Raw genomic sequence first — 55,527 nt, 5'->3', positions numbered from 1 at the left:
GGCCGCCCGATCATGTTCGCCTCCACCGGCGAGAAGCTCGAGGACTTCGACGCCTTCCACCCCGACCGGATGGCGGGCCGCATCCTCGACATGGGTGACATCCTCACCTTGATCGAGCAGGCCCAGCGCACCTTCGACGAGGCCGAGGCCGCCAAGATGGCGGGCAAGCTGGCCTCCGGCGACGGCTTCACGCTGGACGACTTCCTCGAGCAGATGATGATGGTCCGCAGGATGGGGCCGATCAAGAACCTGCTCGGCATGATGCCCGGCATGGGGCAGATGCGGGACCAGCTCAACCAGGTCGACGACCGGGACCTGGACCGGATCGCCGCCATCATCCGCTCGATGACGCCCGGCGAGCGCACCGACCCGAAGATCATCAAGGGTTCCCGCCGGGAGCGTATCGCGCGCGGTTCCGGCGTGACCGTGACCGAGGTCAACAACCTGGTCATCCGCTTCTTCGAGGCGCAGAAGATGATGAAGCGCATGTCCCAGGGCATGGGCATCCCCGGCATGCCGGGCGGGCGGCGGCAGCAGAAGGCGGCCAAGCCCAAGAAGGGACGCAGGGTCAGCGGCGACCCGCGCAAGGCCGGGCTGCCCAAACCCGCCGCGGAGGCGCCCAAACCCGGGCTCGGCGCGCTGGGCAACCTCGGCCAGCAGCTTCCGCCGGGTTTCGATCCGTCCAAGTTCAAGCTGCCTGGGCAGAAGTAGGCCCGATCATCTGGCAGAATGTGTTGCTGGAACATCGTGACTTGGCGGGTGCCCTCTCACCCCCGCCGGTCGCGCCTGTCCCTCGAGCGGTAGACACGTCGTGCCCCACTCGATGAGACACCGCTCACCCACTTGCTGAAGCAGGAGAGACCACACCCGTGGCAGTCAAGATCAAGCTCAAGCGGCTCGGCATGATCCGCAACCCGCAGTACCGCATCGTCGTCGCCGACAGCCGCACCAAGCGGGACGGCCGCGCGATCGAGGAGATCGGCCTGTACCACCCGAAGGAGAACCCGTCGCTCATCCGGGTCGACTCCGAGCGGGCGCAGTACTGGCTGGGCGTCGGCGCGCAGCCGACCGACCCGGTCCTGAAGATCTTCAAGCTGACCGGTGACTGGCAGAAGTTCAAGGGCGAGGCCGCGCCGGCTCCGCTCCTGGTCGCCGAGGCCGGTCCGGACCGGCACGCGCTCTACGAGGCCGCCGCCAAGGAGACGCTGTCCGGTGACACCGGTGGCGCCGCCACCACGCCTCGCAAGGCCCGCAAGGCCGAGCCGAAGGCCGAGACCCCCGCCGAGGCTGAGCCGGAAGCCCAGGCCTGAGGTGCTGGAAGAGGCCCTCGAACACCTGGTTAAGGGCATCGTCGAACATCCCGACGAGGTCCGGGTTCGGGCGCGGAAAATCCGTACCGGGCGCGTCCTTGAGGTCCGGGTTCATCCTGAGGACCTCGGCAAGGTCATCGGCCGCGGGGGCCGCACGGCCAAGGCGTTGCGCACTGTCATCAACGCGCTCGCCGACGGCAAGTACGTCCGGGTCGACCTGGTCGACCTGAACGAGGCCCGCTGAGCACACACACGCGCGACATCGGGGGACCCCATGGGGTCCCCCGACCTGTTTCCGGGGCAAGCTAGGGATAGGGGATTCATGCAGTTGGTCGTGGGCAGGATCGGGCGTCCGCACGGCGTCCGCGGTGAGGTCACCGTGGAGGTCTGCACCGACGCGCCCGACCAGCGTTTCGCCCCCGGCACCGCGCTGGCCACCGACCCGGCGGGCCGCGGGCCGCTGGTGGTGGAGGGCGCGCGCTGGCACAAGGGCATCCTGATGCTCCGCCTGGCCGGCGTGGACGGCCGCGACGCCGCCGAATCCCTCAGGGACACGCTGCTGGTCGTCGACTCCGCCGACCTGCCGCCGTCCGAGGACCCCGACGAGTTCCACGACCACCAGCTGATCGGCCTGGCCGTCCGCACCCCCGACGGCGTCCCCGTCGGCGAGGTCGCCGACGTCCTCCACCACGGCCAGGACCTCCTGGTGGTACGGCGTGCCGGGCGCGACGACGCGTACGTGCCGTTCGTGAAGGCCCTGGTCCCCGACATCGACCTGGACGAGGGCTTCCTGGTCGTCGCCGCGCCTCCCGGTCTGTTCGACCTGGACGTCTGACATGCGCATCGACGTCGTCTCGATCTTCCCCGAGTACTTCGCGCCGCTGTCGGTCTCGCTGATGGGCAAGGCCCGCGAGCGCGGCATCCTCGACATCCGCCTCCACCAGCTCCGCGACTGGGCCCACGACGTGCACCACACCGTGGACGACACGCCGTACGGCGGCGGGCCCGGCATGGTCATGAAGCCGGAGGTCTGGGGCGAGGCCATCGACAGCGTCTGCGCCGAACCCCCGCCGGACGCGATCACCCCCCGGCTGGTCGTCCCCACGCCCAGCGGCCGCCGCTTCACCCAGCAGGTCGCGCTGGAGTACGCCGCGGAGCCGTGGCTGCTGTTCGCCCCCGCCCGCTACGAGGGCATCGACTCCCGCGTCATGGCCGAGTACGCCTCCCGCCTGCGTGTGGACGAGGTCAGCATCGGCGACTACGTGCTGGCCGGGGGAGAGGCCGCGGTGCTGGTGATGGTGGAGGCCGTCGCCCGGCTGCTGCCCGGCGTGCTCGGCAACGCCAACTCGGTGACGGACGACTCCTTCGCGCCGGGGCCGATGCAGAACCTGCTGGAAGGGCCCGTCTACACCAAGCCGCCGGTGTGGCGGGGGCGCGAGGTGCCGGAGATCCTGCTGTCCGGGCATCACGGCAAGATCGCTCGCTGGCGGCGGGACGAGGCGCTCCGCAGGACGTACGAGCGGAGGCCCGAGCTGCTCACGGCCGTACAGGACCTGGACAAGGCGGATCGGCGGGCGCTGGCGGACCTGGACCCGGATCTCGGCTGAGCCGGTTCCACGGCTCGTTTCGCCTGGCACCCGAAGATGTGGCAAACTTAGTCGCTGTTGCCTACGTTGATGTCTACGTCGGCACAGCACGGTCGGGGCATCGCGCCCGATCACCGAGACGTATTCAGCTCAGCACGCGCGTCCCTCACGACGCCGGTCCGCCGTGGCCGGCCGGATGGACCTCCGGGTGCTCGCTTCGATGAGGAACCGCTGTCATGCACCAGATGATCCAGGAGCTTGAGAAAGCTTCCCTCCGCACGGACGTCCCGGCGTTCCGCCCGGGTGACACCCTTGAGGTGCACGTCCGCGTCGTCGAAGGAAACCGGTCCCGAATCCAGGTGTTCAAGGGCTTCGTCCTGCGCCGCCAGGGCGGTGGCAACCGTGAGACTTTCACCGTCCGCAAGATCAGCTACGGCGTCGGCGTCGAGCGCACCTTCCCGGTGCACAGCCCGGTGATCGAGAAGATCACCCTGGTCACCCGCGGCGACGTTCGCCGCGCCAAGCTGTACTACATGCGTGATCTGCGCGGTAAGGCGGCTCGTATCCGCGAGAAGCGCGACGCGCTCCCCGCCGCGAAGTAAGGCGGCAGCGATGAACAGCCCGTGCCGCTACGGCACGGGCTATTCGTCATTTTGCGGACGTTCCCCAAGCGCCGGCAGCGCATTTGGCAAGACGATGCCGCGTCGGCAACGCTCGGTGACACGGGCATCATCTAGGCTCGTCAGCAGGCGAGCCCAGGCGAGGTCACGGGCTCGCGTGTTTTGTGACTAGCGAAGCAGGGCCGGGCGGCCGGCCCTGACCAGGACGGGGTGGACGTGGTCGCGGAAGACACCCAGCAGAACGCCAAGGGCGACAAGGGGAAGAAAGGCTCGTTCTGGCGGGAACTGCCGGTTCTGGTGGTCGTCGCCCTGGTGCTCGCGCTGCTCATCAAGTCCTTCGTGGTCCAGGCGTTCTACATCCCATCGGAGTCGATGGAGAACACCCTCCTGAAGAACGACCGGGTGCTGGTGAACAAGCTCGTCTACCGGGTCCGCGACATCGAGCGCGGCGACGTGGTGGTGTTCTCCGGCGTCGACTCCTGGGGCGGCGAGGTCGAGTACGAGGAGCCCAGCAACCCCATCGCGGGCTTCTTCCGCTGGGTCGGCACGGCCTTCGGCGTCGTCCCCGGCGAGAAGGACTACATCAAGCGCGTCATCGGCGTGCCCGGCGACACCGTCAAGTGCTGCGACGCCAAGGGCCGCGTCACCGTCAACGGCACCCCGCTCAACGAGGAGGCGTACCTCTACCCGGGCGATGTGCCGTCCATCTCCAACTTCGAGATCGTCGTCCCCGACGACCGGCTCTGGGTGATGGGCGACCACCGCGCGGTCTCGCTCGACTCCCGCGCCCACGGCGGCGACCCGGGCGGCGGCACCATCCCGATCGAGCAGGTCATCGGCCGCGCGTTCGTCATCGTCTGGCCGTTCGACCGGGCCACCGTGCTGCCCATCCCCGAGACCTTCGACCAGCCGGCCCTGCACGCCGCCCAGGCGGCCGCCGGGGCCGCGCCGCTCCTGCTCGGCTTCACGCTGGCCTTCCCCCTGGTGGCCCTTAGACGCCGCATATGGGTGAGGCGGTAACGTACCGCAGGTGACCGTGGCTGAAGAGACCGATCCCCCCGCCCCCAAGAAGAAACGCTCCGCCCTCCGCGAAACCATCCTTTTCACGGTGGGCGGCGTCCTGGTGGCCGTTCTCGTGCATCTGTTCGTGATGCAGTCGTTCTACATCCCGTCCGAGTCGATGGAGAACACGCTCCTGGTCAACGACCGGGTCGTGGTGTTCAAGCTGGGCGGCATCGACCGCGGCGACATCGTCGTCTTCAAGGGCTGGGACGGCGAGGACACCATCAAGCGGGTGATCGGCAAGGGCGGCGACACGATCAAGTGCTGTGACCCGCAGCGGCGCATCACCGTCAACGGGACCCCCATCGAGGAAGAGGACAACTACCTCTACCCCGGCGACTATCCCGGCAAGACCTTCGAGGTCAAGGTGCCGGCGGGCCGCCTCTGGCTGATGGGCGACCACCGCACGAACTCGATGGACTCCCGTTCCTTCATGGAGGACGAGTTCCACGGCACCATCGCCGAATCCGACGTGATCGGTACGGCTTTCGCCCGGTACTGGCCGTTCGACCGGCTGGCTTTCTTCTCTCGTCCGGAGACGTTCTCCAAGATCCCTTGATGGGGCGTACGCTGCTTCTGTCATGACAGTTGCCTATCGTCCCCGTCCCAGCGTCGTACGTCGCGATTCGGGGCTCTACGGATACGAGCGGGCCCTCGCCCGGCGTGGCCTCGCCCCCATCGCCGGCGTGGACGAGGCCGGTCGCGGCGCGTGCGCCGGTCCGCTGGTCGTCGCCGCGGTCGTCCTCGGCCGCGAACTCGACGGCCTGGCCGACTCCAAGCTGCTCACCCCCGCCCGCCGGGAGGAGCTCCACCGCAAGATCATGGCCACCGCCCGCGCGGTGAGCGTGGTGGTCATCCCTCCCGGTGAACTGGACGCCCGCGGCCTGCACAAGAGCAACGTGGCCGGGATGCGCCGGGCGATCGCCGCCCTCGGCCTGGTCCCCGGCTACATCCTCACCGACGGCTTCCCCGTCCCCGGCCTGCCCGCCCCGTCCCTGGCGGTCTGGAAGGGCGACCAGGTCGCCGCCTGCGTGGCCGCCGCCTCGATCGTGGCCAAGGTGACTCGTGACCAGATGATGACCGAACTCCACGACGTCTTCCCGGAGTACGGTTTCGCCTTGCACAAGGGATATGTGACCCAATCGCACCGCAGGGCCCTGGCGGCCCACGGACCCAGCCCGCATCATCGGTTCTCGTTCGTGACAGTGGCGAGGACCAGGCTGGGTATGGACATGCGGGAGAATGGGTCAGGGGCCCAGACGGGGTGTGGAACAGGAGGACCGGCATGAGCGCGGAGGATCTCGAAAAGTACGAGACCGAAATGGAGCTGCAGCTCTACCGCGAGTACCGCGACGTGGTCGGCCTGTTCACGTATGTCGTGGAGACCGAGCGTCGCTTCTACCTGACCAACTCGGTAGACCTCGACGTGCGGACCGCGGAGAACGGGGACGTCTTCTTCGACGTCAAGATGCAGGACGCGTGGGTGTGGGACATGTATCGCCCGGCGCGATTTGTGAAGAATGTCCGGGTTGTCACGTTCAAGGATGTGAACGTGGAGGAACTGGCGAAGCCTGACCTGGAAATGCCGAAGGAAGGTTTCTCCAGCTAGCGAACACCGGATCCGGAAAGTTGACCGACTCTTTGACCTGGGAGATCGGTTGTACGGCTGTCGCGCTCACGACATCAGCGGATTCCGTGGGAATCGATAGCCCGCCAGGCCTCGGTAATACAGCCCTCCTCGTAATTCCATCGGCCGTTGGTCTGTCCCCGTACCAGTAGGGCCCGCACCTCGGAGAGGTTCGCGGTGGAAGGGACATTGAGCGTCACCCGGGCCGAACTGTTCGAGTCCTTCGCCGTCGGCTTCCAGCGGCGCGAACAGATCGAGGACGGCCTGCGGACCATCTTTGCCGCCGTCCGACGGGACCACGCGGATGGTGTAGTTCTCTGACCGCTCCAGCGGCTCGCGCGCCCAGATGGCACCGTCGGCGTCCGTCTCGGTGCGTACCACGTCTCCCATCGCGATCCCGCGGGCGAACCAGGGGACCCCGCGGGCGAACCAGGGGATGTTGTCCAGCTTCGCCCGATCTTCTGCCACGGAGATCGCCCATACGCGCTCGGTACCGACCGGCGGCCGGCCGTCCCCGTCCTGCGGGAGATCTTCGTACGTGACCAGCCGGTGGGCGCCTGTCAGAAGCGGTCACAGCCGCAGGATGGCGCATACGTCCCTTCGTGCCCTGGAGATCGGGACTGGCCGTATGCCCTTTTCGGAGCGGGCCGGAGCTTTTCCACAGGTGGGGGGTTATCCACAGGGCGGGATTTCGGGGCCATGCGGGGGCCGGGTTTGAGCGATGGTCGGGGCCGGAGGTGGTCTCGTGGCCGCGAAGGACGAACTCGGTAAGACCGGCGAGCGGCTCGCCGTGGATTTTCTGCGGGCGGCGGGGATGGAGGTGCTGTCCCGCAACTGGCGCTGCGGCGCCGGTGAGATCGACATCGTGGCGCGTGACGGGCGTGTGCTGGTGGTGGTGGAGGTCAAGACCCGGTCCGGCAGGAGCCACGGGACCGCGCTGGAGTCGGTGACCCAGGAGAAGGTGCTGCGGCTGCGGTCTCTCGCCGGGCGGTGGCTCGCGGCGCAGGGCGAGTGGTTCGACTCGATCCGGGTGGACGTGATAGCCCTGGAGCGCTTCGCTGGCGACTTCTCGATCCGGCACGAGCGGGGGCTGGTCTGACATGCCCGTCGCGCGTACGAGGTGTGTCGCCCTGCTCGGCGTCACCGGCCACACCGTCGAGATCGAAGCCGATGTGGGCAGGGGCGTGGTCGGCACCCATCTCATCGGGCTGCTCGACATGGCCATCAGCGAATCCAGGGACCGCGTTCGATCCGCCCTGCTCAACAGCCGCTTCGACTGGCCGGACGCCAGGGTCACGGTCAGCCTGTTCCCGGCCAGCCTTCCGAAGCGGGGCTCGATCTTCGACGTGGCCATCGCGATGGCGATCCTCGCCGCGGCGGGGCTCGTCCCGCCGTCCCGGGTCGCGGAGCCCTTCTTCCTGGGCGAACTCGGGCTGGACGGAAAGATCAGGCCGATCCGGGGAGTCCTCCCCGCCGCGCTGGCCGCCGCCCAGGCGGGAGCCCGTCTGATCGTCGTGCCGTCGCTCAACGCCAGTGAGGCGGCTCTGGTGCCTGGGCTGACCGTCGTACCCGCGACCAGCCTGCGCGAACTCGTGGACTGGCTCCGCGAAGGAGACCTTGACCGGCTGCCCTGCGTCGATGAGCTTGCTGAGGCCGCTTTCGACGCGCCCGCCCCTCTGTCGTCCCCCGGCCTGGACCTGATGGAGGTCGTCGGACAGCCGCTCGGCCGGTGGGCCCTGGAGATCTGCGCGGCCGGTGGTCACAACCTCTGGCTCCTCGGCTCGCCGGGAACCGGCAAGACCATGCTCGCCGAACGGCTTCCCACGATCCTGCCCGTACTGGATCGCGACCAGGCCCTGGAAGTGACCGCCATCCACTCGATCGCGGGCAACCTCACCGGCAGCCACCCCCTGCTCTACCGGCCTCCCTTCGTGGCCCCGCACCACACGGCCACGGTCGCCTCGGTCATCGGCGGCGGCACCGGCCTGATCCGCCCCGGCGCGGTCAGCCTCGCCCACCAGGGTGTGCTCTTCATGGACGAAGCCCCCGAATTCGCCAGTGGCGTCCTCGACTCCCTCCGCCAGCCCCTCGAATCCGGCAGGGTCACCCTCTCCAGGGCCGCCGGAACGGTCACATTCCCGGCTCGATTCACCCTCGTCCTGGCGGCCAATCCCTGTCCCTGCGGCTTGGGCGGCGAAGCAGGCCGATTCTGCGGCTGCAGCCCCAACAACCGCCGCCGCTACCTGGCCCGCCTCTCCGGGCCTCTTCTCGACCGCGTGGACGTGAAGATCCGGCTCGCCCGTCCCAGCCGCGCCGAACTCATGGCCGACCGCGCCCACGTGGAACCGAGCAGCACGGTCTCCGAACGCGTCATCCAAGCCCGGGAACGCGCCGCCAAACGCCTCGCCGGCACCCCTTGGCGCAACAACGCGGAAGTCTCCTCCGCGGTCCTCCACCGCGAACTCCGCCTCCCCTCAACCGCCCTCACGCCGCTCACCCGAGCCCTCGACGTCGGCACCCTCAGTGCCCGGGGCCTCGACCGGGTCCTCCGCGTCGCCTGGACGATTTCCGATCTCTCCGCCCGAGACCGTCCCGGCGTCGACGACGTCAACGCCGCCCTAACCATGTGGACAGGACAGGAATCTTGACCCCCTCTATCCCAAACCCCGTGAATCCCGGCTGGACACCTACCTGGTCCCCAGCCCTGCGCCCCCTCACCTATCCACCCCTCGACCCCAACGGCGGAACTTCCATGAGCCAGTCCGCTCCCGCCCCCTCCCACACATCGGAAAGCCACCGAACGCCGGTGGTTCAACAGCCAGCCGTGGACTGCCGAACGACAGAAGACCACCAGACGGTTCGGGGTCACCAGACCTCCGGGGCGGGCGGTGGGGTCACTGCTTCGAGCAGGCCTGACGGTGAAGGGTCCCGTCGGACGGTTGGGGGTCACCAGACCTCCGGGGCGGGTGGCGGGGTGACTGCTTCGAGCAGGATTGACGGTGAAGGGTCCCGTCCGGAGGGACGCAATTTCGGCGGGGCGGCAGCTGGGCATTTCGGTGCCAGCGGAGGGGTTCAGGAGTCGGTCTCTGCTTTCGGGGGTTCCGGCCAGGTGGGGAGAGGTCCGGGGGCGGTCGATCCGGCGGGGGACGCGGATCGGCTGGCGCGGGCGGAGATCACGCGGATCGTCGAGCCCGGCGATCCGGTCATGGGCCGGTTGATCGAGGAATACGGAGCGGCGGGCGCGCTGGCGCAGGTCCGCCAGGGAATGCTGGAGCCGGAGTTCGTCCGCGTTGAGGAGGAGACGGCCAACGCGGAACGGCGCAGGCTCAACTTGGCCCAGCTGGTAACGGGATGGGCCGGCCGAGCCGCAGGATGTACGGGCCGGGCGGAAGACGACCTCGCCTCCGGCAGATTGTTGATCCCCGGAGACCCAGGCTGGCCGTCCCAGCTCAATGATCTAGGGCGGCTCCGCCCCTACGGCCTGTGGCTGGACGGCGAGGAGGACCTGCGCTTCGCGTGCCTTCGTTCGGTCTCCATCGTCGGGGCACGAGCGGCCACCGCCTACGGCACACACGCGGCGGCGGAACTCGCAGCCGGACTCAGTGACCGCTCCTGGTCAGTGATCAGCGGCGGCGCGTACGGAATCGACGGAGCCGCCCACCGCGGCGCGCTCGCCGGCGTCGCGCCGACCATCGTCGTCCTGGCCTGCGGCACCGACGTCAGCTACCCCTCCGCCCACGCCGACCTCTTCCGCGCCGTCCGCGAACGAGGCCTGGTGATCAGCGAGTCACCACCAGGAGTACAGCCCACCCGCCTGCGCTTCCTCGTCAGAAACCGCGTCATCGCCGCCCTCTCCCGGGGAACCGTGATCGTCCAGGCGGCTCTCCGAAGCGGCGCCCTCAACACCGCCTCGCACGCCTCCGCCCTCAACCGCCAGCTGATGGCCGTCCCCGGCCCCATCACCACCGACGTCTCCGCCGGCTGCCACACCCTCATCCGCCAAGCCCGCGCCACCTGCGTCACCTCCGTCCCCGAGATCATCGAACTCGTCGGTTCCATCGGCGACGACCTGGCCCCCGTCCTCCGCGGCCCCAGCCACCCCCGCGACTACCTCAACGAAGAAACCAAACGCGTCCTCGACGCCGTCCCCTCCCGCACCCCCGCCGGCCCCGCCACCATCGCCAGCGCCGCCGCCCTCCCCCTGACCACCACCCTCAGCTGCCTGGGCGGCCTCGAATCCGCCGGCTACATCCTCCAAACCCCCACCGGCTGGCGCCTCAAACCCCCCTCACCGAACCCCCCGAACTAACCCCAAACGCTTTACGGCCTCCACGCTCCGCCTCCCCCCTCCCCCCGCGACCCGACCAGCCCTTCGCGTTCTCGCATGGCCACTTCCGCAACGCGGCCCTTCACGTTTACGCATACGAGCAGGCGCAATCCCTCCGTCACCCGAAAACCGAGACGCTGAGCGAGCTTGACCACGCGCGGTTGAGGGCCCGTCCGCGACTTCCGGTTGTCCTCGCCAACGGCTACCTCGGTGCACAGCGCTGGACAGCATGCGGAGCCGGACGGCGAGCAGGGTGGGCCGCGGGATCATCCGCTGACAGCGTCGTCAGTACCAAAGACCTGATCTGCACGTTCGAAGCGGTCTACATGTCCGCACTGGTCTGCACGAAGTCGTTGCATGTCGGCCTTGGTCTACACGATGAGCATGAACGCACGATGAGCATGAACGCACGATGGACGTGGTCTGCACGTCCTGCAGTAGCGAGTCTCGGAGCAGGCTGGCGGCGCGTTGCGGTGACTGTCCGTCAGGATCCTGAGCAGCTCCTCCGGGATCAGGCTGCCCACGACGTGATTGTTGCGTCCCAGTTGGATCACGGCGCGAAAGCAGGACACTGGCGGCTAGTCAGATCGCTGGACATGCTGGGGGTTCAGCGGGATGGTCGTTGTGAGCTGTGGGGATGGGGTCCGATGGAGGTTTCGGTCGAAGGGCTTGTTTCGGTCGAAGGGCTCTTGGCGGAGTTCGAGCGGCATCTGCGGGTGGAACGGGATTTGTCGCCGCACACGGTTCGCGCGTACCTGGGGGATGTCGGCTCGCTGATCGGTCATCTTGAGGACGCTGGGGCCGGACTCGCGGGGCTTGATATCGGGATGCTCCGGGAGTGGTTGGGCGATCAGCATGGGGCTGGGAAGTCCAGGGCCACGTTGGCCAGGCGGGCCGCTTGCGCACGCGTTTTCACGGCGTTCTGTCATCGGCGCGGATGGCTCGCCGATGATCCTGGATTGCTGCTGGGCTCGCCGAAGGGGGGACGGAGCCTGCCTGTGGTACTCGATCAGGAGGAAGCCCGCGCGGCGTTGAACGTCCCGGCACCTGACGATCCGAAGGGCTTGCGGGATCAAGCGGTTCTGGAAGTGCTCTATGCCACCGGTATCCGTGTCAGCGAACTGTGCGGGCTCGATGTGGACGATGTAGACCGGGACCGACGTACGTTGCGCGTTCTAGGAAAGGGCAGGAAGGAAAGAGTCGTTCCGTTCGGACTGCCGGCACTGCGTGCGCTGGACGCATGGTGCATCCGCGGCCGCCCGCTCTTGATCCGAGAAGGCACCGGCCCCGCACTGTTCCTCGGAACCAGAGGCGGCCGCCTGGACCAAACCACCGTTCGTCGCATCGTCCACACCCGCCTCACCGAAACAGGCACCACCGACCTAAGCCCTCACGGCCTCCGCCACACCGCCGCCACCCACCTCCTCGAAGGCGGAGCCGACCTCCGAAGCGTCCAGGAAATCCTCGGCCACGCCTCCCTCGGCACCACCCAGATCTACACCCACGTCTCCATCGACCGCCTCCACACTGCCTACCGCCAAGCCCACCCCCGCGCCTAACGCGGTGACTGGGCCGATGGCGGAGCACGGGCGGCCTTCGTGAGTGGGACGGTTCTGATGAGTCGGTAGCAGCGGTGTAGAAGGTGGTGTTTGGGCATGCTCGATGGTCAAGTTGGTCGGCAGTTGGAAGTTATCGCCGAGGTTGTGGGGGTTGCCCAGGAGCTTGGTGTCGAGGTGTGGCTTCGTGGTGGATGGGCGGTGGACTTCTTTCTGGGCGAGGTCACTCGTGAACATTTGGATGTCGACTGGTTCATATGGAGCCGTGATGCCGGTCGGTTGAGTACGGCGTTGGAGGGCCGTGGATACGAGCGACTTTCCGGGGCTCCGCCGGAGCAGCAGATCGATTTCGCCAAAGATGGCGTGGAGAACAGCTTCGCTCTACTGGACACGGACGACACCGGACGGGTCGTAGTCGCGGGTGGTCCTTGGAGAGGCGAGCCTTGGCCGACTGGAATGCTCGACGGCCCCACAGGAGCTATCGGCCTCGTGCGTTGCGCCATCATTCACCCACGAGCCCAGATCGAGATCAAGCGAATGATGCCGATCTGGGTCCCGGGGCGGCCGCGTCGTACCAAGGACATCGAGGACATCGCTCGGCTAGAAGCCGCCCTCAACAGCTCCAATGCCGGACATTGAGCGATTCCTGATGAGAGCGCCCATGGGAAGGGTCACGGATTAGACGTCGGGGTCTCGCCGTCATCCGGTGCCGTCGACGCAGGTGACGTTCCTCGCCGGATCGGTGCCAGAACCAGTCGGCCCATTCGATTGGGTGCCCTTGAGCCCTGGCGGATATCCAGGGATCGAGCATTGAGCGTGCTGGGCCTGGTGCGGGTCGGAATTGGGCAGCGTCCAGCCAGGTGTGGGCAGGCATTGAGGATGTCGGGCCTGAGACGCCCAAGCAGAATGAGGCCGGTCGATCTTGGGGCCGCTGCGAACTGGCCACCTGCGTCAACGTGCCGGACGACGGCGAGCCCTGACGTCCGGCCCATTCCGATGGGCGCTCTGAGTGTGGGGCGGACGTCGAGTGATGCTGGGTGGTAGGGAGGGTTGGGGTTGTTGAGGGGTCAGTGGGCTTGGGCGATGTAGTTGATTAGGGCGATCATGCGGTCGGGAGGCCAGGGGAGGCGGGAGGCGAGTTCCTGGGAGTTTTCCTGCCACATGCGGTTGGCGGCGGCGGTGGTCTGTTCGCCCTGTTCGGCTGGGGGGTGGAAGCGGGCGCCGAGGGCTCGGTAGCGGACGATGAGGTCGGCGACTTCGGGGGTGTCGACGGGGGTGTTGGCTTCGGCGTGGGGGAGGAGGGCTTCGACCAGGGAGGCCCATTCGTGTTTGGCGGCTTCGATGGCTTCGGGGCCGAGGGCGGCTCGGCGTTCGGCGAGCTGGTCGCGCTGTTCCTGGGTGAAGTAGGTCTCGTACACGGTGATCAACTCCAGGGTTGACATGAACTGGTCGGGGTCGGGCATCTGGCGGGTGGCTATGCGTTGGAGCAGGCCGTCGATCCGGATGCGTAGTTCGTTGATTCGGGCGGCCTGCGTGTTGAGGCCGTCCAGCTGGGCGGTCAGGAGGGTCTGCAGGGCCGTCAGTTCGTCGTCCTGGCTGGCCAGGAGGGAACCGATCTCGTCCAGGGACAGGCCCAGGGCGCTGAGGGCGCGGATCCGGTAGAGGCGACGCAGGTCGTGTTCCGTGTAGCGGCGGTGGCCGGACAGGGTTCGTTGTTGCGGGGTGAGCAAGCCGATCTGGTCGTAGTGGTGCAGGGCGCGGACGGTCAGTCCGGTCGCCCGTGCGAGTTCGCCTACGCTCCATCGGCGTCCGTTGTCGGCCTCGGTCACGTCCTTCACGGTAGGACCTGACGTCGCGTGGGGTTCAAGGGGAGAAGTCGGACTTGTCCGAGGCCCAGGAGAAGGAGCGGGTTCAGGTAGTGGTCGCCGCGTAGGAGGCCCCAGTGGAGGCAGGTCGTGGGGCAGTGCGTTACCGGGTGGCTGGTGATCTTGCCGATGGGGGTCGCGGTGGAGATGGGCTGGCCTGGGCGGACTGCGGGTTCTACGGGCAGATAGGTCGTGCGCAGGCCGCCGGGGTGGGTGATCGCGACTGCGGTGAAGCCGCCGACCTCGCCGGCGAAGGTCACGACGCCGGTGCCCGCGGCCATGACGGATTGCCCCTGGTGGGCTCGGAGATCTATGCCCCGGTGGCCGGCGAGCCAGCGGTGGAGAGGCGGGTCGAAGCCGCGAATGAGCTGCGGATTCGACAGCGGCCAGGTCCATCGGGGAGGGGCCTCGGGGCGGTCCGGTGCGAGGGCTGACACTTGAAAGCAGAGGGTGAGAAGGGCGGGCACCAGCGTCCAGATGGGCATGGGGCAAGGCTGTACGTCCGAGGAGGGAAAGAAGCTTTAGAGCGGCGTTCTGGGGATAACCCTGTGGGCTGTGGACAAAAGTTGTGGATAACCGGGGTGGGACATGACCAACGGTGGACTTACCGCAGGTGAGACGGGCTCCGATGACACCGCGGCCCAAGGCGGGACTCCTGGCAAGGCCGAAAGTGGGGTATCAGGCGCGGCCGAAGGCCGGAGATCGGGCTGCACACAGGGTGAGGCATCGGGCCGGGCCGAAGGCGGCGCTTTTGATGCGGCTGAAGGTGAAGCATCAGGCCGGGCCGAAGCCGGTGCTCCTGGCGTCGCCGAGGGCGGGGCCTGGGGCGAGGTCCAAGGTGGGACATCTGGCCGGGTTGAGGGTGGGACGTCGGCTGGGGCGCGAAGCAGGGTGCCGGGTGGATCCGAGGGTGGAACAGCGGGCCGGTCTGAAGGTGGAGGATCGGGCGTGGCCGAAGGGCGGGCATTGAGTGGGGGCGAAGGTGGGGCAGCGGGCCGGGTCCGAGGCGTGTCGGGAGTAGGGCGAGGTGGGGCGTTGATCGAGGTGGTGGTTGAGGGGGTGGGGCAGGAGGTGGGTGTGGGGTTGCCGGCTTTGCGGGTGGTGGGGTCGGAAGAGGTGTATTCGACGGGGTTCAGGGTCGGGGCTTTGGCGGGGGCCAGTGTGGGGGTGTTCACGGCGGGGGGGGGGGCGTTGTGGGAGCGGTGGACGGGGGCGCGGGCCGAGGTGGGGGTGGATATTCGGCATGCCGCTGCGGCTTTTCGTAGTGAGCGGTATTTCCGGATCAACGGTGAAGAGCTGAGCCTGTGGGGGTCGTTGTCGGGGGACTACGCGACGGCCGACGGGTGGGTACGCCTGCACTGCAACTTCGATCACCACCGGGACGCGGCGTTGCGGGCGCTCGGGATCGGGCGGGTGTCGCGGGAGGAAGTGGCCAGGGTATGCGCGGGTCGTACCAGGCTGGAGGTGGAGGAGGAGGTGACGCGGGCGGGGGGATGCGCGGGGGCGATGCGGACGCGGCAGGAGTGGCGTAGCCATCCGCAGGCCGAGGCCGTCGCGGCGGAGCCGGTGGTATCGCTGGTGCCGCTTGGGCCGCAGGTATCGGCCAGCGCCGGCTGGGGAAGCGCCGGCTCGGGTGAGTCGCCGGCGGAGGGGAGGCCGCTGGCGGGGGTTCGGGTGCTGGATCTGACCAGGGTGATCGCGGGGCCGGTGGCGGCGCGGGCGCTGGCCGCGTACGGGGCGGATGTGCTGCGGGTGGGGAGCGCGGAGCTGCCGGAGGTCGCGGGCGTGGTGGTGGAGACCGCGTTCGGGAAGCGGTCGTGTCACATCGATCTCCGGACGGACCCGGAGAAGCTGTGGGACCTGGTCGCGAGGGCCGACGTGATCATCCGGGGGTACCGGCCGGGAGCCCTGGAGACGCTGGGGTTCGGTGCGGAGGAGCTGGCCCGGGTGAGACCGGGGATCATCGTGGTGGATATTTCCGCATACGGGGTGCGAGGGCCGTGGGCGGGACGGCGCGGGTTCGACAGTCTGGTGCAGATGGTGTCCGGGATCGCCCATGAGGGTGGCGACGGAACCCGGCCGCAGCCGCTGCCCTGCCAGGCGCTCGATCACGCGACCGGCTATCTGGCCGCCTTCGCGGCGGTCGCGGGCCTGCTGCGCCGAGCCGGCCGGGGAGGCTCCTGGCACGCCCGCCTCTCCCTGGCGAGAACCGCCCGCTGGCTCGACGACCTCGGCCGAGGCGAGCCCGGACCGGATCCCCGGGCTGACGATCTCCTCGACACCATGGACAGCGCCTTCGGCGAGCTCACCTTCATCCGTCCCCCTGGTTCGATCAAGGGCGCGGAGCCGTACTGGTCGAGCCCGCCTCCCCAGCGCGGCGAGCACCCGCCTGCCTGGTGAGCGGCGACAACCACAGACAAGGAATCGTCAGTACGGCACCCGCCGCACAAACCCACATAGCCGGACGAAGCCCGAACAACTCCCCCACAACTCCACCAAGCACACCGCCCAACGCCATCACCCCCTGCGTGGCGAAGTTGATCGACGCGTTCACCCGCCCGATGAAGCCCTCCGGCGTCTCCCGCAACGTGGCCGCCGCCGAGCACACGCTGAAGCACACCACGGCCACCCCGACCACGACCTCCGACACCACGATCGTCCCGGCCACCAGCCAGACCGGCCCCCCGGCCGACGCCATCGCGACGAACGGGACGGGGAAGAACAGCACCGACCCCAGCAGCACCCGGCTCCCGCCGAACCGCCGATCCAGCCGGGGCGCGACGACGGCCCCGAGCAGCCCGCCCAGCCCGAACCCGACCGTGGAGACGCCGACCAGCCACCCGGGCAGCCCGAGCACGGTGACCGCGTAGAGCACGTACACCGCCAGTTGCGCGGCCCCGAACAGGTTGACCGTCATGCCGGCCAGCGTCAGCGCCCGCAGCACCGGATGCCGTACGAGCGTGCGGACGCCGTCCGCGATCTCCCGGGAGAGCGGGCGCGGCTCGGCCGGGCGGTGGGTCTCCCGCGCGCGGATCGAGCGCAGCAGCACGGCCGACGCCAGGAACGAGACCGCGTCCACGAACAGGGCCAGCGGCGCCGTCAGGACGGCGACGAGCAGGCCGGCCAGCCCGGGGCCGCCCAGTTGAGCCACGGCGTGCACGGACTGGAAGCCCGCGAGCGCGGCGGTGCGCTGATGTTCGGCGACCACGCTGGTCAGGTACGGCGTGCTGAAGTTTCGGAACACCACGGTGCAGGTCCCGACGACGAGCGCCACCGTGATCAGCCAGGTGACGCTGAGCCACCCGGCCAGCCAGGCGAGCGGAACCGTCGCGATGGCGGTCCCGGCGACGAGCTCGCACCCGATCAGCACCGGCCGCCGCCGCGCCAGCCGGTCGGCTATCGCTCCTACGGGTAACCCCACGAGCAGGAACGGCAGCGAGGCCGCCGCCGTGAGGAACCCCATCTGCAGGGGCGAGGCCCCGAGCATGGTCACGGCCGTCAGCGGTACGGCCAGCCGCGACACCTCGCTCCCCGCCTCCGTCACCGCACGCGCGCTCCACAGCAGCCGATAGTCCCGTTGTCTCCGCAGAGGAATGGTCTGAAGCATGATATGAAGGTAACCTTTCACAACTGTGAAAACAACCCTTCATATCTCGGGAGAGGTACGGTAGACCGCCATGACCACCGAGCAGCCGGTCCCCGAGCGTTATCGCCTCGTCACCGACGACCTCGGGCTCCTGCGCGCGCTGGCGCACCCGGCCCGGCTGGCGATCCTGACCCGGTTGCAGGCCGAGGGCCCGGCCACCGCGACCGAGTGCGCCGAGGTCGCCGGCCTCTCGCCGAGCGCGTGCAGCTATCACCTGCGCACGCTGGCCAAGCACGGCATGGTCGAGGACGCCCCCGCGCGCGGCGACGGCAGGGAGCGGGTCTGGCGGGCGCTCCAGCGGGGCTGGGTGCTGCGCGACCCGGACGAGGGCGAGCTCACGCCCGACCTGCTCGCCGCGCAGTCCGCCGTGATCGAGACCGTGCTGGCCGACGCCCAGGCGCGGCTGTCGGACTATCTCGGCCAGTCGGCGCGGGAGTCGTCGGAGTGGCGGACCGCGGCCACGCTCACCCACACCGTCCTGCTGGCGGACGCCGACGAGCTCCGGGAGATCGCCGCCCGGATCTCCGAGATCCTCGATCCGTACCGGGTGGTCTCGCGGGACCCGGATGAGGCGCCGACGGGGGCGCGGCTCGCCGAAGCGCACCTGCGGTTGTTCCCGCGCCCGCCGCGCGCCGGAAGGCGTAAATAGCGGGGATTCGCCCCGGGGGAGAGGTCAAGACCCCGGTCAACTGTCGGTGTGGATCCGGGTAGACTGTTCGGTGGCCTGCGGCACGCGGGCCGAATTCGCACGCCCACCACACGAACCGTTCCCTCGGTCCATCTGGCTGGAACGGTTCGGGGCGTCAGGGCGGGGGTCGAAAGGCCTCCGCGGCCAACCGAGAACCATGGAGGACCATTTCAATGGCCACCCCCGTCGTCACCATGCGACAGCTGCTTGAGAGCGGCGTTCACTTCGGACACCAGACCCGCCGGTGGAACCCGAAGATGAAGCGGTTCATCTTCACCGAGCGCAACGGTATCTACATCATCGACCTGCAGAAGTCCCTCGCCTTCATCGACCGGGCGTACGACTTCGTCAAGGAGACCGTGGCGCACGGCGGCACGATCATGTTCATCGGCACCAAGAAGCAGGCGCAGGAGTCCATCGCCGAGCAGGCGGCCCGCGTCGGCATGCCGTATGTCAACCAGCGCTGGCTGGGTGGCATGCTCACCAACTTCTCCACCGTGCACAAGCGGCTGCAGCGCCTGAAGGAGCTCGAGGAGCTCGACTTCGAGAACGTGGCCGCGTCGGGGCTCACCAAGAAGGAGCTCCTCATGCGCCGCCGCGAGAAGGAGAAGCTGGAGCGCACGCTCGGCGGCATCCGGGACATGGCCCGGGTTCCCAGCGCCGTCTGGGTGGTGGACACCAAGAAGGAGCACATCGGGATCAGCGAGGCCAAGAAGCTCGGCATCCCGGTGGTCGCGATCCTGGACACCAACTGCGACCCGGACGAGGTCGACTACCCGATCCCGGGCAACGACGACGCGATCCGCGCCGTCAGCCTGCTCACCCGCGTGATCGCGGACGCGGTCGCCGACGGCCTGATGACCCGCGCCGGCGCCGGCCGCGGTGACGACAAGCCGAGCGGCGTCGCCGCCGCCGAGCCGCTGGCCGAGTGGGAGCGCGAGCTCCTGGAGGGCTCCGCCGCTCCGGCCGCCCCCGCCGCCGAGGCTCCGGCCGAGACCGAGGCCGTTCCCGAGGCCGCCCCCGAGGTCGCCGAGGCGACCGAAGCGGCCGAGGCGGCCGAGGCGGCCCCCGAGGACGGCGACGAGAAGGCCTGACCGAACCGGTTCAGGCACAGCAAGCTCCACCGGGTGGGCGCGTCCGAACAGGAGGCGCCCACCCGCTCCACGACGAAAACCCATGAGGAATGACAATGGCTTCCGTGAACATGGCCGATGTCAAGCGGCTCCGTGAGCTGACCGCCGCCGGCATGATGGACTGCAAGAAGGCGCTGGAGGAGTCCGAGGGCGACTTCGAGCGCGCGGTCGAGCTCCTGCGCCTCAAGGGCGCCAAGGACGTGGGCAAGCGCGAGGCCCGTACCGCCTCCAACGGCCTGGTCGCCGTCAAGCAGGACGGTGACTCCGCCGCGGCCCTGCTCGAGCTCAACTGCGAGACCGACTTCGTCGCCAAGGGCGAGCGCTTCCAGCAGCTCGCGGCCGAGATCGTCGAGCACATCCTGGCCACCCGCCCGGCCGACGTGCCCACACTGCTCGAGTCCGAGTTCGGCGGCAAGACGGTCAAGGAGCAGCTGGACGAGGCCAATGCGGCGCTCGGCGAGAAGATCGAGATCCGCCGGTTCTCCGTGCTCGAAGGCGGCTACATCGGCGTCTACATGCACAAGACCGACCCGCAGCTGCCCCCGGCCGTCGGCGTGCTCGTCCAGCTGGACTCGGCCAACCCCGAGGTCGCCAAGGACATCGCCCAGCACGCCGCCGCGATGGCGCCCAAGTACCTGGACCCGACCGTGGTCCCGGGCGACGTCATCGAGAAGGAGCGCGCGCTCGCCGAGGAGATGACGCGCGAGGAGGGCAAGCCCGAGGCCGCGATCAGCAAGATCGTCGAGGGTCGCATCAACAGCTGGTACAAGGACTTCACGCTGCTGGAGCAGGCGTTCGTGAAGGACAACAAGAAGACCATCAAGAAGTACGCGGACGAGGCGGGCGTCAAGGTGCTGGCCTTCACCCGCTTCAAGGTCGGTCAGGCATAGTCTTGGGGCAGACCCCGTGAACCGCCTGAGGAGCCGATCCACGGATACCCGCCCAGCTTGAACCGCCACATCGAGGAGGCCGCCGACGTGCAGGAAAACACCCAACCCGCCACGCCGGCGGCTTCGTCGTACGACGGGCCGCTGCGCTGGAAGCGAGTGATGCTGAAGCTGTCCGGGGAGGCGTTCGCCGGGGGGGACTCCCTCGGCATCGACCCGGTCACGGTCGGCAAGCTCGCCGACTCCATCGCCGAAGCCGTCCGCGAGGGCCTGCAGGTCTCCGTGGTCGTCGGCGGCGGGAACATGTTCCGCGGAGCCGCGCTGTCGGAGCGCGGGATCGACCGCGCCCGCGCCGACTACATGGGCATGCTCGGCACGGTCATCAACTGCCTCGCCCTCCAGGACTTCCTGGAGAAGCGGGGCATCGAGACCCGGGTCCAGACCGCGATCACGATGCAGCAGGTGGCCGAGCCGTTCCTGCCCAGGCGCGCGATCCGGCATCTGGAGAAGGGCCGGGTCGTCATTTTCGGAGCGGGGCTCGGCTCGCCGTTCTTCTCCACCGACACCTGCGCCGCCCAGCGCGCCCTGGAGATCGGTGCGGAGGCCCTGCTGAAGGGCACCAAGGTGGACGGTGTGTACGACGCCGACCCGCGCAAGAACCCGGACGCGGTGCGCTTCGACCGGCTGGAGTACAGCGAGGTCCTGGCGCGTGACCTCGCGGTCATGGACGCCACCGCGATCAGCCTGTGCAAGGACAACGGCCTGCCCATCGTCGTGTTCGAACTGATGGGGGAAGGCAACATCCTGCGGGCGGTCCGCGGTGAGAAGATCGGCACGCTGGTGAGTCCGGCAGGGAAATAGGGAGCCGCAGTGATCGAGGAAACCCTCTTCGAGGCCGAAGAGAAGATGGACAAGGCGGTGACGGTCGCCAAGGAGGACTTCGCGGCCATCCGGACCGGCCGGGTCACGCCCGCGATGTTCAACAAGATCAACGTGGACTACTACGGGTCGCTCACGCCGATCCAGCAGCTGGCGTCGTTCCACGTCCCCGAGGCGCGGATGGTCCTCATCCAGCCGTACGACAAGGGGTCGATGGGCGCGATCGAGAAGGCCATCCGGGACAGTGACCTCGGTGTCAACCCCGGCAACGACGGCGCGGTCATCCGCGTGGTCTTCCCCGAGCTGTCGGGCGAGCGGCGCAAGGAGTACATCAAGATCGCGCGTACCAAGGCGGAGAACAGCCGGGTGTCGATCCGGAACGTCCGCCGGCACGCCAAGGAGACCCTCGACAAGCTGGTCAAGGACGGCGAGTCGGGTGAGGACGAGGTGCACCGCGCGGTGAAGGAGCTCGACGACCTGACCCAGAAGCACGTCGCGAAGATCGACGACCTGCTGAAGCACAAGGAAGCCGAGCTGCTGGAAGTCTAGGCGGCGAGCCGGCCGCGAGGCCGGTGGGCGTCATCGTGATCCTTGTCCGCGTGGAACCGCGAACGCCGCGGCAGCACGCGGGCAAGGATTACGCGCATTTAGGGAGTAACGGCTTGAACGGAACGGCTGCCCCGGGCGAGCACAATCCGGCGGGTACGAGTGACGCGACCCCTCAGGGCCCGGCGGGAGGCGGGAGCCGTACCGGGCGGAATCTGCCCGCGGCGATCGGGGTGGGGGTCGTCCTCGGCGCGCTGGTGATCGGGTCGCTCTACACCGTCAAGGCGTTGTTCCTGCTGGTGGTGCTGGCGGCGGTGGGCGTCGGAGTGCACGAGCTGGTGCGGGCGTTCGGCTCGCGGCAGATCCGGGTGCCGCTGGTGCTGCTGCTGGCGGGGCTGGTGGCCATGCTGGGCGGGGCGTACTACGGCGGGCCGGTGTCGCTGGTCGGGTCGTTCGCGCTGACCGTGATGGCGGTGCTGGGCTGGCGGACGTTCCAGGGCGCGGACGGCTTCGTCCGGGACGCCACGGCGAGCATCTTCGTGGCGGTCTATCCGGCGCTGCTGGCCGGGTTCGTGGCGTTGCTGCTGCGGCCGGAGGACGGCGCGGGGCGGGTGGTCATCTTCATCGCGATCACCGTGGCCAGCGACATCGGCGGATACGCCGCCGGGATCCTGTTCGGGCGGCACAAGATGTCGCCGATCATCAGCCCGAAGAAGACCTGGGAGGGCTTCGCGGGGTCGGCGCTGGCGTGTGTGCTGGTGGGGGCCTGGCTGGTGACCTGGCTGCTCGGCGGGCCGCTCTGGCTGGGCGCGGTCCTGGGCGCGGTCATGGTCGTCTGCGCGACCATCGGCGACCTGATCGAGTCGATCATCAAGCGGGATCTCGGCATCAAGGACCTGGGCACCCTGCTCCCGGGCCACGGCGGCATGATGGACCGGCTGGACTCGCTGCTGTTCGCCCTCGTCCCCTGCTGGCTACTCCTAACCCTTTTCGTCCACTAAACGCCGATAAATCGTGTTAAAAGCGGTTCTGGGGGTTCAGGCGGCTGGACAGGACCTCGTGCCCGCGCTCGGCCGCGAGCCGCAACTCGGTGTCCGTGATCGGCATCAGCCACAGCCACTGTACGGCGTCGCCCCCGAACGCGAATCCCGAAATATCGGGTAAGGCCGGAGGCTCCGCCAGCATGATCACGCCCTCGTGGCCGCCGCCCAACGGGAACGTGCCAGGCTGGTGGTACCAGCGTGCCGTGTGCCCGTGCCCCAGCCAGGTGACCGACCGCCACGGGTACTGGGCCAGCCACAGGAACAGCCGCGCCGCCGCCCGGGGGTCCTGCCGCGTCGCCACGGCCAGCTCGACCCGGGTGGGCGTGTCGTACAACTCCGCCTTGGGCATGCGCTGGCAGCTCATCCCCACCGTGGACAGAACGGTGTAGTCCCTCCCGAACTGCGGCGGCCGCTCAGTCACCAGGACGCGCGGCGATCCGCCCGCGCTCGCGTCCCAGTACCGCCCCGGCAGCCCGAGCCGCGTCTCCAGGTGCCCCATCACGAACTGCTGGAACGACGCCCAGCTGCCCTCCGCCTCCCGCCACTGCCAGTACGCCACCGCCTTGGTCACCCGGGGCGTCAGCCCGTCCAGCGCCTCGTCGAGCGCCCATCCGAACGGGGATTCCCCGAGCGCGTCGCGGGCGTACCCGGGCATGCCCCGGTCGAGGTCGGCCCAGCCGGGGATGACGGCCAGCAGTTCGCCGTCCTCGTACAGCGCGGCACCGTCGCCCTCCTCGAACCAGAGCACCCGCAGCCGGGTGCCGTCGAACGGCTCGGTCCCCTGCGGGAAGCGGGTGCTGGAACGCGGCATGATCGGCGGCAGTCCGGCGTTGAGCCTGCCGAGGTCGACGGAGGTCGGCGCGGGCACGTGGTTGGCCAGCCAGACCGCCCCGTGGACGATGCCGGCCGGGTCGCGCAGGTAAGCTACGGAGGACACCTGATCGCGCTCGACGGACAGTGTGCGGCTCCCGTAGGGATTGGTGCTGGTGAGCACGAGGGCGCTGGCCAAAACTCACCTCCCGATCAGGACTCTATGGCCGCTTCCCGTCGTCGTTAAGAGCAGATGCGGGGATGAGTATCGAGATCGCGAGGATGGGCAATGACCGAGTCGCCTAAGCCGGGCCAGCTGACCATGGTCGCGCCCCGCCGCGCCAAACCGCAGCGGCACCTGGCGGACCTGACCATGGCCGAGCGCCGGGCGGCCGTGGTGGAGCTCGGCGAGAAGGCGTTCCGCGCCGACCAGCTCTCCCGCCACTACTTCGGCAAGCTCACCGCGTCCGCCGACCAGATGACCGACCTGCCCGCCGCGTCCCGTGCGGTGCTGGCCCAGCTGATGCCCGACCTGCTCACGCCGGTACGGGAGATCACCTGCGACGACGGCACGACTCGCAAGACGCTGTGGAAGCTGTTCGACGGCTCCCTGGTCGAGTCGGTGCTGATGCGCTACCCCGACCGGGCCACCCTCTGCGTCTCCTCGCAGGCCGGCTGCGGCATGAACTGCCCGTTCTGCGCGACCGGCCAGGCCGGCCTGACCCGCAACATGTCCACCGCCGAGATCGTCGGCCAGGTCGTGGCGGGCGCCCGCGCCCTCGCGAGCGGCGAGGTGCCCGGCGGTCCCGGCCGGATCAACAACATCGTGTTCATGGGCATGGGCGAGCCGATGGCCAACTACAAGGCCGTGATCGGCGCCGTCCACCGCATGGTGGACCCGTCGCCGGAGGGCCTGGGCATCTCCGCGCGCGGCGTCACCGTCTCCACGGTGGGCCTGGTCCCCGCCATCGAGAAGCTCTCGAACGAGGGTCTCCCCGTCACCCTCGCGGTCTCCCTGCACGCCCCCGACGACGAGCTCCGCGACACCCTCGTCCCGATCAACACCCGCTGGAAGGTGGCCGAGGTCCTCGACGCCGCCTGGGCGTACGCCGCGAAGACCAAACGCCGCGTCTCCATCGAGTACGCGCTGATCAAGGACATCAACGACCAGGAGTGGCGCGCCGACCTCCTCGGCCGACTGCTCAAGAACAAACTCGTCCACGTCAACCTGATCCCGCTGAACCCGACCCCCGGCTCCAAGTGGACGGCCTCCCGCCCCGAGGACGAGCGCGCCTTCGTCCGCCGCCTCGAATACCACGGCGTCGCCGTCACCGTCCGCGACACCCGGGGCCGCGAGATCGACGGCGCCTGCGGCCAGCTCGCTGCGGCCAACCCCGCCTGACCCTGGCGCGGCGTGGGGGTCGCCGGAAGGGTGACCGCAGACCGTGCCGAATCCGTGTGAGCCGTTCTAGGCTCTGCCGGTGAGCAGTGTGTTCGAGGTGTCCATCGGGCCCGCCGCGACGCCCGGCAGGTTCCGGGTCGAAGTCGTCCGGTCGCAGGCCGGTGAGGCTTCGGCGGAGGTGTCCCTGGACGTGGCCGGCCTGCTGGCCCGCCGCGCCGAGGTGCGCCGGGCGGTGCCGGCCTCCGCGACGCCGGGGAGCCGCGCGGAGACCGAGCCGGCCCTGCGGGAGGTCGGCGGCGCGCTGTTCACCGCCCTGCTGGGCTCCGGCGCGGTGGCTGAGCGCTACCAGGCGGCCAAGGCCGTCGCCGCCGACCGGGGCGAACAGCTGCGCGTCGTGCTGCGGCTCGACACCCCGGAGCTGGCCGGTCTCCCCTGGGAGGCCATGTACGACGCCGCCCTGGACCGCTACATCTGCCGCCGCGAACAGCTCGTGCGCCACATCCCGGTCCCCGCGTTACCCGTCCCCATCAAGGTACGGCTCCCGCTGCGCATCCTCGCCGTCGCTCCCTATCCACGCGGCCTGCTCCCAGTCGACCAGGCCCGCGAACGCGAGCAGCTCAACGCGGCACTGCGCGCGCAGATCGCCGAAGGAGTGATCGAGATCCACTGGGCCGAGCGGCCGACCTGGACTGGCCTACAGGAGCTGTTGACAGGCGGGGACTGGCAGGTCGTGCACTTCATCGGCCACGGCGACGCGGGCCGGCTCTGCCTGGAGGACGAGGACCGCAGGCAACACTGGGTGGAGGCGTCCCGCTTCGCGGATCTGCTGGGGCAGGCCAGGCCGGCGCCGCAACTGGTGGTGCTGAACTCCTGTTCCGGCACGGCGGGCGATTCCGGAGATCCGTTCCCCCGTCAGGCGGTGGCTGGGCGGCTGGAGAGCATGGGTTCGGGCGATTCCGCGGATCTGTTCGCCGGCACGGCCGCGACATTGGTCCGGGCGGGGATCAGCGCCGTCACGGCGATGCAGTTCGAGATCTCCAACGGCGCCTCCGTCGCCTTCGCCCGGGGCTTCTACTCGGCGATCGCGCACGGACGGGGCATCGACGAGGCCGTCTCCGGCGGCCGGATCGCCATCCTGGGTCTCAAGGACCGCACGCTCGAATGGGTGACTCCCGTCCTGCACATTCGTGGGGACCGCACCCAGATCTTCGACTTGTCAGCGACGAGACCCGAGGATGGCCCCGCACGTTTCGGCGGCCACTGGGCCGGGGTCCTGACCGGCACTCCGGGCCGGCTGGACTACGAGCTCGACCTGCACCAGTCCGGTGACAAGATCAGCGGCACGGCGTCAGGACGCGATGGCGCCAGGCGCGTGCTCTTCGAGCTGGCCGGCACGGTCGCCGGCGACGTCCTGCGCTTCCGGCAGGTCCGCGTGCTGGCACAAGATCCCCTGGACGTCTGGTGCCTGATCGAGGGCACTTTACTCCTGGGCACCTCCGACCACTCTGACGCGCTGACCGGCGACTGGATCGCCACCACACCTCACCTCAGCCCGTTCTGCGCAGGTATCCACGGCCGCCTCCACCTGACCCGCACCTAAGCCGCGTAAGAAACCCCACCCGTACCTAAGCGGCGTAAGGAACCCCACCCGCACCTAAGGTCGCGTACGCCGAAGCCCCGCATACCCCAGCAACCCGGCCCCGACCCAGATACCCGCAGAAACGAGAATCACCGGCAACCGAGCCGCCAGCTCGCCGTGATTGGCCGCGTGCATCCACGACATGGCCGGAAACGCCGCCCAGACCGACGACGACCCCACCATCAACATCGCGACATATCCCCCGATGAGCACCACGATCGAGATCGCGGGCGACGGCAGGATCGTCCGGCTGGTGAGCGCCCCGAGAACCGTCCCCGCCAGCACCGCCAGCCCGTGCAAGCCGATCCCGGTGACCAGCGTGGCCACCCCGGGCACCGCCTGGAATCCCGCCACCAGCGGCCAGACCACGGCGATCCCGGCCAGCACCGCGTTGCACACCAGCGCCGCCACCAGCCCGCTCACCAGCTCCGCCGGCCCGACGGCCGTACGCGCGATCATGCGTTGCTCGTCCGGCTCGGTGTCCAGCAGTCCCCGGGCCGCCCAGGCGAACACCGGGATGAGGATGGCCGCGGAGTCCGCGTACGAGGTGAGTTCGTTCCCCAGCGGAACCCCCGTCGCGTACAGCAGGCTGATCACGACGAAGAGCAGGAGCAGCGGCTGGAACGCCCGGTGGGAGCGCGCGTATCCGGCGAGGCGGAATCTGGTCAGGGCGGTCATTCGGCGGCCTCCGGGGTCCGCGTGTCGGCGCCGACCTGGTCGTCCTGGCTGAGCAGCGGCTCGTGACCCTCGGCCCGCAGTTGCGCGGCCAGCAGCCCGGCCCGCGACAGCGGTAGCCGTACCGACAGGTTCAGGAGGGGTTCGGCCGTTTCCGTGGCGATCGGACGGACCCGGGCGTCCTTGACCTCGTAGCGGGTGACGTTCGGCAGGGCACGCAGGTCGCCCTGGTGGTCGCTGGCGACGACGATGCCGCCCTGGGCCGCGATGGCGTCCACGGTGAGCGCGACCTCCGCGCGGGCGGCCGAGTCCAGGCCGGCGAAGGGTTCGTCCAGGATGAGCAGGCCCGGTCGGCAGAGCAGGGCCTGGGCCAGGCCGACCTTGTGCGCGCTGCCCTTGGACAGGTCGGACAAGCGCTGGCCGAGCAGGTGTTCCATGCCCAGCCGCGACGTCCACTCCTCGACGGCCTCGGGGTCCGCGCGCCGGATGGCCGCCAGGTGGCGCAGGTAGCCGGCGACCGTGAACGGCTGCGCGGCGGGGAAACGCTCGGGGGCGTACCCGACGACGGCCGGGCGTCCCGTGACCGTGCCCCGGGTGGGCGGCAGCAGGCCGGCCAGCACGCGGAGCAGGGTGGACTTCCCGGAGCCGTTGGGTCCGACGACCTCGGTCACGCTGCCGGGGGGCAGGTCCAGCGCCACTTCGGCGAGCACCCAGGGGTCGTTTCTCCGGTATCGGAGGCAGAGGTCGCTGACGCGCATGATTTCCGAAGAATATGCGGAAATGCTCGCCCGACTGGAGGCAAGTCGTGGAGATCCCAATAATGGGCGCATGCTTCGCAGACGAACCCCGCTCGCGGCCCTCGCCGTCGCCGGTCTGACCTTATTGACGCCCGCCACCGCCGCCACCGCGGACTCCTTCACGCCGGGCTCGGCCGGGCTCGGCGACCCGTACTTCCCGCACGCGGGCAACGGCGGGTACGACGTCGCCCACTACGCCCTCAACCTGCGCTTCAACCCCAAGACGGACGTGCTCAAGGCCACCGCCACGATCACGGCCACCGCCACGAAGAACCTGTCCCGCTTCAACCTCGACTTCTCCGGCCTCACCGTACGGAGCGTCGAGGTCAACGGGAAGAAGGCCAAGTTCCGCCGCAAGGGCCAGGAACTGACCGTCACGCCCGCCGCCGGCCTGCCCGACGGCGTGAAGTTCACCGTCAGAATCGCGTACGACGGCAAGCCGGTACCCGTCAACGACAAGGAACTGGGCGTCACCGGCTGGATCCACACCAAGGACGGCGCGACCGCGCTCGGCGAGCCCGACGGCGCCAGGACCTGGTTCCCCGTCAACGACAACCCCAAGGACAAGGCCACCTTCTCCTACACGATCTCCGTCCCGGCGGGCGTGACCGCGCTGGCCAACGGCGAGCCCCGCAACACGGGGATCGTGCGCGTGCGCAACGGCTGGTCCGCCTCCAGGTGGGAGGTGCGCGAGCCGATGGCCCCCTACCTGGCCATGGTCTCGATCGGCAAGTTCAAGGTCAGCCAGGGCGTGGCCGCCGGCGTGCCCAACATCACCGCGTACGACCCGGTGCTGGCCAAGACCTCCAAGCACCTGCACAAGACCACAGCCAAGGCCACCGAGTGGGGCGCCAAGCACTTCGGCCCCTACCCGTTCTCCTCCACCGGCGGCATCGCCGACAAGGTCGACGTCGGGTACGCGCTGGAGACCCAGGGCCGCCCGGTCTACGACGGCGACGCCAGCGACGACCTGCTGGTCGTGCACGAGATCGCCCACCAGTGGTTCGGCAACAGCGTCGGCCCCCAGACCTGGCGGGACATCTGGCTCAACGAGGGCTTCGCCACCTACGCCGAGTGGCTGTACGAGGAGACCCACAACGGTCCGACCGCCCAGCAGACCTTCGCGAAGCTGTACAAGAGCAAGGGTGACTTCTGGGACCTGAAGACCGGCAACCCGGGTCGTAACGGCATGTTCGACTGGGAGGCGGTCTACCAGCGCGGCGGGATGACGCTGCACGCGCTCCGCAAGAAGATCGGCGACGACACGTTCTTCGAGCTGCTGCCCGCGTGGGCCGAGAAGTACCGCCACACCACGGCGAACACCCGCAACTTCATCGACCTCGCCGAGGAGCTGTCCGGCCAGGACCTGGACCCGCTGTTCGACGCCTGGCTCTACAAGGCGGCCAAGCCGAAGCTCACCCTGTAACGCGGACCGCCGGGTCGCCCGCCGCGACCCGGCGCGTCTAGGCTGCGGGAGAGGGATCGGCGGCCGAGGGGATGTCTGGCGTGCGTCTGGAGGAGCTGCGGGCGGACTGCGGCCGGTGTTTCGCGCTCTGCTGCGTCGCGCCGGCGTTCGCGAAATCGGCTGACTTCGCCGTCGACAAGCCCGCCGGCCGGCCGTGCGCCAACCTGCGGGACGACTTCCGCTGCGGCATCCACGCCGATCTCCGGCAGCGTGGCTTCTCCGGCTGCACCGTCTTCGACTGCCTCGGCGCGGGCCAGAAGGTCGCCCAGATCACGTACGGCGGGCGGGACTGGCGGCGCTCGCCGGAGATCGCCACCGAGATGTTCGAGGTCTTCGCCGTCATGCGGCAGCTGCACGAACTGCTCCGCTACCTGGCGGAGGCGCTGACCCTCGACGCGTGCCGGCCGATCCGCGCCGACCTGGAACCGGTGCTTAAGAAGACGGAACGCCATTCGCTGGAAAGCCCGGAGGAGATCCTCCGGCTGGACTTCGGCGCGCTCCGGCAGGAGGTCAACGGCCTGCTGCTCCAGGCCAGCGAGCTGGCCCGCGCGCGGTTCCCCGGCAGGCGCGAGCTGCGTGGCGCGGACCTCATGGGCGCCGCTCTGAAGGGCGTGGATCTGCGCGGGGCGAGCCTGCGTGGCGCGTACCTGATCGGGGCCGACCTGCGCGGTGCGGATCTGCGGGGCGCCGACGTCATCGGCGCGGACCTGCGCGGCGCGAACCTCGCCGGAGCCGACCTCACCGGCGCTGTCTTCCTCGTCCAGTCGCAGCTGGACGCCGCCCGGGGCGACGCCGCCACCCGGCTCGCGCCGTCATTCCGCCACCCGGCCCACTGGCAGCGCTCCCGTCAGCGGGTGCCCCAGGAATAGGTCTGCTTGTGGAGTTTGAGGTAAACAAACGTTTCCGTGGCCCGGACCGCGGGAATCGCGCGGATTTTGCCAAGAATCTCCAGAAGGTGACGATCACCCTCGCAGACCACCTCGACCATGATGTCCACCGAGCCCGCGGTGAGCACCACGTAGTCGACCTCCTCGATGGAGGACAGCTCGTCGGCGACCGCCTCCAGGTCTCCCTCGCACTTGATCCCGATCATCGCCTGGCGCGGGAAGCCCAGCGTCAGTGGGTCCGTGACCGCGACGATCTGCATGACGCCCGAGTCGAGCAGCCGCTGCACCCGCTGCCGTACGGCCGCCTCCGACAGCCCCACGGCCTTCCCGATCGCCGCGTACGGCTTGCGCCCGTCGGTCTGGAGCTGTTCCACGATCTGCTTGGAGATATCGTCCAGGATGACCGGTCCATTCCTGGTCGTACGTACCTTTGGAGGTGTGGTCATCCCCGTGACGTCCCCTTCGCGAAGCCGTACTCGACTCGTGTTTCTGACATGTTGCCGTCTTGGTGCGACATGCTGTCAGTTCCGCCGCTCATGTCAAGCGATTCCGTAGCAATTTGATATCTTCGCCACGAAATCCCTTGTCGCTGTCTGATATGTCTGTCAGAGTCGCGACAACCCAAGCCACCTCATAGGAGGTCAACGGTGACCACCCGACTGCAGAACTTCATTGACGGGAAGTTCGTCGACGCCCGGAGTGGACGGTTCTCCGATGTGATCGATCCCAGCACCGGTGAGGTCTACGCTCAGGCGCCCGTCTCGGGCCAGGAGGATGTGGACGCCGCCTTCGCCGCCGCGGCCTCGGCCTTTGACACGTGGGGTCAGACCACGCCCGGAGAGCGTGCCAACCTGCTTCTGAAGATAGCCGACGCGATCGACGCGCGGGCCGACGAGATCAACGAGGCCGAGTGCCGGAACACCGGCAAGCCGGTCGCCCGGATGGCCGAGGACGAGACGCCGGTCGCCGCGGACCACTTCCGGTTCTTCGCGGGCGCGGCGCGCACCCTGGAGGGGCCGACGGCGGGCGAGTTCCTGGCCGACCACACCAGCGTCATCCGGCACGAGCCGATCGGCGTCATCGGCCAGGTCACGCCGTGGAACTACCCGATGATGATGGCCGTCTGGAAGATCGCCCCGGCGCTGGCGGCGGGCAACACCGTGGTGCTCAAGCCGTCCGACACCACGCCGGTCTCCACCGTCAAGCTGGCCGAGATCATCGGCGACGTCCTGCCCGCGGGCGTCTTCAACGTGGTCACCGGCGACCGTGAGACCGGCGCGCTGGTGGTCGGCCACCCGCTCGCGTCCATGGTCGCCATCACCGGTTCCGTCGGGGCCGGCATGTCGGTCGCCAAGACCGCCGCCGACGACCTCAAGCGCGTGCACCTGGAGCTGGGCGGCAAGGCCCCGGTCGTGGTGTTCGAGGACATCAAGGACATCAAGGCCGCCGCCGAGGCCATCGCCGGCGCGGGCCTCTACAACGCCGGGCAGGACTGCACCGCCGCCTGCCGCGTGCTGGTGCACGAGAGCATCCACGACGAGTTCGCCGCCGCCCTCGCCGAGGCGGCCGCCGCCACGGTCACCGGCGCCGGTGAGGACGCCTTCTACGGCCCGCTCAACAACCCCACGCAGCTGGAGCGGGTGGCCGGGTTCCTGAGCCGGGTGCCGGCGCACGCGAGCGTGCTGACCGGCGGCCACCAGGTCGGCGACCAGGGCTACTTCTACGCCCCGACCGTGGTGGACGGCCTGCGCCAGGACGACGAGATGGTGCAGAACGAGGTCTTCGGCCCGGTCATCACCATCCAGACCTTCACCGACGAGGCCGACGCCCTGGCCAAGGCCAACGGCGTCAGGTACGGCCTGTCCGGCTCGGTCTGGACGTCCGACCACGGCCGGGCGATGCGCATGTCCAAGCGGCTGGACTTCGGCGTGGTGTGGGTCAACACCCACATCCCGTTCGTCTCCGAGATGCCGCACGGCGGATTCAAGCACTCGGGCTACGGCAAGGACCTGTCGGTCTTCGGCCTGCACGACTACACCCGGGTGAAGCACGTCATGCACTACATCGGCGAATGATGTGAACAATCGAGAGGTGATATGACCGAGGCAATACCCGCCATCGAGCTTGACGGCGTCGTCAAGGAATACCTCTCGCATGGCGAGACCGTACAGGCCGTGAAGGGTGTGAGCCTGGGCATCGGGGAGGGGGAGTTCTTCTCCCTCCTCGGGCCCTCCGGATGCGGCAAGACCACCACGATGCGCATGATCGCGGGCTTCGAGGAGCCCACCAAGGGCGTGGTGCGGCTGCACGGGCAGGACGTCACCGACGTGCCGCCCAACAAACGGGACATCAACATGGTGTTCCAGTCCTACGCGCTGTTCCCGCACATGAACGTGTGGGAGAACGTCGCCTTCGGACTGCGCCGCCGTAAGGTGGCCGAGGCCGAGATCAAGCAGCGGGTCGGCGAGATCCTGGAGATCGTGGACCTGACCGGCCGGGAGAAACGCCGCCCCCGGGAGATGTCCGGCGGCCAGCAGCAGCGGGTGGCGCTGGCCAGGGCGCTGGTCAACCGGCCCCGCGCGCTCCTGCTCGACGAGCCGCTGGGCGCGCTGGACCTGAAGCTCCGCCAGCTCATGCAGATCGAGCTCAAGCGCATCCAGCGCGAGGTGGGCATCACGTTCGTCTACGTGACCCACGACCAGAACGAGGCGCTCACCATGAGCGACCGGATCGCCGTCATGAACGACGGCCTGGTGGAGCAGCTGGCCAATCCCCGGGAGATCTACGAGCGCCCGGCGACCAAGTTCGTGGCCGGCTTCATCGGCACCTCGAACCTGCTCAGCGGAACCGTGGAGTCGGTCTCCGGTTCCGCCGCGGTGGTACGGCTGGGCGCCGAGGACCGCATCCTGATCTCCAGCCAGGCGACCGCGGGGGAGACGGTCGACCTGACCGTACGGCCGGAGAAGATCACGATCTCGACCGAGCAGCCGGAAGGCGAGCTCAGCGTGGTACGGGGCACCGTCAACGAGGTCGTATACCTGGGTACCTACAACAGTTACGCGGTCGGCCTCGCCGACGGTGCGGAGATCATGGTCTTCCAGCAGAACGCCAACGACAGCAGCGTCACCGCCGAGCGCGGCGACACGGTCTGGCTGTCCTGGCAGCCGCAGCACTCCTATGCGCTCTAGCACCACGCTCTCACCCCTCCGGAGCTCTCCATGAACAACCCCCTGCTGCGCGGCCTCACGCAGTCGCGATACTCCCGCCGGGACGCCTTCCGGGTCGCCGGGTTCTCCGCCGCCGGACTCGCGCTCGCCGCGTGCGGCGTCCAGGGTCAGAAGGCCGCCCCGCCGAAGGCCGACGCGGTCGCCGACTTCTGGGCGAGCCAGAAGAAGAACGGCCAGGTCGTCTTCGCCAACTGGCCCGAGTACATGCCCGAGGACCAGGGCCCGCTGAAGCAGTTCCAGCAGGCCACCGGCATCACGTACGAGTACAAGGAAGTCATCCAGGAGAACGCCGACTTCTTCGGCAAGTCCGAGCCGCAGCTGCGGGCCGGGCAGCCGCTCGGCTACGACATCATCGTGATGACCAACGGCCTCCAGCTGGCCAAGATGATCGCGCTGGGCTACCTGGTCTCCCTGGACCACAAGCAGCTGCCGAACTTCGCCGCCAACGCGGGCGCGAAGTACAAGAACCCCTCCTTCGACCCGAACAACCAGTTCACCATCCCCTGGCAGGCGGGGGTGACCGGCATCGCGTACAACACCAAGTACGTCGACGAGGACATCACCAGCATCCAGTCGCTGTTCGACAAGAAGTACGAGGGCAAGGTCGGCATGATGGCCGACGCCCAGGAGATCGCCAACTTCGGCATGTTCGCGGTCGGCGTGGACCCCGACAAGTCCACCCAGGCCGACTGGGAGAAGGCCGGCGCCAAGCTCAAGGAGCAGCGCGACAGCGGCGTGGTGCGCAAGTACTACGACCAGTCCTACATCGACGCGGTGGCCAAGGGCGACATCTGGCTCTCCCAGGCCTGGTCCGGCGACGTGTTCCAGCGCCAGCTGGCCGGCGAGCCGGTCAAGTTCGTGGTCCCCGCCGAGGGCGGCACGATCTGGATCGACAACATGGCCATCCCGAAGGGCGCCGCCAACCCGGTGGACGCGCTGATGCTGATGGACTTCATGTACAAGCCGGAGATCGCGGCCGAGCTGACGGAGTACATCCAGTACGTCACCCCCGTGCCCGGCGTGCAGGCCATCCTCGCGGGCAAGGACGACAAGGACGCGAAGGCCCTGGCGGAGAGCCCGCTGATCTTCCCGAGCGACGCCGACTACGCCAAGCTGCGCAGCTACAAGACCCTCACCAGCGCTGAGGAGTCGGTCTTCAACGGCATCTTCCAGACGATCACGCAGGGCTGAGCATGAAGCGCTGGGCGCCGTACTGGCTGGCGCTGCCGGGGTGGATGTGGCTGGGCATCTTCCTGGTCGTGCCCATCGTGGCCATGGCCTCGGTCTCCCTGCAGACCGGCAACCTCCTGGACGGCTTCGTCCAGACGTTCAGCGTCTCCAACTACACCGACGCGATCGGCAAGTACAGCACCCAGCTGGTGCGCTCGCTGGTGTACGGCGGGGTCGCCACGGTGATCATGCTCCTGCTGGGTTACCCGGTGGCGTACTGGATCGCCTTCAAGGCGGGCAGCCGCAAGTCGATGTACCTGTTCCTGCTGTTGCTGCCGTTCTTCGTGTCGTTCGTGCTGCGGACCATCTCGTGGGGTTTCCTGCTGGCCGACGACGGCATCCTGTTCGGCACGCTGAAGGGCTGGGGGCTGCTCCCGGAGAACTTCCACGTGCTGGCCACCACGGTGGCGGTGATCGGCGGCCTGGTCTACAACTTCCTGCCGTTCATGATCCTGCCCATCTACGTCGCGCTGGAGCGGGTGGACCCGCGAGTGATCGAGGCCGCCTACGACCTCTACGCCTCGCGATTCGACGCGTTCCGCCGGGTGGTGCTGCCGCTGTCGCTGCCGGGCGTGTTCGCGGGCGTGCTGATGACGTTCGTCCCGGCCACCGCCGACCCGGTCAACGCGGCGGTGCTCGGCGGCACCGGCAACACGATGATCGGCAACATCATCCAGACCGAGTACCTGGTGAACAGCAACTACCCGACGGCCTCGGCGCTGTCGTTCACGCTGATGGCGGTGCTGCTGGTCGGCATCTTCATCTACGCGCGGGCGCTGGGCACCGAGAACGTCCTTGAGGCGGCGGCCCGATGAGGACGAGATTCGGCGACCGCATCCTGCACTGGTACACCTGGCTGATCATCCTGTGGCTGTCGTCGCCCATCGTGGTGATGATCATGTTCGGCTTCAACGACAAGAAGAGCAAGTCGAACACCTCCTGGCAGGGGTTCACGCTCAAGTGGTACCAGCAGCTGTTCGCGATCGACGGGCTGACCGAGGCGCTGATCAACTCGGTCATTATCGCGGTGGTCAGCACGATCCTGGCCACCACGCTGGGCACGCTGCTCGGCCTGGCCGTGGGCCGCTACCGGTTCCGCGGCAAGGGCGTCACCAACTTCCTGATCTTCGCTGCCATCTCCACGCCCGAACTGGTGATGGGGGCCTCGCTGCTGTCGCTGTTCGTGTCGGCGAACGCGCCGCGCGGGCACATCACGATCATCATCGCGCACACGCTCTTCTCGCTGGCGTTCGTGGTGGTGACCGTACGGGCCCGGGTGGTCGTGCTCGATCCCTCCCTGGAGGAGGCGGCGCGCGACCTCGGGGCCGGGACGTGGGACACCTTCCGGCTGGTCACGCTGCCGTCGATCATGCCCGGCGTGGCGGCGGGCGCGATGCTGGCGTTCGCGCTGTCGATCGACGACTACGTGGTCACCAGCTTCGTCAACGGTTCCGAACTGACCTTCCCCTTGTGGATCATCGGGTCGGTCAAGGTCGGCATTCCGGCCCAGGTCAACGTGATGGGCACGCTCATCTTCGCGCTGGGCGCGCTGGTCGCGGTGGCGAACTCGGTGTCCGCCAGGCGCCGGGCCGCCAGATAGGTCATCAGAAGTCCCCTTCCCGGCCGGGAGGGGGGCTTTCGGCTATCGCACGAGAGAGGTGAGACCGGAACAAACCCGGGGGGAACCCGTACAAATCACTATGAACATGTAAGGGAAGTGGAATGCATGGATCCGCTGAAGGCGCTCGCGGACGCGGAGCGCAAGCCGTACTGGCTGGACGAGGATCCTTTCGAGCCGGAGCCGCTGCCGCGGATCTTCGGCCATACCCATGCCGACCTGGCCATCGTGGGCGGCGGCTTCTCCGGGCTGTGGACGGCCCTGCTGGCCAAGGAGCGTGACCCCGGCCGGGACGTCGTGCTGCTGGAGGGGCAGCGGGTGGGGTGGGCGGCCACCGGGCGCAACGGCGGGTTCTGCCACGCCAGCCTGACGCACGGGCTCGGGAACGGGCTGGAGCGCTGGCCGTACGAGATCGCCGACCTGCACCGGCTCGGGGTGGAGAACTTCAACGCCATCGAGGAGACCATCGCCCGCTACGGCATCGACTGCTCCTTCGAACGCACCGGCGAGCTCAACGTGGCCACCGAGGAGTGGCAGCTCGACGGGATGAACGAGGTGCACACCATCGGCCGCGAGCTGGGCGCCGACATCGAGTACCTGGACCGCGACCAGGTCAGGGCCGAGGTGAACTCGCCGACCTACATCGCGGGCGTGTGGGAGCGCGGCGACTGCGCCATGATCGACCCGGCCCGGCTGGCCTGGGGGCTGCGCCAGGCCTGCCTCCAGCTGGGCGTGCGCATCTACGAGCACTCCCCGATCAAGCACATCGTCAAGGACGGCCCGGCCCTGCGGCTGACCGCCCCCTACGGCACGGTCCGGGCCAACCGGGTGGCGCTCGGCACCGGCGCGTTCTCGCCGCTGCTGCGCCGCCTGCGCTACTACCTGGCCCCCGTGTACGACTACGCCCTCATGACCGAACCCCTCACCCGCGACCAACTCGACTCCATCGGCTGGAAGAACCGGCAGGGCATGGGGGACTCGGCCAACCAGTTCCACTACTACCGGCTGACCGACGAGAACAGCATCCTGTGGGGCGGCTACGACGCGGTCTACTACAACGGCGGCCGCGTCAAGATCGACTACAACCAGCGGGACGCCACCTTCCTGACCCTGGCCGAGCACTTCTACCAGACGTTCCCGCAGCTGGAGGAGGTGCGCTTCTCCCATAAGTGGGGCGGCCTGATCGACACCTGCAGCCGCTTCAGCGCCTTCTTCGGCACCGGGTACGACTCCCGTCTGGCCTACGCCGTCGGCTACACCGGCCTCGGCGTGGCCGCCACCAGGTTCGGCGCCAACGTCATGCTGGACCTGCTGGACGGGCTGGACACCGAGCGCACCCGGCTGCGCATGGTGCGGGAGAAGCCCGTGCCGTTCCCGCCGGAACCCGTACGATCCGGCGTCATCCAGCTCACCCGCTGGTCCCTGGCCCGCGCCGACGCCAACGGCGGCCGGCGCAACCTGTGGCTGCGGACCCTGGACCGCTTCGGTCTCGGATTCGACTCCTAGCCAGCAGACTGCTGGGTATGAGAGTCGAGTTCACCAGCATCCCCCTCGTCGGCGAACTGCGGGTCCCGGACGGTCCGGGCCCGCACCCCGCCCTCGTCCTCACCGGCCCCTTCACGGGGGTGAAAGAGCAGGTCACCGGCCTGTACGCGGAACGCCTCACCGAACGCGGCTACGTCACCCTGGCCTTCGATCACCGCAACTTCGGCGAGTCCGGCGGGGAGCCGCGCCGGCACGAGGACCCGCAGGGCAAGCTGGCCGACCTGCGGGCCGCCGTCGGCCACCTGCGCACCCGTCCCGAGGTGGACGCCGAGCGGATCGGCGCGGTCGGCATCTGCCTCGGCGGCGGGTACGCGCTGCGGTTCGCCGCCTTCGACCCCCGGGTGAAGGTGTTCGTGGGGATCGCGGGGGCGTACAACTCGCCGTACGCGATGCGCGAGGGCATGGGCGACGACGGCTACCAGCAGGCCCTGGCCGGTTTCGGCGAGGTGCTGGAACGCCAGGACCAGGGCGGCCCGGTGGAGTACGTGCCCGCCGTCGGCGAGGGCGGCGCGATGCCGGGCGACGAGCCGCACGCCTACTACGGCACGGAGCGGGGCGCCGCGACGCACTGGCGGAACGAGGTCACCCGGGCCTCGATTCGCGAGCTGATCACCATGGACAACCTGCTGGGCGCGGACTTCCTGTCGCCCAAGCCGGCGCTGCTGGTGCACGGCGTGGTGGACGCCTACTGCTCACCGGACGGCGCGCACGCCGTGCACGCGCGGCTGGACGAGCCGAAGCGGCTGGTCTGGCTGGACGCGCGGCTCCACATCGACCTGTACGACACCGAGCCCTACGTCACCCAGGCCGTGGACGCCACCGCGGAGTTCCTCAGCGCGTACCTGGCAGCGCCAGCCAGCGCAGCGGGTTCTCCCGCGTGATCAGCCGGATCGTGGCCTCGTCCACGCCCGCCCTGGTCAGGGCCGGCAGCACCCGGTCGAACAGCCGGGCGTAGCCGTCGCCGCCGTAGCCCGCCACGTCGCTCTGGCGGGACACGCCGCTGCTCAGCAGGATGCGGGAGGCGTGGCCGGCTTCGAGCAGGGCCAGCACGTCCTCGGCGCCGGTGACGCTCACGTACGAGCCGGATTCGGCGATCTTGCGCTGGACCAGGCCATCGGCGGCCCGGACGCTCACGCGGCCGGCGGGCACGCCGCTGGTCAGCAGGATCTCCAGGATGCCGAGCCCGTCGGCGGCCACCGGCAGGTCGGTCCTGATCGAGGCGCGGGCCGCCGCGACGGCGGCGCGCTCCTCGGCCGGGGTCGGGGTCTCCTGCCAGGCCGAGGTGACGATCAGGCCGGGCCGGGCGCTGGTCCCGTCCAGGCCGGCGCCGATCTCGCGGAGCAGGTCGCCGGTGAGGTCGTCCACGCCGCTGCGGCGGATCAGGTCACCGGCGAACGGCTCGGCCATGAACCCGGTGGACGCGACCACGGCCACCCGGCTGCCGGCCGACAGCCGGGCCAGCGCCGCGGTGTCCCTGGCGCCGCCGAGGCAGGTGTGCTCGACGACCAGGTTGAGCGCGTGGTCACGGCCGAGGCGCTTGAGCTCGCCGGTGACGTACGCCTCCTCGTCGAGCCAGCGCCGGGGGTCGGAGTCCACGCCGACGCCCCAGCGGGTGTCCGTACGCAGATGCTCGTGCGGCAGGATCGGCCCGTCGAAGACGGAGGCCGGCAGGGTGCCGGTCACCGTCTGAATACGCACGTCGTTGAAGGACATGAGTGGACATTAACGAATGTTTTCCGCATAGGGGGCGTGCGCTGGAATTTCTTTACTAATTGTCTGTGGTTTATGTCCGACCGCGGAGATCGAAATGAGCAGGACGATCTCCAGAACCACCACCAGGCGCTCCAGCAGGCCGTAGAAGGCCGTTCCGCCGATCAGCTCGGCCACCGGCGAGCCGGGGTGGCTCAGCAGGTAGGCCGCCAGCGTCACCACGCTGGCCAGCGACAACGCCCGGACCCCCGGCAGCGGCCGCCGGGACTGGCGGGCCAGGATCCAGCCCGCGCCCGGCAGGGCGGTGAACACCAGCGCGGTGGACCAGCGGTGGATCTCCCCGGACAGCGTGTTCACCACCGGTGCGGCGTCGGTCGGGAACACCGCCGACAGCACCAGCCCGGCCGAGGCCATGACCAGCAGCACCCGGGCCGCCGCGCTCCGGACCGGATCCACCGTGGCCAGGTGGTACGCCGCCGCGCACGCGCCCGCGGCCAGCGCCAGCATGCCCAGCACGAACAGCGCCGCCGTGCCCTCGCCCAGCGCGTAGTCGCTGAGCAGGCCGTTCAGCGGGTCGACCACGCCGGGGAAGAGCAGGTGCAGCAGGAGCATCACGGCCAGCGCGACGCTCGGCCCGGCCACCGCGAGCCTTCTCATCGTGACGCCACCTCCAGGTAGATCTGCTCGAACCGTGCCAGTGACCGCTGATGATCGTGACCGGCGGCCAGCGCCAGGCTGGCTCGGCCCATCGACGCCCGCAGCTCCTCGTCGCCCAGGACCGTCGTCAGGTGCGCGGCCAGCTCCGCCACCTCGCCCGGCCGGTAGAGGAAGCCGTTGCCGTCGACCAGGTGGGGGAGGGCCATCGCGTCCGCGGCCACCACCGGGAGGCCGCTGGCCATCGCCTCCAGGGTGGCGATGCTCTGCAGCTCGGCCACCCCCGGCATGGCGAACACGTCGGCCACCGAGTAGACCTGCGGCAGTTCGGCGTCGGGCACGAACCCGAGGAACCGCACGTGCTCCCCGACGCCGATGCGGTCGGCCAGCAGCTCCAGGCTCTCCCGCTGGTTGCCCGTCCCGACCAGGACGACCTGCGCGTCCAGCTGGTTCCTGACCTTGGGGAGGGCCCGGACCAGCTCCTCCAGGCGCTTCTCCTCGTCGAGCCGCCCCACGAACAGGATCGTCGGGCGTTCCGGCACCCCGAAGTGGAGGCGGGCCCAGGCGCGCGGCTGCGGGCGGAACCGGCGCAGGTCGATGCCGCAGGAGACCGGCTCCACCTCCCGGCCGAAGCCCTTGCCGGTCAGCAGCCCCGCCGCGATCGGGGTGGGGGTCGTGACATGGTCGGCGCGGGCGAACACCCGGCTGAAGTCGCGCCAGGCCAGCGTGCCCACCCGGTCCCTGAGCCCCGCCGGGATGTGCGCGAACTGGAAGAGGTTGTCCGGCATGAAATGGTTGGTCGCGACCACGGGGACGCCGCCCCGCCTGGCCGCCCCGACCGCCGCCCGGCCCACCACGAAATGCCCCTGCGTGTGCACCACATCCGGCTCGATCCGCTCGATCAGCCGGTCCACCGTCCGGCCGAGACCGGCCGGCACGGCCACCCGCATGGTCGGGTGCACCAGCAGCCGGGCCGACCGCAGGCGGTGCAGCACCACGCCGTCCACCCGCTCCGTGCGCGGCCTCCCGTCGTCGGAGGCGCAGACCACGTGCACGTCCCCGCCGCGCGCGGCCAGTCCGGTGGCCAGGCGGTGGGTGAAGTACGCCGCGCCGTTCACGTCCGGCGGGTAGGTGTCGGTGGCGATCAGGATCCGCTGCGGCCGTACGGCGACGGGGGAGGCTTCGGGGACGGTGGCGGTCATATGGGGGGCTCCGATCAACGGGACAGGGGGGTCGTACGGGCCAGCGCGACGGTTCCCGCCGCCGCCAGCAGCGCCGCCGCGGTCGCGGCCAGGCCGTTGGCGGGGAGGGGTTCGCCGAGGAGAAGGGCGCCGAAGGTCACGGCGGTCAGCGGGTCGGTCACCTGGAGCGCGGCGAAGGCGACGGCGAAATGCCCGATCGCGTACGCGCGCTGGAGCAGCATGAGGGCGGCCAGGGCCGGCAGCGGGATGGCCGCGACCAGCCAGAAGTCCCCGCTCGTGCCCTCGACCAGGACGCGGATGAGGGTGGCGGTCGCGCCGTACATGACCCCGGCGGCGATGGCCAGCAGGGCCGTCCTTGGCGCGGGGTTCGCGCGGGTGGCCACCGCCCAGCAGAGCAGCGCCGCGAGCGCGGCCCCCGCGAGCATCGCCACGCCGGCCTGCCCGCTCAGCTGCGGCGGCTCGGTGGACCTGGGCACCATCAGCACCAGCCCGATCAGGCCGATGCTCACCGCGCAGGCCGCCACCAGTTCGCCGCGGCCCGGCCGCCGGCCGTGCAGCGCCGCCGCGATCGGCAGCGCGAACAGCAGGCTGGCCACCCCCATGGGCTGCACCACGGTCAGCGGGCCGAGGCTCAGCGCGAAGATGTGCAGCACCCCGCCGACCGTGATGGACGCCCCGCCCAGCAGCCAGCGCGGGCGGCGTAACAGCACCCGCAGGCTGAACTCCCCGCCGGCGGCGGCCTCGAACTGCTGCAACGCCGCGCCGAGGGCGAAGAACAGCGAACCCACCAGGGCCACGGCCGCCGCGAGCACAGTCATGCGTTCTCCCCTCTCCCCCGCATGAAGACATGGCCTGATGGCGGGAACTTCTCATTCGGGCATCCAGGCCGGAAACGTGAGATTTCCGCTGTCTTTGATCTGGTACTCGCAGCCTGGCCGAGCCGGAGAGGCGGAACCATCCGGGATCGCCCCCGACTTCCGTGGGGGAACCCTGATAGCCCCCTAAGGGATGAAAGGTGCATCGATCGGCGCACGTCAGGGGTCCGCAGGTCGTCGATTCCTTGACCGGTTCACCTGCGCGGAGAACGATGCCACCGGCTGTCCCCGATCCGCCGCTCGCCGAGGGAGACCGGTCATGATCCGTCGTGGGTGGACGCTGCTCGTCGTCCTGTGTCTGGCGGTGCTGGTGTGGCCCAGCGCCGGGTACGCGCTCCCGGATCCCGTCAGCCCGGTGACCGGGAACGGCACCTGGTTCGACGCGCTCGGCTCGCCGTACGGGGGGTGCGGGCTGCCGCAGGGGCAGCTGGACTCGCCGCACTTCGTCGCGTTGAACGTGTACAACACCCCGCGGGACTACGCGTTCTATCTCCGGCCGCTGACCGGGGCCAACCTGGCCAAGGCCGGGATGTGGAACAACGGGCTCAACTGCGGCCGGTGGGTACGGGTCTCGGTGGCCGACTACTGCACGGGAATCAACGACGGGGCCCCCAACCAGGCGTTCTGCCGCAACGGGTCGTGGGTGGCGGACGCGTACAACGGGGCGACGCTGACCATGCTGGTGGCCGACAGCTGCGGGGATCCCAACGGGTGGTGCCGGGATGATCCGTACCATCTGGATCTGGCGAGGGCGTCGCTGAACCAGTTCGTGAAGAACGGCGCGCCGGTGGGGGACATGTCGCCCGACCACTGGAACAACCGGCGGCTGACCTGGCAGTTCGTGCCGGCGCCCAACTACACCGGGGACATCAGGATCGGGTTCATGCAGGGCGCGCAGGTGTGGTGGCCCGCGATCGCGGTGTCGCGGCTGGCCAACGGGATCCACGGGGTGGAGTACTTCGCCAACGGGGCCTGGCAGACCGCGCAGATGAACGGCGACATGGGGCAGTCGTACGTGATCGGCGGGACCACGACCGGGGGGTCCCAGTTCCAGATCCGGGTACGGGACGCGTCGGACACCCTCATCAACAACGGGCGGATCTACAGCTTCAGCCTGCCGGGTTCCTGCTCGTCCACGTGCGGCCAGCCGTATACATCCGTCACCTACACGACAAACGGCCCTTCGCCCTCACCGTCCCCTTCGCCGTCGGTGTCCCCGTCTCCCTCCCCATCCCCGTCGCCGTCTCCCTCGCCGAGCCCGAGTCCGTCGCCGAGTCCCTCGGGGAGGTGCACGGTGACCTATCAGGTGACCGATTCCTGGACCGGTGCCTTCAACGCGAGCGTGAGCGTGCGGAACACCGGCGCGGCGTGGAACAACTGGTCGGTCATCTGGACGGCGCCGCCGGGAGTGACGCTCGGCAGCGCCTGGAACGCCGTCGTGACCCCGAGCGGGAGCACCTGGACGATCAGGGGCCCGGCCTGGGCGCCCAACCTGGCCGCCGGGGCGACCGCCACCTTCGGCTTCCAGGGCAACGGCCCCGCCACGCCGGGACCTTCGGCGATCAGGTGCGGGTGACGGGCGCCGGTCAGGTCATCGTCTTGCCGCCGTTGACGGCGAGGCGCTGACCGGTCACGTAACGGGAGTCGGCGGAGGCCAGGAAGGCGATCACGTCGGCGACGTCCGCGGGCTTGCCCATGTGGGGGAGCGCGGTGCCCTTGAGGTATTCGGTGAACTCCTCGTCGGTGGAGCCCGCGTGCCGCTCGACCGGGATCCATCCGGGCTCGACCGTGTTGACCGTGATCCCGTACGGCCCCAGTTCACGTGACCACACCCGGGTCAGGCCGTGCATGGCCGCCTTCGCGGAGACGTACGCCGACATTTCACGATTGCCGAGGTCGGTGACCTCGCTGCCCACGTTGATGATCCGCCCGACGCCCGCCGCGCGCATGTCCGGCAGCACGGCCTGCAGGATCAGCAGCGGCGCCTTGACGAAGAAGCTCAACTGGTTCAGGTGGTCGTCCCAGGTCACCTCGTGCACCGGGATCAGCGGCTGCGGACCGGTGGCGTTGTTCACGACCACCGCGATCGGCCCGGCCTCCGCGAGGGCCCGCCGTACCTGCTCCTCGTCGGTGACGTCGAACCGCGAGACGGTGACCGCGTGCCCGCGCGCCCGGATGCGGTCGGCCACGGCGGTGGCGCCGGCCGTGTCGTGCGCGTAGTTGAGCAGCACGTGCCAGCCGTCGGCCGCCAGCCGGTCGGCGATGAACGCCCCGAGGCCACGCGACGCGCCCGTGACGAGGGCGGTGCCCAGGGAGGTGCCGGGGGTGTTGGCGGTCATGACGGTCCTTTCCGAAAGCCGTCATGATCGTACGACACGGTTTTCCCGGGCGATCAGAAAGCCCGGCACGAGCGATCCGAGGATCGTCCATGCCGGGCCGGCGGCGACTGCGGCACCCAGCCGGGCGGTTGCGGACCGGAGGTCAATCGGTCCTGCGGGCTTCCCGCCTGGGCTTCTGCTGTGACGACCTGACGGTCATCCCCTGCCCGCTGGAACCGGGGGGACGGGCTCAGCTGCCTTGGCGGCGCGGCGGCATCGAGTCGCGCGAGCCCGGCTCACGGCCCTGGTCGCGGCTGATGCCGGGTTTGCTGTTGGGCTGCCCTGGCATCTCGTCCTGCCGCCGCTGGTGCGGCTGCGGGTTGTTCTCGCCAGGGCGCATGTCACGGTCGGTGCCGGGCTGACGCGGGTTCTTCTTCTTAGCATTCATGACGAAGAGATATCCGCCCGACAAAGCGGACAAACTGACATGAATTACGCTAAGTATGATCTTTGCTTCAGGCCGGACTATCAACATGCAAACGGCTCAACACCCTACGAAACGCCCAAACGGAACCCACGAAGGCGAGCCCGGTGATCAGGGCGACCACCAGTGCGCGGGTCAGCGGATAGGCGGCGATCGACTGGTGCACCAGCAGCCAGATGCTCACCGTGGAGTTGGCCAGCAGGACGAACGCCCAGAGCAGGGTGATCCGGGCGAAGAACCGGCGCATGCGCTCGTGCCTGAGCACGAAGGCGGGCAGGTGGATGTAGTCGAGCGTGAGCTTCTGCACCAGCGGTCGGCGCAGCCGGACCGAGGCGATGAAGATCATGCTGAGGCAGATCGTGCCGAGCTCGGGCTGGATGAAGTACACGACCGCGTCGTTGCTCCACAGCCCCAGCACCGTACGGAACGTGATCGCGATGGTCGCCACCAGCATGGTGCCCGGCACCGGCATCCGCCGGATCAGCCGCCAGCCCACGCTGCCGTAGACCCAGGCCGCCGCGGCGATCAGCGCGCCGGTGAAACCGAGGAGATACAGCGCGGCGTAGAAGACCGCCAGCGGTGCGACGACTCCCTCCAGAATCCTCGGCACCGCTTGTTTGAGCATCGCGGTGGCGCGGGGCAAGGCGAAGGAAGGGTGCGACATGGTGCTCCTCAGCAGGCGACGGCGAACCGACGCTAAAGGTTTCATCACCTGCCCGGAGCAGGTATTGAAAAACCCTTGGGCAGACCATGGCCGATGAGCAAAGGTACCTGACCCCTAGGGGAGCAATGGCCTATCCCTTAGGGGACAGGCTCTTGGTGACAGGGTTCTTACCTTCGGGTTCACCCCAGTCCGGCGGTCGCGAGCCTCGCGCTGAAACCCACGAAAACCACGCCGATGGCGGTGGTCAGGCCCGCTGACAGGGCACGACGCCGCTGGAACTGGGTGGCCAGATAAGTGCCGCTGAAGATCAGCGCAGAAAGGTAAAGAACGCTGAGAATTTGAATGATCACGCCCAGGATCAAGAACGAGAGCGCGGGCGCGCTATACGTGCGATCGACGAACTGCACGAAGAACGAGACGAAAAACAAGATCGCCTTTGGATTCAGCACGCTGATCGCCAGCGCTTTTCTGAACGGCCGTCCGGGCGACATGATCGGGCTCTCCGACACGTCCGCCGCCTCCGCCACCCCGGCGGCGGCCTCCCGGCGGGAGCGCCACGCGGAGCGGATCATGTTCAGTCCGATCCAGGCCAGGTAACCGGCTCCCGCGTACTGGACGATCCCGAACAGCAGCGGGCTGGAGTTGAGCAGGGAGGCCGCGCCGGCCGCCGTGGCGACCATGAGCACGGTGTCGCCGACGAACACCCCGGCCGCCGCCCGGTAGCCGACCCGTACGCCGCGCTGGGCGGCGATCGAGAGCACGTAGAGGGAGTTCGGACCCGGCAGCAGGATGATCAAGATCGCGCCGACGACGTAGGTCCAGATGTCCGTGATGCCGAAGAACATGTCACTCCCTGTAATGCCGGACATAACCCGCAGACAAACGGTATCGCCTGGTTCCGTAGATCGCTCGTGGGATATTTACCTCTAATCCCTATGGGATTACTATGAAATCTCCCCAGCCTCCTGAAAGGCCCTGCCATGAGCGATCCCGAACCTCCTGCCAGCACGGACTCCGAGTCCCGTGCCGCGTTCAACGAGGACTGGGCGGCCACCGTCCTCGGCCTGCTCCTGCTCGTCCTGGTCCTGACCGGGATCATCCCGACGGGACTGGTGCCCTGATGACCACCGAGAACCGCGAAACCGCCGAGACCCGCGAGGCCGTCGCGCCCGAGACCGGCCGGTCCACCCTCGGCTGGACCGTGGCGGGCGTCCTGGCCGTGCTCGTGCTCGGCGCGGCCACCCGCTATCTGGAGCAGAACGTCCCCGAATGGTTCGAGGGCGACTTCGCCTCCGCCATCGAGTACCCCGTCTACGCGATCCTGCTCGGCCTGCTCGGCAACGCGGTGCTCACCGCCGCCGGGGTCAGGGACCGGCTCGCGGGCGGGTTCCGTACCGAGTTCTTCATCAAGACCGGCCTGGTGCTGCTCGGCGCCTCCATCAACCTGAGCGTGATCGTCACGGCGGCCGGGCCCGCGATCATCCAGGGCGTGGTGCTGATCACCTCGGTGTTCCTGTTCACCTGGTGGCTCGGCGGCCGGCTGGGCCTGGACGACAAGCTCCGCGCGCTGCTGTCGGCGGCCGTGTCCATCTGCGGGGTGAGCGCGGCGATCGCGGCGGCGGGAGCCGTACAGGCGAAGCGGGAACAGCTCGCCTACGCGGCCAGCCTGGTGATCGTGTTCGCGTTGCCGTCGATCTTCATCCTGCCGTGGCTGGCCGGGCTGCTCGGGCTGTCGCCGGAGGTGGCGGGGGCCTGGATCGGCGGGAACATCGACACCACGGCGGCCGTGACGGCGGCGGGAGCCATCGTCGGCGAGGAGGCGCTGGCCGTGGCCACCATCGTCAAGGTCACCCAGAACGCCCTGATCGGCATCGTGGTGGTGGCGCTGACCGCGTGGTTCGCGTTCCGGGTGGAACGCCGGCCGGACGCGGCCGCCCCGGCGCTCGGCGAGCTGTGGCGGCGTTTCCCCAAGTTCGTCCTGGGCTTCATCACGGCCTCGATCGTGGCCACCTGGTACCTCGGCACGGTGCCCGCCGCCGAGGGCAAGGCCACCATCGCGGTCGCCAACGACCTGCGGGTCTGGTTCCTGATCCTGGCGTTCGTCAGCATCGGCCTGGAGTTCCGCCCGGCGTCGCTGCGCGCGGCCGGCTGGCGGCCGGTCGTCGTGTTCGGCTCCGCCGCCGTGCTCAACCTGGTGCTCGCGCTCGGCCTGGCCGCGCTGCTGTTCAGCGGCTTCACCGTGGAATAGGCGAAAAGACCGGCCACCGCGACGGTGGCCGGTCTCTCACAGGTGGCGGAGCCGGTAGAAGCGCCAGAACGGGGAGTCGATCGGGAGCTCCTCGTAGGCCAGCCCGGCGCCCGCCGCCCAGCGGGCCACGGTCGGGGCGCGCAGCGCGGTGCCCGCCGCCTCCGCCGGGGTCTCGGCCATCGTGGCCGGGAGGCAGTGCAGCACGCTGCACGCGTAGTGGAAACGCTCGACGGGGTCGGCGGGGGCCGCGTACTCGTGGGCCACCTTCTCGTCGGCGATCAGGATCGAGCCGCCCGGCGTCAGCTGGGCCTGCGCGGCCTTCAGCACGTCGCCGGGGTCGGCCATGTCGTGCAGCGCCTCGAAGATGGTGATCAGGTCGAACGCGCCGACCACCACCCGCGCGTCGCCGTGCGCGAACGTCACCCGGTCGGCCACGCCCGCCGCGGCGGCGGCCTGGCCGGCCTCCTCGACCGAGCTCTTGTCCAGGTCCACGCCGTGCACCCGCACCCTCGGGTACGCCCTGGCCAGCGTGATCGAGGACGCCCCCAGGCCGCAGCCCAGGTCCAGCACCCGCGCCCCCGGCTCCGCCTGGAGCCGCCGGTGCAGATCGGGTACGGCCGGCAGCCAGCTCTGCACGTAGTCGTTGAGGTACATCGGCCGGTTGATCGAGGCGATGCCGTGCCGCACGTCCCGGCCGAAGGCCTCGTACGGGATGCCCTCCCCGGTCGGGAACACCCGCAGCAACTCCGGCAGCACGCTCGCCATCCCGGCGAACAGCTTGGTCAGCGGCGCCACGTGGTACGGGCTCTCCGCGTCCAGCAGCACCTCGGCGTGGGCGGCCGGCAGGCTGAACCTGCCGTCCTCGTAGTCCAGGTAGCCGGCGGCGGCCTGCTGCTCCAGCCACTCCCTGGCGTACCGGGGGGCAATGCCCGGCAGGCCCTGGTCGGCGGTCACCGGCCCGGACGCGGCGAGCGCGCGGTACAGGCCGAGTTCAAGGCCGAGGTGCACGGTCAGCACCTCGGCGGCGGTGGTCACGTCGCCGACCAGCCGGTCGGCGAGAAGGTCACGGGAGTCAGTCATGCGCCGACTGTGCCCGGCCGCGCTTGCACGGCGCGTACGGTCCGCGTACGCGAGCCCCTTCCCCGCAAAAGTACATAGACCCCCGCCGGGAGACGGGGGATCGTGACGGGGTGGAATTCCGAGTTCTGGGGCCGGTGGAGGCCTGGTTGGACGGGCGTGCCGTCTGCGCGCCCGCGGGGCGGCAGCGTGCGCTGCTGGCGGCGCTCGTGCTGCGCCGCGGCCGGGTCGTCCCGGTGGACGTCCTGGTGGACGAGGTGTTCGGCGAGGAGCCGCCGCGCAGCGCGCGCAACGCGCTGCAGACCTACGTGACCCGGCTGCGGCAGGCGCTCGGCCCGCTCGGCGCGGCCATCGTCACTCGCGCGCCCGGTTACCTCCTGGACGCTCCCGCCGAAGCGGTGGACGCGGAGCGTTTCACCCTGCTGCTCGGCCAGGCCCGCCAGTCGGCTCCCGGCCAGGCGCTCATCCTGCTGGACGAGGCGCTGGCGCTCTGGCGCGGCCCGGTGGCCGAACTCGGCCCCGACGGCGTGCGCCTCTCCGAGCTCTGCCTCGCCGCTCGCGAGGACCGGGCCGGCGCGCTACTGGCGCTCGGCCGGGCCACGGAGGCGGCGGCCGAACTGGAGGGCCTGGCGGCGGCGGAGCCGTGGCGGGAGCGCACGGTCGAACTGCTGATGACCGCGCTGACCGAATCGGGCCGGATGCCGTCCGCGCTGGCCGCCTTCGCCAGGCACCGGGACAACCTCCGCGACGAGCTGGGCCTCGATCCGTCAGAACCACTCAGGGAACTCCACCAGCGACTGCTGCGCGGCGAAACCGCCCGCCTCATACCCACGCCGGAACCGGCCCATGTGCTCAGTCCGATCCCGCCCGGTCAGGTCCCGCCTGGCTTGATCGCGCCTGTGCCGGCCGGGTCTGGTCTGATCGGGCGGGAGCGGGAGAGCACGCTGGTGACCGAGGCGCTCGGCCGGCGTCCGCTGGTGACCCTGGTCGGGCCGGGCGGGGTCGGCAAGACCCGGCTGGCCCGGCAGGCGGGGGAGCGCCCGATCTGGGTGGACCTGGCCCCGCTGCGCGAGCCGGAGGCCGTCATCGCGGCCATCGCCGAGGCGGCCGGCGTCGTCGCCGAGCCGGGCGTGGAGCCGCTGGGCGCGCTGCGCGAGTGGGCCCGCCGGGCCGGCGGCCTGCTCGTGCTGGACAACTGCGAGCACCTGCTGCCCGCCGTGGCCGCCGCGGTGACCGCGCTGCTGGCGGCCGGGACCCGGCTGCGGCTGCTGGCCACCAGCCGGGAGCCGCTGGGCGTGCCGGGCGAGCTGGTCGTGGACGTGCAGCCGCTCGGCATGGCGGACGCCGTGGAGCTGTTCATCGCCCGGGTGCCCGTCTCCGGCTTCACCCCGGACGCCGGCCTGCTCGCCTCGATCGCCCGGATCTGCGCCGCCCTGGACGGGCTGCCGCTGGCCATCGAGCTGGCCGCCGCGCGGATCGGCTCGCTCACCGTGGACGATTTGGCCGACCGGCTCGGCGCCAGGTTCCCGCTGCTGCGCCGTACCGGCGAGGGGCGGCACAGCGCGCTGGAGGAGGTCGTCGACTGGTCCTTCGACATGCTCACCCCGGACGAGCAGCGGCTGTTCCTGCGGCTGTCGGTGTTCGCCGCCTCCTTCGACATCAGCACCGCCGAGGCGGTCGTGGCCGACGCGGACCTGCCCGCCGAGCGCGTGGCCGACCTCATGGCCCGGCTGGCCGACCGGTCGATGATCACCCGTCCGGGCTCCACCGGGATCGGGTGCTACCGGATGCTGGAGACCATCCGCGTGTACGCGGCCAGCCGGCTGCCCGACGCGGACCGGTTCCGCCGCCGCCACGCCGAGGAGCTGGCCGGCTTCGCCGAGCAGGCCGACCGCGGCCTGTTCGGCCCGGACGAGGCGGCCTGGGCGCAGGGCCTGGAGAGCCGCCTCGACGACATCCGAGCCGCCTGGGCCTGGTCCCGGGAGGCCGACCCCAGGCTCATGGTCCGGCTCGTCGTCCCCGTGCTCCGGTACGCGTACTGGCGGCTGCGCGGCGACCTGCTCCGGCTGGCCCTGCCCGGGGTCGCGGCCGGGTCCGCCGACTGCCTGGCCGCCACCGCGTGGGCGGCCGCCATGGAAGGCAGACTGGACGAGGCGCTCGGGCTGGCCGCGCGCGCCGTGGAGATGGACCGGGACTCGCCCGTGGTGACCGAGATCTTCGGGGACGTCGCCATGTTCAACGGCTCCCTGGACGACTCGATCGCCGCCTTCCAGCGCAGCAACGGCATGTACGAGGCCACGGCCTCGCAGGCGATCAGCTTCGGCAACCTGGCCCTGGCCCACTCCTACGGCGGCGACGACGCCGAGGCGGCCGCCCACGCCGACAAGGCCGTCGCGCTGGCGCTGGGCTCCGGCAACCCGACCGCCATCTGCTTCGCCCACTACGTCCGCGCCGAGGTCATCGCCGACATCGACCCGGAGACCGCGCTGGAGCTGTTCGAGACCGCCCGGGTGACGGCCGACGCGATCGGCAACCGCCTGGTCTCCGGCGTCGTGCGCACCGCCAGCGTGGCCCTGCGCGGCCGGTACGGCCCCGCCGAGCCCGCGCTCCGCCTCTTCCACGAGGTGATCACCCACTGGGTGGCCACCGAGAGCAGGTCGCTCCTGGTCACCGCGCTGCGCAACCTGGTGCTGCTGCTCGCCAGAACCGCGCGCGACCGGGCCGCGGCGGAACTGGCGGGCACCCTCGACGCCACCACCCCGGTCGCCTCGTACGGCGTCGAGGCCACCCGCCTGGACACCGCCCTGTCGGCGGTCCGGTACCGGCTGGGGCGGGAGGCGTACGAGGACGCGTGGGCGACCGGGGCGCGGCGGTCGTTCGAGGACGCCGCGCTGGGGGCGCTGGAACTGATCCCCGTGTAACGGTCAGCCGATGTCGCGGCGGCGGAAGCCGTACAGGCCGGCGGCGATCAGGAGCGCGGCGATCAGGCTGAGCGTCAGCACGGGGGTGGCGGCCAGCGTGCCGCCGGGCAGGCGCGGGGTGTGGGTGAACGGGGAGACGTCCAGCACGAGGGGGTCGAGCTGGAGGATGGCGCCGATCTGGCCGAGCAGCAGGAACGCGCCCAGCGCGCCCCAGGCCAGCGCGGACAGCCGGGGCAGCAGGCCGAACAGGGCCACCGACAGGCCGGTCAGGACCGCCACGGCCGGCAGCTGGACCAGGGCGGCGCCGATCACGCGCGGGAGCTGGCCGCCCACGTCGCCCATGCTCACGCCGTAGCTGATGCCCAGCGTGACGCCGAGCACGAGCAGCGCCACCGCCGGCCCGAGGACCGCGAAGAGCACGTGGCTGAGCGCCCACGGCACCCGCCCGGTCGCGGTGGCCAGCACCGGTTCGGCCCGCAGGCCGGTCTCCTCGGCGCGCATCCGCAGCGCGGCCTGGATGCCGTACGCGGAGACGGCGATGGCCATGATGCCGAGCAGGCCGGCGACGAACGCGTCGGCCAGCGAGGCGCCGCCGCCCAGCCTGGCCATGATGTCGGCCAGTTGCGGGTTGTCGGCGAAGGCGTCCATGACGGCGGAGGCGGTGCCGCCGACCGCGAGCCCGGCCACCCCGAGGCCGGCGCTCCAGCCGAGCAGCAGGCCGCGCTGCAACCGCCAGGCCAGCGCGAACGGACTGGCCAGCGAGGCCGACCCGGCCGGTCCGAGCCGGGCGGGCAGCACTCCCGCGCCGACGTCCCTGCCGACCGAGATCCGGTAGGCGGCCGCGGCCAGCACGGCGGCCAGGGCCAGCGGCAGCGCCAGCGCCCACCACTTCTCGTCCGCGTACGGCTGCGCCTGCTGCCCCCACGCCAGCGGCGACAGCCAGGACAGCCAGGAGTCCGCCGGGTCCCCGGCCGCCCGGATCAGGAAGGCCCCGCCCAGCACGATGATCGCCAGCCCGCGCGCGGGACCCGCGTTCTCGGTGAGCTGCGCGGTCAGCGCGCCCACCGCCGCGAACACGATGCCGGTCACGGCCATGGACAGGCCGAGCAGCAGGGACCCGCCGGCCGGCAGCCCGGACCCGGCCAGGGTGACCGTGATCAGCAGGGCCAGCAGCAGGTTGGCGGCGGTCACCACGATCAGCGCGGCCGACAGCGCGGCGTGCCGGCCGACCACGGTGGCGGCGATCAGCTCGCGGCGGCCCGCGTCCTCCTCCGTCCTGGTGTGCCGGATCACGGTGAGCAGGCTGATCAGGGCGAGGATGGCGTAGACGGTGCCCACCCGCTGGGCGGTGAGGGCGCCGGTGGAGTCGCCGAAGAGCGGGCCGAGCAGGGATTCGAACGAGGGGGTCCCCGCGGTGGTGACCGCGTACTGGTGGCGGGCCGCGTCGTCGGGGAGCAGTTCGGCGTAGCTGGCCGCGTAACTGGCCGGGAGGGCGGCCAGGATGATCAGCCAGAGGGGGAGCAGGACCCGGTCGCGGCGCAGGATGAGCCGGATCAGGTGCCAGGTTCCGGTCATGACCGCGCCGCCGTCTCGTAGTGCCGCTTGAACAGCTCCTCCAGGGTGGGCGGCTGGCTGACCAGGCTGCGCACCCCGGCGTGGGAGAGGTGTTTGAGCACGGCGTCGAGATGCTCGGCGTCCACCTGGAAACGCACCCGGGTGCCGTCCACGTGCAGGTCGTGCACGTCGGGCAGGTCGGCGACCGGGCTGGCCAGGTCGGCCGTGATGGAGGTGCGGCTGAGGTGGCGCAGGTCGGTCAGCGTGCCCGTCTCGACGGTCTGGCCGTTCCTGATGATGCTGACCCGGTCGCACAGCTGCTCGACCTCGGCCAGGATGTGGCTCGACAGCAGCACCGTACGGCCGCGCCGCTTCTCCTCCTGGACGCACTCCCGGAAGACCTCCTCCATCAGCGGGTCCAGGCCCGAGGTGGGTTCGTCCAGGATGAGCAGCTCCACGTCGGAGGCGAGGGCGGCGACCAGGCCGACCTTCTGCCGGTTGCCCTTGGAGTAGGCCCGGCCCTTCTTGCGCGGGTCCAGGTCGAAGCGCTCCAGCAGCTCCGCGCGGCGCCTGGTGTTGAGGCCGCCGCGGAGGCGGCCGAGCAGGTCGATGACCTCCCCGCCGGACAGGTTCGGCCAGAGCGTGACATCGCCCGGGACGTACGCCAGCCGCCGGTGCAGCGCGGTGGCGTCGTTCCAGGGGTCTCCTCCGAGCAACCGGGCGGTGCCGGCGTCGGCTTTGAGAAGTCCGAGAAGCACGCGGATCGTGGTGGATTTACCAGATCCGTTCGGGCCCAGAAAGCCGTGCACCTCCCCGGTCCCGACCGTCAGGTCCAGTCCGTTGAGCGCGTGTGTCCGGCCGAAGCTCTTGTGGAGGCCGGACACCATGATGGCGTTTTCCATGGTTTCAGAAGCTACACTGGTTTCACAACTTTGTGAAACCTGTGGAGGTTTTGTATCCCGTATGGTTTCCGTAGGGAGGCGTATGCGCGACGAAGAGGCCGCCCGCCAGTCGGCGGAGCGGATGGCACTGATGTTGACCGACTGGGGTTTCCCCCGGATGCCCGCCAGGGTCCTGATGACCGTCATGACGGCCGACGAGGATCTGCTGACGGCGGCCGACATCGGCGACCGGCTCGGCGTCAGCCCGGCCGCCGTCTCCGGCGCGGTCCGCTACCTGATCCAGCTGGGCATGCTCGGCCGGGAGCCGCTGCCGGGGTCGCGGCGCGACGCCTTCCGGCTGCCGCAGAACGCCTGGTACGAGATCACGGCCCTCAAGGGCGGGCTGTTCAAGATTCTCGCCGACATGTCGGACGAGGCCGTCCGGGCCCTGGGCGAGGAGTCCGGCGGCGGGCGGCGGATGGCCACCATGCGGGACTACTTCATCTTCGTCGAGGGCGAGTTCCCCAAACTCCTGGAGCGCTGGCGGGAGCACAAGGCCGACAACGGCCTTGACTGACCTGTCGTGAATTGGGTCTTGCCCGGTGGCGGGACCCGGAGCTACGATCGCCACAACTTTTAGGAAACTTTCCTATAAGAAACATCAAACCAACCTCCCTCTGCGTCCAGTCACCAGACGCGCCCTCCCGTACGGCCCCCGGCCGTCCGGACCCGCATGCCCTCCATCGACCCCCCGCAGAGGTTGTGACATGCAGAGAAGGTTTGTCTGGCGTGTGCCGTCCGCGATCCTCGCCATCGTGGTCGCGACAGCCGCCGTCCTGTTCGCCGCCAGTCCCGCGCAGGCCGCGCCC

57 protein-coding genes (1 of these 57 only partly in view) are annotated in these 55,527 nt (G+C 69.7%); 38 read left to right on the top strand and 19 right to left on the bottom strand.

The features are described from left to right. The 10 genes from ffh to Aph01nite_RS29030 form a co-directional block, all read left to right on the top strand. Positions 1-711: the 3' portion of a signal recognition particle protein gene (gene ffh, locus Aph01nite_RS29075; RefSeq protein ID WP_204044206.1), read on the top strand. It extends 804 nt beyond the left edge of the window; 711 of the gene's 1,515 nt are visible here — the last part of the coding sequence; its start codon lies off the left edge, out of view; it ends in the stop codon at positions 709-711. A gap of 158 nt (positions 712-869) precedes the next feature. After that, on the top strand, positions 870-1,310 hold the full coding sequence (rpsP, locus tag Aph01nite_RS29070; RefSeq protein ID WP_204044205.1) for a 30S ribosomal protein S16: 441 nt from the start codon (positions 870-872) through the stop codon (positions 1,308-1,310). A 1-nt stretch (position 1,311) separates the two neighbouring features. Continuing rightward, entirely contained in the window at positions 1,312-1,554 is a 243-nt protein-coding gene (locus Aph01nite_RS29065; protein WP_204044204.1) for an RNA-binding protein, read from the top strand. Between the two features lie 78 nt (positions 1,555-1,632). Beyond that, positions 1,633-2,145 carry a ribosome maturation factor RimM gene (gene rimM, locus Aph01nite_RS29060; RefSeq protein WP_204044203.1) on the top strand — a complete coding sequence of 171 codons (513 nt, stop codon included), beginning with the start codon at positions 1,633-1,635 and terminating at the stop codon, positions 2,143-2,145. A gap of 1 nt (position 2,146) precedes the next feature. Then, the gene (gene trmD, locus Aph01nite_RS29055; protein WP_204044202.1) at positions 2,147-2,917 is read left to right on the top strand and encodes a tRNA (guanosine(37)-N1)-methyltransferase TrmD; all 771 of its coding nucleotides are present in this window, start codon (positions 2,147-2,149) and stop codon (positions 2,915-2,917) included. Between the two features lie 215 nt (positions 2,918-3,132). Further along, positions 3,133-3,498, top strand: a complete 366-nt coding sequence (gene rplS / locus Aph01nite_RS29050) for a 50S ribosomal protein L19 (protein WP_204044201.1) — start codon at positions 3,133-3,135, stop codon at positions 3,496-3,498. Positions 3,499-3,726: 228 nt separating this feature from the next. Further along, positions 3,727-4,536: a signal peptidase I gene (gene lepB / locus Aph01nite_RS29045; RefSeq protein ID WP_204044200.1), complete on the top strand. Its 810-nt coding sequence runs from the start codon at positions 3,727-3,729 to the stop codon at positions 4,534-4,536. Between the two features lie 10 nt (positions 4,537-4,546). Continuing rightward, positions 4,547-5,137 carry a signal peptidase I gene (gene lepB / locus Aph01nite_RS29040; RefSeq protein ID WP_204044199.1) on the top strand — a complete coding sequence of 197 codons (591 nt, stop codon included), beginning with the start codon at positions 4,547-4,549 and terminating at the stop codon, positions 5,135-5,137. Positions 5,138-5,159: 22 nt separating this feature from the next. Next, entirely contained in the window at positions 5,160-5,867 is a 708-nt protein-coding gene (locus tag Aph01nite_RS29035; protein ID WP_204044198.1) for a ribonuclease HII, read from the top strand. Beyond that, positions 5,864-6,187: a DUF2469 domain-containing protein gene (locus tag Aph01nite_RS29030; protein WP_030511723.1), complete on the top strand. Its 324-nt coding sequence runs from the start codon at positions 5,864-5,866 to the stop codon at positions 6,185-6,187. Before Aph01nite_RS29035 ends, Aph01nite_RS29030 begins: the two co-directional genes overlap by 4 nt. A gap of 66 nt (positions 6,188-6,253) precedes the next feature. Here the strand turns inward: Aph01nite_RS29030 and Aph01nite_RS29025 are convergent, their stop codons facing one another. Further along, the gene (locus tag Aph01nite_RS29025; protein ID WP_275419307.1) at positions 6,254-6,751 is read right to left on the bottom strand and encodes a DUF4265 domain-containing protein; all 498 of its coding nucleotides are present in this window, start codon (positions 6,749-6,751) and stop codon (positions 6,254-6,256) included. Positions 6,752-6,950: 199 nt separating this feature from the next. On the opposite strand from Aph01nite_RS29025, the gene Aph01nite_RS29020 reads away from it, so the two are divergent. The 5 genes from Aph01nite_RS29020 (at position 6,951) to Aph01nite_RS29000 (ending at position 12,727) form a co-directional block, all read left to right on the top strand. After that, complete coding sequence (locus Aph01nite_RS29020; protein ID WP_239162063.1) at positions 6,951-7,304, top strand: YraN family protein; 354 nt, start codon at positions 6,951-6,953, stop codon at positions 7,302-7,304. A gap of 1 nt (position 7,305) precedes the next feature. Next, positions 7,306-8,853 (top strand): YifB family Mg chelatase-like AAA ATPase, encoded by a 1,548-nt coding sequence (locus Aph01nite_RS29015; protein WP_204044195.1) that lies wholly within the window; start codon positions 7,306-7,308, stop codon positions 8,851-8,853. A 461-nt stretch (positions 8,854-9,314) separates the two neighbouring features. Next, on the top strand, positions 9,315-10,514 hold the full coding sequence (gene dprA / locus Aph01nite_RS29010; RefSeq protein WP_239162062.1) for a DNA-processing protein DprA: 1,200 nt from the start codon (positions 9,315-9,317) through the stop codon (positions 10,512-10,514). 665 nt (positions 10,515-11,179) lie between these two features. Beyond that, on the top strand, positions 11,180-12,091 hold the full coding sequence (locus Aph01nite_RS29005) for a tyrosine recombinase XerC (protein ID WP_239162061.1): 912 nt from the start codon (positions 11,180-11,182) through the stop codon (positions 12,089-12,091). A gap of 96 nt (positions 12,092-12,187) precedes the next feature. After that, entirely contained in the window at positions 12,188-12,727 is a 540-nt protein-coding gene (locus tag Aph01nite_RS29000) for a nucleotidyltransferase domain-containing protein (RefSeq protein WP_239162065.1), read from the top strand. Between the two features lie 428 nt (positions 12,728-13,155). Here the strand turns inward: Aph01nite_RS29000 and Aph01nite_RS28995 are convergent, their stop codons facing one another. Both Aph01nite_RS28995 and Aph01nite_RS42280 read right to left on the bottom strand, forming a co-directional pair. Then, positions 13,156-13,917 (bottom strand): MerR family transcriptional regulator, encoded by a 762-nt coding sequence (locus Aph01nite_RS28995; protein ID WP_204044193.1) that lies wholly within the window; start codon positions 13,915-13,917, stop codon positions 13,156-13,158. Positions 13,918-13,922: 5 nt separating this feature from the next. Next, positions 13,923-14,438 carry a M23 family metallopeptidase gene (locus tag Aph01nite_RS42280; protein ID WP_204044192.1) on the bottom strand — a complete coding sequence of 172 codons (516 nt, stop codon included), beginning with the start codon at positions 14,436-14,438 and terminating at the stop codon, positions 13,923-13,925. A gap of 559 nt (positions 14,439-14,997) precedes the next feature. Between Aph01nite_RS42280 and Aph01nite_RS28985 the strand changes: the two genes are divergently transcribed. Next, complete coding sequence (locus Aph01nite_RS28985; RefSeq protein ID WP_239162064.1) at positions 14,998-16,353, top strand: CoA transferase; 1,356 nt, start codon at positions 14,998-15,000, stop codon at positions 16,351-16,353. On the opposite strand, the gene Aph01nite_RS28980 is transcribed toward Aph01nite_RS28985, so the two are convergent. Further along, on the bottom strand, positions 16,286-17,560 hold the full coding sequence (locus Aph01nite_RS28980; protein ID WP_204044190.1) for an MFS transporter: 1,275 nt from the start codon (positions 17,558-17,560) through the stop codon (positions 16,286-16,288). The genes Aph01nite_RS28985 and Aph01nite_RS28980 overlap by 68 nt on opposite strands. 70 nt (positions 17,561-17,630) lie before the next feature. Here Aph01nite_RS28980 and Aph01nite_RS28975 point away from each other — a divergent pair, with 70 nt between their 5' ends. From Aph01nite_RS28975 to Aph01nite_RS28950, 6 genes are all read left to right on the top strand, one after another. Then, positions 17,631-18,248: a helix-turn-helix domain-containing protein gene (locus Aph01nite_RS28975; RefSeq protein WP_204044189.1), complete on the top strand. Its 618-nt coding sequence runs from the start codon at positions 17,631-17,633 to the stop codon at positions 18,246-18,248. A gap of 212 nt (positions 18,249-18,460) precedes the next feature. Then, positions 18,461-19,381, top strand: a complete 921-nt coding sequence (rpsB, locus tag Aph01nite_RS28970; RefSeq protein WP_204044188.1) for a 30S ribosomal protein S2 — start codon at positions 18,461-18,463, stop codon at positions 19,379-19,381. Between the two features lie 95 nt (positions 19,382-19,476). Next, on the top strand, positions 19,477-20,310 hold the full coding sequence (gene tsf / locus Aph01nite_RS28965) for a translation elongation factor Ts (protein WP_204044187.1): 834 nt from the start codon (positions 19,477-19,479) through the stop codon (positions 20,308-20,310). 159 nt (positions 20,311-20,469) lie between these two features. After that, positions 20,470-21,168 (top strand): UMP kinase, encoded by a 699-nt coding sequence (pyrH, locus tag Aph01nite_RS28960; RefSeq protein WP_218038490.1) that lies wholly within the window; start codon positions 20,470-20,472, stop codon positions 21,166-21,168. A gap of 9 nt (positions 21,169-21,177) precedes the next feature. Next, positions 21,178-21,735 carry a ribosome recycling factor gene (gene frr, locus Aph01nite_RS28955; protein ID WP_204044186.1) on the top strand — a complete coding sequence of 186 codons (558 nt, stop codon included), beginning with the start codon at positions 21,178-21,180 and terminating at the stop codon, positions 21,733-21,735. 113 nt (positions 21,736-21,848) lie between these two features. After that, on the top strand, positions 21,849-22,733 hold the full coding sequence (locus Aph01nite_RS28950) for a phosphatidate cytidylyltransferase (RefSeq protein WP_239162059.1): 885 nt from the start codon (positions 21,849-21,851) through the stop codon (positions 22,731-22,733). A gap of 16 nt (positions 22,734-22,749) precedes the next feature. On the opposite strand, the gene Aph01nite_RS28945 is transcribed toward Aph01nite_RS28950, so the two are convergent. Further along, entirely contained in the window at positions 22,750-23,784 is a 1,035-nt protein-coding gene (locus tag Aph01nite_RS28945; RefSeq protein WP_204044185.1) for a suppressor of fused domain protein, read from the bottom strand. Positions 23,785-23,874: 90 nt separating this feature from the next. Here Aph01nite_RS28945 and rlmN point away from each other — a divergent pair, with 90 nt between their 5' ends. Then, the gene (gene rlmN, locus Aph01nite_RS28940; protein WP_204044184.1) at positions 23,875-24,987 is read left to right on the top strand and encodes a dual-specificity RNA methyltransferase RlmN; all 1,113 of its coding nucleotides are present in this window, start codon (positions 23,875-23,877) and stop codon (positions 24,985-24,987) included. 79 nt (positions 24,988-25,066) lie between these two features. Further along, a complete protein-coding gene (locus Aph01nite_RS28935) occupies positions 25,067-26,587 on the top strand; it encodes a CHAT domain-containing protein (RefSeq protein WP_204044183.1) in 1,521 nt (506 codons plus the stop codon). A 54-nt stretch (positions 26,588-26,641) separates the two neighbouring features. On the opposite strand, the gene Aph01nite_RS28930 is transcribed toward Aph01nite_RS28935, so the two are convergent. Together Aph01nite_RS28930 and Aph01nite_RS28925 are read right to left on the bottom strand one after the other, a co-directional pair. After that, complete coding sequence (locus Aph01nite_RS28930) at positions 26,642-27,304, bottom strand: hypothetical protein (protein ID WP_204044182.1); 663 nt, start codon at positions 27,302-27,304, stop codon at positions 26,642-26,644. Then, a complete protein-coding gene (locus Aph01nite_RS28925) occupies positions 27,301-28,059 on the bottom strand; it encodes an ABC transporter ATP-binding protein (RefSeq protein WP_204044181.1) in 759 nt (252 codons plus the stop codon). Before Aph01nite_RS28925 ends, Aph01nite_RS28930 begins: the two co-directional genes overlap by 4 nt. A gap of 70 nt (positions 28,060-28,129) precedes the next feature. Between Aph01nite_RS28925 and Aph01nite_RS28920 the strand changes: the two genes are divergently transcribed. Together Aph01nite_RS28920 and Aph01nite_RS28915 are read left to right on the top strand one after the other, a co-directional pair. Then, a complete protein-coding gene (locus Aph01nite_RS28920; protein ID WP_204044180.1) occupies positions 28,130-29,524 on the top strand; it encodes a M1 family metallopeptidase in 1,395 nt (464 codons plus the stop codon). 71 nt (positions 29,525-29,595) lie between these two features. Continuing rightward, the gene (locus Aph01nite_RS28915) at positions 29,596-30,432 is read left to right on the top strand and encodes a pentapeptide repeat-containing protein (protein ID WP_204044179.1); all 837 of its coding nucleotides are present in this window, start codon (positions 29,596-29,598) and stop codon (positions 30,430-30,432) included. Here Aph01nite_RS28915 and Aph01nite_RS28910 read toward each other — a convergent pair. Continuing rightward, positions 30,411-30,896, bottom strand: coding sequence for an Lrp/AsnC family transcriptional regulator (locus tag Aph01nite_RS28910; RefSeq protein ID WP_155346876.1), 486 nt, complete (start codon positions 30,894-30,896; stop codon positions 30,411-30,413). The two genes, Aph01nite_RS28915 and Aph01nite_RS28910, sit on opposite strands and share 22 nt — an antisense overlap. 201 nt (positions 30,897-31,097) lie before the next feature. Here Aph01nite_RS28910 and Aph01nite_RS28905 point away from each other — a divergent pair, with 201 nt between their 5' ends. The 7 genes from Aph01nite_RS28905 to Aph01nite_RS28875 all read left to right on the top strand — a co-directional run bounded on the left by Aph01nite_RS28905 (position 31,098) and on the right by Aph01nite_RS28875 (position 38,951). Further along, positions 31,098-32,525 carry a gamma-aminobutyraldehyde dehydrogenase gene (locus Aph01nite_RS28905; protein WP_204044178.1) on the top strand — a complete coding sequence of 476 codons (1,428 nt, stop codon included), beginning with the start codon at positions 31,098-31,100 and terminating at the stop codon, positions 32,523-32,525. Between the two features lie 21 nt (positions 32,526-32,546). Beyond that, complete coding sequence (locus tag Aph01nite_RS28900; RefSeq protein WP_204044177.1) at positions 32,547-33,638, top strand: ABC transporter ATP-binding protein; 1,092 nt, start codon at positions 32,547-32,549, stop codon at positions 33,636-33,638. Between the two features lie 30 nt (positions 33,639-33,668). Next, positions 33,669-34,868: an ABC transporter substrate-binding protein gene (locus Aph01nite_RS28895; protein WP_204044176.1), complete on the top strand. Its 1,200-nt coding sequence runs from the start codon at positions 33,669-33,671 to the stop codon at positions 34,866-34,868. A gap of 2 nt (positions 34,869-34,870) precedes the next feature. Further along, positions 34,871-35,722 (top strand): ABC transporter permease, encoded by an 852-nt coding sequence (locus Aph01nite_RS28890; RefSeq protein ID WP_204044175.1) that lies wholly within the window; start codon positions 34,871-34,873, stop codon positions 35,720-35,722. Further along, a complete protein-coding gene (locus Aph01nite_RS28885) occupies positions 35,719-36,507 on the top strand; it encodes an ABC transporter permease (RefSeq protein ID WP_204044174.1) in 789 nt (262 codons plus the stop codon). Before Aph01nite_RS28890 ends, Aph01nite_RS28885 begins: the two co-directional genes overlap by 4 nt. 126 nt (positions 36,508-36,633) lie before the next feature. Further along, positions 36,634-38,031 (top strand): NAD(P)/FAD-dependent oxidoreductase, encoded by a 1,398-nt coding sequence (locus tag Aph01nite_RS28880; protein ID WP_204044173.1) that lies wholly within the window; start codon positions 36,634-36,636, stop codon positions 38,029-38,031. Positions 38,032-38,048: 17 nt separating this feature from the next. Then, positions 38,049-38,951: an alpha/beta hydrolase gene (locus Aph01nite_RS28875; protein WP_204044172.1), complete on the top strand. Its 903-nt coding sequence runs from the start codon at positions 38,049-38,051 to the stop codon at positions 38,949-38,951. On the opposite strand, the gene Aph01nite_RS28870 is transcribed toward Aph01nite_RS28875, so the two are convergent. Genes Aph01nite_RS28870 through Aph01nite_RS28855 form a run of 4 tightly spaced genes read right to left on the bottom strand, consistent with a single transcriptional unit; the run spans position 38,902 to position 42,454 of the window. Further along, the gene (locus Aph01nite_RS28870) at positions 38,902-39,783 is read right to left on the bottom strand and encodes a phosphotriesterase family protein (protein ID WP_204044171.1); all 882 of its coding nucleotides are present in this window, start codon (positions 39,781-39,783) and stop codon (positions 38,902-38,904) included. The two genes, Aph01nite_RS28875 and Aph01nite_RS28870, sit on opposite strands and share 50 nt — an antisense overlap. Before the next feature lie 9 nt (positions 39,784-39,792). Further along, complete coding sequence (locus Aph01nite_RS28865) at positions 39,793-40,437, bottom strand: DUF998 domain-containing protein (RefSeq protein ID WP_204044170.1); 645 nt, start codon at positions 40,435-40,437, stop codon at positions 39,793-39,795. After that, entirely contained in the window at positions 40,434-41,636 is a 1,203-nt protein-coding gene (locus tag Aph01nite_RS28860; protein WP_204044169.1) for a glycosyltransferase, read from the bottom strand. The genes Aph01nite_RS28865 and Aph01nite_RS28860 overlap by 4 nt, the downstream gene beginning before the upstream one ends. Before the next feature lie 14 nt (positions 41,637-41,650). Beyond that, the gene (locus tag Aph01nite_RS28855) at positions 41,651-42,454 is read right to left on the bottom strand and encodes a DMT family transporter (RefSeq protein WP_204044168.1); all 804 of its coding nucleotides are present in this window, start codon (positions 42,452-42,454) and stop codon (positions 41,651-41,653) included. Between the two features lie 316 nt (positions 42,455-42,770). Here Aph01nite_RS28855 and Aph01nite_RS28850 point away from each other — a divergent pair, with 316 nt between their 5' ends. Next, the gene (locus Aph01nite_RS28850) at positions 42,771-44,087 is read left to right on the top strand and encodes a cellulose binding domain-containing protein (protein ID WP_204044167.1); all 1,317 of its coding nucleotides are present in this window, start codon (positions 42,771-42,773) and stop codon (positions 44,085-44,087) included. A gap of 10 nt (positions 44,088-44,097) precedes the next feature. Here Aph01nite_RS28850 and Aph01nite_RS28845 read toward each other — a convergent pair whose 3' ends face one another. From Aph01nite_RS28845 to leuE, 4 genes are all read right to left on the bottom strand, one after another. Further along, positions 44,098-44,850 (bottom strand): SDR family oxidoreductase, encoded by a 753-nt coding sequence (locus tag Aph01nite_RS28845; RefSeq protein ID WP_204044166.1) that lies wholly within the window; start codon positions 44,848-44,850, stop codon positions 44,098-44,100. 229 nt (positions 44,851-45,079) lie between these two features. Continuing rightward, positions 45,080-45,277, bottom strand: a complete 198-nt coding sequence (locus Aph01nite_RS28840) for a hypothetical protein (protein WP_204044165.1) — start codon at positions 45,275-45,277, stop codon at positions 45,080-45,082. 67 nt (positions 45,278-45,344) lie between these two features. Further along, entirely contained in the window at positions 45,345-45,977 is a 633-nt protein-coding gene (locus tag Aph01nite_RS28835; RefSeq protein WP_204044164.1) for a VC0807 family protein, read from the bottom strand. A 179-nt stretch (positions 45,978-46,156) separates the two neighbouring features. Then, the gene (gene leuE, locus Aph01nite_RS28830; protein ID WP_204044163.1) at positions 46,157-46,822 is read right to left on the bottom strand and encodes a leucine efflux protein LeuE; all 666 of its coding nucleotides are present in this window, start codon (positions 46,820-46,822) and stop codon (positions 46,157-46,159) included. Positions 46,823-46,957: 135 nt separating this feature from the next. Between leuE and Aph01nite_RS28825 the strand changes: the two genes are divergently transcribed. Together Aph01nite_RS28825 and Aph01nite_RS28820 are read left to right on the top strand one after the other, a co-directional pair. Beyond that, a complete protein-coding gene (locus Aph01nite_RS28825; RefSeq protein ID WP_204044162.1) occupies positions 46,958-47,098 on the top strand; it encodes a hypothetical protein in 141 nt (46 codons plus the stop codon). Beyond that, entirely contained in the window at positions 47,098-48,225 is a 1,128-nt protein-coding gene (locus Aph01nite_RS28820) for a YeiH family protein (protein ID WP_204044161.1), read from the top strand. The genes Aph01nite_RS28825 and Aph01nite_RS28820 overlap by 1 nt, the downstream gene beginning before the upstream one ends. 36 nt (positions 48,226-48,261) lie before the next feature. On the opposite strand, the gene Aph01nite_RS28815 is transcribed toward Aph01nite_RS28820, so the two are convergent. Continuing rightward, positions 48,262-49,305: an SAM-dependent methyltransferase gene (locus Aph01nite_RS28815; protein WP_204044160.1), complete on the bottom strand. Its 1,044-nt coding sequence runs from the start codon at positions 49,303-49,305 to the stop codon at positions 48,262-48,264. A gap of 110 nt (positions 49,306-49,415) precedes the next feature. Between Aph01nite_RS28815 and Aph01nite_RS28810 the strand changes: the two genes are divergently transcribed. After that, positions 49,416-52,223, top strand: a complete 2,808-nt coding sequence (locus Aph01nite_RS28810) for an AfsR/SARP family transcriptional regulator (RefSeq protein ID WP_204044159.1) — start codon at positions 49,416-49,418, stop codon at positions 52,221-52,223. Positions 52,224-52,226: 3 nt separating this feature from the next. On the opposite strand, the gene Aph01nite_RS28805 is transcribed toward Aph01nite_RS28810, so the two are convergent. Next, positions 52,227-53,798: an ABC transporter permease gene (locus tag Aph01nite_RS28805; protein ID WP_204044158.1), complete on the bottom strand. Its 1,572-nt coding sequence runs from the start codon at positions 53,796-53,798 to the stop codon at positions 52,227-52,229. Then, entirely contained in the window at positions 53,795-54,679 is an 885-nt protein-coding gene (locus tag Aph01nite_RS28800; RefSeq protein ID WP_204044157.1) for an ABC transporter ATP-binding protein, read from the bottom strand. Before Aph01nite_RS28800 ends, Aph01nite_RS28805 begins: the two co-directional genes overlap by 4 nt. Before the next feature lie 82 nt (positions 54,680-54,761). Between Aph01nite_RS28800 and Aph01nite_RS28795 the strand changes: the two genes are divergently transcribed. After that, positions 54,762-55,235 (top strand): GbsR/MarR family transcriptional regulator, encoded by a 474-nt coding sequence (locus tag Aph01nite_RS28795; protein WP_204044156.1) that lies wholly within the window; start codon positions 54,762-54,764, stop codon positions 55,233-55,235. Positions 55,236-55,527: the final 292 nt, after the last annotated feature.

This window comes from Acrocarpospora phusangensis (assembly GCF_016862995.1).
In the GTDB taxonomy this organism is placed as follows: domain Bacteria; phylum Actinomycetota; class Actinomycetes; order Streptosporangiales; family Streptosporangiaceae; genus Acrocarpospora; species Acrocarpospora phusangensis.
The sequence above is the reverse complement of the archived record's forward strand: the minus strand, read 5'-3'. Positions and strand labels throughout refer to the sequence as shown.

Coding starts and splice junctions, on each gene's coding strand:
- rimM (WP_204044203.1), top strand. CDS start 1,633: ATGCAGTTGGTCGTGGGCAGGATCGGGCGTCCGCACGGCGTCCGCGGT.
- trmD (WP_204044202.1), top strand. CDS start 2,147: ATGCGCATCGACGTCGTCTCGATCTTCCCCGAGTACTTCGCGCCGCTG.
- rplS (WP_204044201.1), top strand. CDS start 3,133: ATGCACCAGATGATCCAGGAGCTTGAGAAAGCTTCCCTCCGCACGGAC.
- Aph01nite_RS29035 (WP_204044198.1), top strand. CDS start 5,160: ATGACAGTTGCCTATCGTCCCCGTCCCAGCGTCGTACGTCGCGATTCG.
- Aph01nite_RS29030 (WP_030511723.1), top strand. CDS start 5,864: ATGAGCGCGGAGGATCTCGAAAAGTACGAGACCGAAATGGAGCTGCAG.
- Aph01nite_RS29015 (WP_204044195.1), top strand. CDS start 7,306: ATGCCCGTCGCGCGTACGAGGTGTGTCGCCCTGCTCGGCGTCACCGGC.
- Aph01nite_RS29005 (WP_239162061.1), top strand. CDS start 11,180: ATGGAGGTTTCGGTCGAAGGGCTTGTTTCGGTCGAAGGGCTCTTGGCG.
- Aph01nite_RS29000 (WP_239162065.1), top strand. CDS start 12,188: ATGCTCGATGGTCAAGTTGGTCGGCAGTTGGAAGTTATCGCCGAGGTT.
- Aph01nite_RS42280 (WP_204044192.1), bottom strand. CDS start 14,438: ATGCCCATCTGGACGCTGGTGCCCGCCCTTCTCACCCTCTGCTTTCAA.
- Aph01nite_RS28980 (WP_204044190.1), bottom strand. CDS start 17,560: ATGCTTCAGACCATTCCTCTGCGGAGACAACGGGACTATCGGCTGCTG.
- Aph01nite_RS28975 (WP_204044189.1), top strand. CDS start 17,631: ATGACCACCGAGCAGCCGGTCCCCGAGCGTTATCGCCTCGTCACCGAC.
- rpsB (WP_204044188.1), top strand. CDS start 18,461: ATGGCCACCCCCGTCGTCACCATGCGACAGCTGCTTGAGAGCGGCGTT.
- tsf (WP_204044187.1), top strand. CDS start 19,477: ATGGCTTCCGTGAACATGGCCGATGTCAAGCGGCTCCGTGAGCTGACC.
- pyrH (WP_218038490.1), top strand. CDS start 20,470: ATGCTGAAGCTGTCCGGGGAGGCGTTCGCCGGGGGGGACTCCCTCGGC.
- rlmN (WP_204044184.1), top strand. CDS start 23,875: ATGACCGAGTCGCCTAAGCCGGGCCAGCTGACCATGGTCGCGCCCCGC.
- Aph01nite_RS28930 (WP_204044182.1), bottom strand. CDS start 27,304: ATGACCGCCCTGACCAGATTCCGCCTCGCCGGATACGCGCGCTCCCAC.
- Aph01nite_RS28925 (WP_204044181.1), bottom strand. CDS start 28,059: ATGCGCGTCAGCGACCTCTGCCTCCGATACCGGAGAAACGACCCCTGG.
- Aph01nite_RS28920 (WP_204044180.1), top strand. CDS start 28,130: ATGCTTCGCAGACGAACCCCGCTCGCGGCCCTCGCCGTCGCCGGTCTG.
- Aph01nite_RS28915 (WP_204044179.1), top strand. CDS start 29,596: ATGTCTGGCGTGCGTCTGGAGGAGCTGCGGGCGGACTGCGGCCGGTGT.
- Aph01nite_RS28910 (WP_155346876.1), bottom strand. CDS start 30,896: ATGACCACACCTCCAAAGGTACGTACGACCAGGAATGGACCGGTCATC.
- Aph01nite_RS28900 (WP_204044177.1), top strand. CDS start 32,547: ATGACCGAGGCAATACCCGCCATCGAGCTTGACGGCGTCGTCAAGGAA.
- Aph01nite_RS28895 (WP_204044176.1), top strand. CDS start 33,669: ATGAACAACCCCCTGCTGCGCGGCCTCACGCAGTCGCGATACTCCCGC.
- Aph01nite_RS28890 (WP_204044175.1), top strand. CDS start 34,871: ATGAAGCGCTGGGCGCCGTACTGGCTGGCGCTGCCGGGGTGGATGTGG.
- Aph01nite_RS28885 (WP_204044174.1), top strand. CDS start 35,719: ATGAGGACGAGATTCGGCGACCGCATCCTGCACTGGTACACCTGGCTG.
- Aph01nite_RS28880 (WP_204044173.1), top strand. CDS start 36,634: ATGGATCCGCTGAAGGCGCTCGCGGACGCGGAGCGCAAGCCGTACTGG.
- Aph01nite_RS28875 (WP_204044172.1), top strand. CDS start 38,049: ATGAGAGTCGAGTTCACCAGCATCCCCCTCGTCGGCGAACTGCGGGTC.
- Aph01nite_RS28870 (WP_204044171.1), bottom strand. CDS start 39,783: ATGTCCTTCAACGACGTGCGTATTCAGACGGTGACCGGCACCCTGCCG.
- Aph01nite_RS28865 (WP_204044170.1), bottom strand. CDS start 40,437: ATGAGAAGGCTCGCGGTGGCCGGGCCGAGCGTCGCGCTGGCCGTGATG.
- Aph01nite_RS28860 (WP_204044169.1), bottom strand. CDS start 41,636: ATGACCGCCACCGTCCCCGAAGCCTCCCCCGTCGCCGTACGGCCGCAG.
- Aph01nite_RS28855 (WP_204044168.1), bottom strand. CDS start 42,454: ATGACTGTGCTCGCGGCGGCCGTGGCCCTGGTGGGTTCGCTGTTCTTC.
- Aph01nite_RS28850 (WP_204044167.1), top strand. CDS start 42,771: ATGATCCGTCGTGGGTGGACGCTGCTCGTCGTCCTGTGTCTGGCGGTG.
- Aph01nite_RS28845 (WP_204044166.1), bottom strand. CDS start 44,850: ATGACCGCCAACACCCCCGGCACCTCCCTGGGCACCGCCCTCGTCACG.
- Aph01nite_RS28840 (WP_204044165.1), bottom strand. CDS start 45,277: ATGAATGCTAAGAAGAAGAACCCGCGTCAGCCCGGCACCGACCGTGAC.
- Aph01nite_RS28835 (WP_204044164.1), bottom strand. CDS start 45,977: ATGTCGCACCCTTCCTTCGCCTTGCCCCGCGCCACCGCGATGCTCAAA.
- leuE (WP_204044163.1), bottom strand. CDS start 46,822: ATGTTCTTCGGCATCACGGACATCTGGACCTACGTCGTCGGCGCGATC.
- Aph01nite_RS28825 (WP_204044162.1), top strand. CDS start 46,958: ATGAGCGATCCCGAACCTCCTGCCAGCACGGACTCCGAGTCCCGTGCC.
- Aph01nite_RS28820 (WP_204044161.1), top strand. CDS start 47,098: ATGACCACCGAGAACCGCGAAACCGCCGAGACCCGCGAGGCCGTCGCG.
- Aph01nite_RS28815 (WP_204044160.1), bottom strand. CDS start 49,305: ATGACTGACTCCCGTGACCTTCTCGCCGACCGGCTGGTCGGCGACGTG.
- Aph01nite_RS28805 (WP_204044158.1), bottom strand. CDS start 53,798: ATGACCGGAACCTGGCACCTGATCCGGCTCATCCTGCGCCGCGACCGG.
- Aph01nite_RS28800 (WP_204044157.1), bottom strand. CDS start 54,679: ATGGAAAACGCCATCATGGTGTCCGGCCTCCACAAGAGCTTCGGCCGG.
- Aph01nite_RS28795 (WP_204044156.1), top strand. CDS start 54,762: ATGCGCGACGAAGAGGCCGCCCGCCAGTCGGCGGAGCGGATGGCACTG.